Annotated in this window: 55 protein-coding genes (1 of these 55 running past the window's edge); 30 read left to right on the top strand and 25 right to left on the bottom strand. The window is 39.5% G+C overall.

Translation table 11 applies throughout. The annotated features are described in order from the left end of the window. The first annotated feature begins 264 nt into the window (after nucleotides 1-264). Complete coding sequence (locus V7K98_RS25735; RefSeq protein ID WP_335027090.1) at nucleotides 265-1,482, top strand: HhoA/HhoB/HtrA family serine endopeptidase; 1,218 nt, start codon at nucleotides 265-267, stop codon at nucleotides 1,480-1,482. A 144-nt stretch (nucleotides 1,483-1,626) separates the two neighbouring features. On the opposite strand, the gene V7K98_RS25740 is transcribed toward V7K98_RS25735, so the two are convergent. From V7K98_RS25740 to V7K98_RS25765, 6 genes are all read right to left on the bottom strand, one after another. After that, nucleotides 1,627-2,529, bottom strand: coding sequence for an MBL fold metallo-hydrolase (locus V7K98_RS25740; RefSeq protein WP_335027092.1), 903 nt, complete (start codon nucleotides 2,527-2,529; stop codon nucleotides 1,627-1,629). 11 nt (nucleotides 2,530-2,540) lie between these two features. After that, on the bottom strand, nucleotides 2,541-2,924 hold the full coding sequence (gene panD / locus V7K98_RS25745) for an aspartate 1-decarboxylase (RefSeq protein WP_335027094.1): 384 nt from the start codon (nucleotides 2,922-2,924) through the stop codon (nucleotides 2,541-2,543). 133 nt (nucleotides 2,925-3,057) lie between these two features. Continuing rightward, nucleotides 3,058-3,570, bottom strand: coding sequence for an inorganic diphosphatase (locus V7K98_RS25750; protein ID WP_335027096.1), 513 nt, complete (start codon nucleotides 3,568-3,570; stop codon nucleotides 3,058-3,060). A 495-nt stretch (nucleotides 3,571-4,065) separates the two neighbouring features. Further along, nucleotides 4,066-4,254, bottom strand: coding sequence for a hypothetical protein (locus tag V7K98_RS25755; RefSeq protein WP_335027098.1), 189 nt, complete (start codon nucleotides 4,252-4,254; stop codon nucleotides 4,066-4,068). 994 nt (nucleotides 4,255-5,248) lie between these two features. Continuing rightward, entirely contained in the window at nucleotides 5,249-6,220 is a 972-nt protein-coding gene (locus V7K98_RS25760; protein ID WP_335027100.1) for a DUF362 domain-containing protein, read from the bottom strand. Nucleotides 6,221-6,349: 129 nt separating this feature from the next. Continuing rightward, nucleotides 6,350-7,771 carry an aspartate ammonia-lyase gene (locus tag V7K98_RS25765; protein ID WP_335027102.1) on the bottom strand — a complete coding sequence of 474 codons (1,422 nt, stop codon included), beginning with the start codon at nucleotides 7,769-7,771 and terminating at the stop codon, nucleotides 6,350-6,352. 144 nt (nucleotides 7,772-7,915) lie between these two features. Here V7K98_RS25765 and pgsA point away from each other — a divergent pair, with 144 nt between their 5' ends. The 3 genes from pgsA (at nucleotide 7,916) to V7K98_RS25780 (ending at nucleotide 9,693) form a co-directional block, all read left to right on the top strand. Next, nucleotides 7,916-8,437, top strand: coding sequence for a CDP-diacylglycerol--glycerol-3-phosphate 3-phosphatidyltransferase (pgsA, locus tag V7K98_RS25770; RefSeq protein ID WP_335027104.1), 522 nt, complete (start codon nucleotides 7,916-7,918; stop codon nucleotides 8,435-8,437). Further along, nucleotides 8,434-8,670: a type II toxin-antitoxin system HicB family antitoxin gene (locus V7K98_RS25775; RefSeq protein WP_196525292.1), complete on the top strand. Its 237-nt coding sequence runs from the start codon at nucleotides 8,434-8,436 to the stop codon at nucleotides 8,668-8,670. The genes pgsA and V7K98_RS25775 overlap by 4 nt, the downstream gene beginning before the upstream one ends. A gap of 117 nt (nucleotides 8,671-8,787) precedes the next feature. Continuing rightward, a complete protein-coding gene (locus tag V7K98_RS25780) occupies nucleotides 8,788-9,693 on the top strand; it encodes a S66 peptidase family protein (RefSeq protein ID WP_335027108.1) in 906 nt (301 codons plus the stop codon). Between the two features lie 31 nt (nucleotides 9,694-9,724). Here the strand turns inward: V7K98_RS25780 and V7K98_RS25785 are convergent, their stop codons facing one another. After that, complete coding sequence (locus V7K98_RS25785; protein WP_335027110.1) at nucleotides 9,725-10,504, bottom strand: class I SAM-dependent methyltransferase; 780 nt, start codon at nucleotides 10,502-10,504, stop codon at nucleotides 9,725-9,727. Nucleotides 10,505-10,817: 313 nt separating this feature from the next. Here V7K98_RS25785 and V7K98_RS25790 point away from each other — a divergent pair, with 313 nt between their 5' ends. From V7K98_RS25790 to V7K98_RS25805, 4 genes are all read left to right on the top strand, one after another. Then, nucleotides 10,818-11,924: a methyltransferase domain-containing protein gene (locus tag V7K98_RS25790; RefSeq protein ID WP_335027112.1), complete on the top strand. Its 1,107-nt coding sequence runs from the start codon at nucleotides 10,818-10,820 to the stop codon at nucleotides 11,922-11,924. A gap of 32 nt (nucleotides 11,925-11,956) precedes the next feature. Further along, nucleotides 11,957-12,925 carry a glycosyltransferase gene (locus tag V7K98_RS25795; protein ID WP_335027114.1) on the top strand — a complete coding sequence of 323 codons (969 nt, stop codon included), beginning with the start codon at nucleotides 11,957-11,959 and terminating at the stop codon, nucleotides 12,923-12,925. A 67-nt stretch (nucleotides 12,926-12,992) separates the two neighbouring features. After that, a complete protein-coding gene (locus V7K98_RS25800) occupies nucleotides 12,993-13,646 on the top strand; it encodes a glycosyltransferase family 2 protein (RefSeq protein WP_335027116.1) in 654 nt (217 codons plus the stop codon). An 18-nt stretch (nucleotides 13,647-13,664) separates the two neighbouring features. After that, the gene (locus V7K98_RS25805; RefSeq protein ID WP_335027118.1) at nucleotides 13,665-14,978 is read left to right on the top strand and encodes an ABC transporter substrate-binding protein; all 1,314 of its coding nucleotides are present in this window, start codon (nucleotides 13,665-13,667) and stop codon (nucleotides 14,976-14,978) included. A 20-nt stretch (nucleotides 14,979-14,998) separates the two neighbouring features. Here the strand turns inward: V7K98_RS25805 and V7K98_RS25810 are convergent, their stop codons facing one another. After that, the gene (locus V7K98_RS25810; RefSeq protein ID WP_335027120.1) at nucleotides 14,999-15,403 is read right to left on the bottom strand and encodes a ribosomal maturation YjgA family protein; all 405 of its coding nucleotides are present in this window, start codon (nucleotides 15,401-15,403) and stop codon (nucleotides 14,999-15,001) included. A 14-nt stretch (nucleotides 15,404-15,417) separates the two neighbouring features. Next, entirely contained in the window at nucleotides 15,418-16,155 is a 738-nt protein-coding gene (locus tag V7K98_RS25815) for a hypothetical protein (protein WP_335027122.1), read from the bottom strand. A 221-nt stretch (nucleotides 16,156-16,376) separates the two neighbouring features. On the opposite strand from V7K98_RS25815, the gene hemE reads away from it, so the two are divergent. Continuing rightward, nucleotides 16,377-17,438 carry a uroporphyrinogen decarboxylase gene (gene hemE, locus V7K98_RS25820; RefSeq protein ID WP_335027124.1) on the top strand — a complete coding sequence of 354 codons (1,062 nt, stop codon included), beginning with the start codon at nucleotides 16,377-16,379 and terminating at the stop codon, nucleotides 17,436-17,438. Nucleotides 17,439-17,600: 162 nt separating this feature from the next. Then, a complete protein-coding gene (locus tag V7K98_RS25825; RefSeq protein ID WP_335027126.1) occupies nucleotides 17,601-18,569 on the top strand; it encodes an NAD-dependent epimerase/dehydratase family protein in 969 nt (322 codons plus the stop codon). Nucleotides 18,570-18,649: 80 nt separating this feature from the next. Here V7K98_RS25825 and V7K98_RS25830 read toward each other — a convergent pair whose 3' ends face one another. Further along, a complete protein-coding gene (locus V7K98_RS25830) occupies nucleotides 18,650-18,895 on the bottom strand; it encodes a helix-turn-helix transcriptional regulator (protein WP_335027128.1) in 246 nt (81 codons plus the stop codon). Nucleotides 18,896-18,975: 80 nt separating this feature from the next. Between V7K98_RS25830 and V7K98_RS25835 the strand changes: the two genes are divergently transcribed. Further along, a complete protein-coding gene (locus tag V7K98_RS25835; protein WP_335027130.1) occupies nucleotides 18,976-19,755 on the top strand; it encodes a DNA methyltransferase in 780 nt (259 codons plus the stop codon). Here V7K98_RS25835 and V7K98_RS25840 read toward each other — a convergent pair. Beyond that, entirely contained in the window at nucleotides 19,739-20,395 is a 657-nt protein-coding gene (locus tag V7K98_RS25840) for a hypothetical protein (RefSeq protein ID WP_335027132.1), read from the bottom strand. The genes V7K98_RS25835 and V7K98_RS25840 overlap by 17 nt on opposite strands. A 121-nt stretch (nucleotides 20,396-20,516) precedes the next feature. Between V7K98_RS25840 and V7K98_RS25845 the strand changes: the two genes are divergently transcribed. Next, nucleotides 20,517-22,115 (top strand): B12-binding domain-containing radical SAM protein, encoded by a 1,599-nt coding sequence (locus V7K98_RS25845; protein ID WP_335027134.1) that lies wholly within the window; start codon nucleotides 20,517-20,519, stop codon nucleotides 22,113-22,115. 156 nt (nucleotides 22,116-22,271) lie between these two features. On the opposite strand, the gene V7K98_RS25850 is transcribed toward V7K98_RS25845, so the two are convergent. Then, a complete protein-coding gene (locus V7K98_RS25850) occupies nucleotides 22,272-23,540 on the bottom strand; it encodes a tetratricopeptide repeat protein (RefSeq protein ID WP_335027136.1) in 1,269 nt (422 codons plus the stop codon). Nucleotides 23,541-23,940: 400 nt separating this feature from the next. Then, nucleotides 23,941-24,609, bottom strand: a complete 669-nt coding sequence (locus V7K98_RS25855) for a 2OG-Fe dioxygenase family protein (protein ID WP_335027138.1) — start codon at nucleotides 24,607-24,609, stop codon at nucleotides 23,941-23,943. Nucleotides 24,610-24,849: 240 nt separating this feature from the next. On the opposite strand from V7K98_RS25855, the gene sfsA reads away from it, so the two are divergent. After that, entirely contained in the window at nucleotides 24,850-25,575 is a 726-nt protein-coding gene (sfsA, locus tag V7K98_RS25860; RefSeq protein ID WP_335027140.1) for a DNA/RNA nuclease SfsA, read from the top strand. Nucleotides 25,576-25,725: 150 nt separating this feature from the next. Here sfsA and V7K98_RS25865 read toward each other — a convergent pair whose 3' ends face one another. Then, complete coding sequence (locus V7K98_RS25865) at nucleotides 25,726-26,127, bottom strand: fasciclin domain-containing protein (RefSeq protein WP_094341130.1); 402 nt, start codon at nucleotides 26,125-26,127, stop codon at nucleotides 25,726-25,728. A gap of 633 nt (nucleotides 26,128-26,760) precedes the next feature. Here V7K98_RS25865 and V7K98_RS25870 point away from each other — a divergent pair. The 3 genes from V7K98_RS25870 (at nucleotide 26,761) to V7K98_RS25880 (ending at nucleotide 28,555) form a co-directional block, all read left to right on the top strand. Then, nucleotides 26,761-27,171 carry a 2TM domain-containing protein gene (locus V7K98_RS25870; protein WP_335027142.1) on the top strand — a complete coding sequence of 137 codons (411 nt, stop codon included), beginning with the start codon at nucleotides 26,761-26,763 and terminating at the stop codon, nucleotides 27,169-27,171. A gap of 460 nt (nucleotides 27,172-27,631) precedes the next feature. Beyond that, the gene (locus V7K98_RS25875) at nucleotides 27,632-27,955 is read left to right on the top strand and encodes a phasin family protein (protein ID WP_334836460.1); all 324 of its coding nucleotides are present in this window, start codon (nucleotides 27,632-27,634) and stop codon (nucleotides 27,953-27,955) included. 78 nt (nucleotides 27,956-28,033) lie between these two features. After that, nucleotides 28,034-28,555, top strand: coding sequence for an FKBP-type peptidyl-prolyl cis-trans isomerase (locus tag V7K98_RS25880; protein WP_335027144.1), 522 nt, complete (start codon nucleotides 28,034-28,036; stop codon nucleotides 28,553-28,555). Nucleotides 28,556-28,661: 106 nt separating this feature from the next. Here the strand turns inward: V7K98_RS25880 and dnaB are convergent, their stop codons facing one another. The 3 genes from dnaB to gloB form a co-directional block, all read right to left on the bottom strand. Continuing rightward, nucleotides 28,662-30,005: a replicative DNA helicase gene (dnaB, locus tag V7K98_RS25885; RefSeq protein WP_335027146.1), complete on the bottom strand. Its 1,344-nt coding sequence runs from the start codon at nucleotides 30,003-30,005 to the stop codon at nucleotides 28,662-28,664. A gap of 159 nt (nucleotides 30,006-30,164) precedes the next feature. Further along, nucleotides 30,165-30,623, bottom strand: a complete 459-nt coding sequence (gene rplI, locus V7K98_RS25890; RefSeq protein WP_335027148.1) for a 50S ribosomal protein L9 — start codon at nucleotides 30,621-30,623, stop codon at nucleotides 30,165-30,167. A gap of 240 nt (nucleotides 30,624-30,863) precedes the next feature. After that, complete coding sequence (gloB, locus tag V7K98_RS25895) at nucleotides 30,864-31,637, bottom strand: hydroxyacylglutathione hydrolase (protein WP_335027150.1); 774 nt, start codon at nucleotides 31,635-31,637, stop codon at nucleotides 30,864-30,866. A gap of 492 nt (nucleotides 31,638-32,129) precedes the next feature. On the opposite strand from gloB, the gene V7K98_RS25900 reads away from it, so the two are divergent. From V7K98_RS25900 to V7K98_RS25940, 9 genes are all read left to right on the top strand, one after another. Next, entirely contained in the window at nucleotides 32,130-33,053 is a 924-nt protein-coding gene (locus V7K98_RS25900) for an alpha-1,2-fucosyltransferase (protein ID WP_335027152.1), read from the top strand. A gap of 53 nt (nucleotides 33,054-33,106) precedes the next feature. Continuing rightward, nucleotides 33,107-33,949, top strand: a complete 843-nt coding sequence (locus tag V7K98_RS25905) for a putative nucleotide-diphospho-sugar transferase (protein WP_335027154.1) — start codon at nucleotides 33,107-33,109, stop codon at nucleotides 33,947-33,949. A gap of 25 nt (nucleotides 33,950-33,974) precedes the next feature. After that, on the top strand, nucleotides 33,975-35,141 hold the full coding sequence (locus V7K98_RS25910) for a glycosyltransferase family 4 protein (protein WP_335027156.1): 1,167 nt from the start codon (nucleotides 33,975-33,977) through the stop codon (nucleotides 35,139-35,141). A 240-nt stretch (nucleotides 35,142-35,381) separates the two neighbouring features. Beyond that, nucleotides 35,382-37,703: an ABC transporter ATP-binding protein gene (locus tag V7K98_RS25915; protein WP_335027158.1), complete on the top strand. Its 2,322-nt coding sequence runs from the start codon at nucleotides 35,382-35,384 to the stop codon at nucleotides 37,701-37,703. A 5-nt stretch (nucleotides 37,704-37,708) separates the two neighbouring features. Continuing rightward, nucleotides 37,709-38,920 (top strand): glycosyltransferase family 4 protein, encoded by a 1,212-nt coding sequence (locus tag V7K98_RS25920; RefSeq protein ID WP_335027160.1) that lies wholly within the window; start codon nucleotides 37,709-37,711, stop codon nucleotides 38,918-38,920. Between the two features lie 39 nt (nucleotides 38,921-38,959). Further along, entirely contained in the window at nucleotides 38,960-39,922 is a 963-nt protein-coding gene (locus V7K98_RS25925; protein WP_335027162.1) for a glycosyltransferase family 10 domain-containing protein, read from the top strand. 3 nt (nucleotides 39,923-39,925) lie between these two features. After that, on the top strand, nucleotides 39,926-40,906 hold the full coding sequence (locus V7K98_RS25930; RefSeq protein WP_335027164.1) for an Npun_R2821/Npun_R2822 family protein: 981 nt from the start codon (nucleotides 39,926-39,928) through the stop codon (nucleotides 40,904-40,906). A 3-nt stretch (nucleotides 40,907-40,909) separates the two neighbouring features. Continuing rightward, entirely contained in the window at nucleotides 40,910-41,800 is an 891-nt protein-coding gene (locus V7K98_RS25935; protein WP_335027166.1) for an Npun_R2821/Npun_R2822 family protein, read from the top strand. Nucleotides 41,801-41,816: 16 nt separating this feature from the next. Next, on the top strand, nucleotides 41,817-42,851 hold the full coding sequence (locus V7K98_RS25940; protein ID WP_335027168.1) for an Npun_R2821/Npun_R2822 family protein: 1,035 nt from the start codon (nucleotides 41,817-41,819) through the stop codon (nucleotides 42,849-42,851). Between the two features lie 332 nt (nucleotides 42,852-43,183). Here the strand turns inward: V7K98_RS25940 and V7K98_RS25945 are convergent, their stop codons facing one another. The 4 genes from V7K98_RS25945 to V7K98_RS25960 form a co-directional block, all read right to left on the bottom strand. Beyond that, nucleotides 43,184-44,065 (bottom strand): hypothetical protein, encoded by an 882-nt coding sequence (locus tag V7K98_RS25945; protein ID WP_335027170.1) that lies wholly within the window; start codon nucleotides 44,063-44,065, stop codon nucleotides 43,184-43,186. Nucleotides 44,066-44,326: 261 nt separating this feature from the next. Next, nucleotides 44,327-44,695: a hypothetical protein gene (locus tag V7K98_RS25950; RefSeq protein WP_335027172.1), complete on the bottom strand. Its 369-nt coding sequence runs from the start codon at nucleotides 44,693-44,695 to the stop codon at nucleotides 44,327-44,329. Between the two features lie 28 nt (nucleotides 44,696-44,723). Beyond that, nucleotides 44,724-46,448: an ABC1 kinase family protein gene (locus V7K98_RS25955; protein ID WP_335027174.1), complete on the bottom strand. Its 1,725-nt coding sequence runs from the start codon at nucleotides 46,446-46,448 to the stop codon at nucleotides 44,724-44,726. Between the two features lie 636 nt (nucleotides 46,449-47,084). After that, a complete protein-coding gene (locus V7K98_RS25960) occupies nucleotides 47,085-49,676 on the bottom strand; it encodes a M1 family metallopeptidase (RefSeq protein ID WP_335027176.1) in 2,592 nt (863 codons plus the stop codon). A 552-nt stretch (nucleotides 49,677-50,228) separates the two neighbouring features. Here V7K98_RS25960 and V7K98_RS25965 point away from each other — a divergent pair. Beyond that, nucleotides 50,229-51,911, top strand: a complete 1,683-nt coding sequence (locus V7K98_RS25965) for a DUF3352 domain-containing protein (RefSeq protein WP_335027178.1) — start codon at nucleotides 50,229-50,231, stop codon at nucleotides 51,909-51,911. A 175-nt stretch (nucleotides 51,912-52,086) separates the two neighbouring features. Here V7K98_RS25965 and mscL read toward each other — a convergent pair whose 3' ends face one another. Beyond that, nucleotides 52,087-52,518, bottom strand: a complete 432-nt coding sequence (gene mscL / locus V7K98_RS25970; RefSeq protein WP_335027180.1) for a large conductance mechanosensitive channel protein MscL — start codon at nucleotides 52,516-52,518, stop codon at nucleotides 52,087-52,089. A gap of 325 nt (nucleotides 52,519-52,843) precedes the next feature. On the opposite strand from mscL, the gene V7K98_RS25975 reads away from it, so the two are divergent. From V7K98_RS25975 to V7K98_RS25985, 3 genes are read left to right on the top strand one after another with little or no spacing between them, the layout of a single operon-like run. Continuing rightward, complete coding sequence (locus tag V7K98_RS25975) at nucleotides 52,844-53,764, top strand: class I SAM-dependent methyltransferase (protein ID WP_335027182.1); 921 nt, start codon at nucleotides 52,844-52,846, stop codon at nucleotides 53,762-53,764. After that, a complete protein-coding gene (locus V7K98_RS25980; RefSeq protein ID WP_335027184.1) occupies nucleotides 53,757-54,725 on the top strand; it encodes a PrsW family intramembrane metalloprotease in 969 nt (322 codons plus the stop codon). The genes V7K98_RS25975 and V7K98_RS25980 overlap by 8 nt, the downstream gene beginning before the upstream one ends. Nucleotides 54,726-54,757: 32 nt before the next feature. After that, nucleotides 54,758-55,315, top strand: coding sequence for a Uma2 family endonuclease (locus tag V7K98_RS25985; protein ID WP_335027186.1), 558 nt, complete (start codon nucleotides 54,758-54,760; stop codon nucleotides 55,313-55,315). Between the two features lie 75 nt (nucleotides 55,316-55,390). On the opposite strand, the gene V7K98_RS25990 is transcribed toward V7K98_RS25985, so the two are convergent. Continuing rightward, a complete protein-coding gene (locus tag V7K98_RS25990) occupies nucleotides 55,391-56,263 on the bottom strand; it encodes a 6-carboxytetrahydropterin synthase (protein WP_335027188.1) in 873 nt (290 codons plus the stop codon). A gap of 66 nt (nucleotides 56,264-56,329) precedes the next feature. Between V7K98_RS25990 and V7K98_RS25995 the strand changes: the two genes are divergently transcribed. Further along, nucleotides 56,330-56,458, top strand: a complete 129-nt coding sequence (locus tag V7K98_RS25995; RefSeq protein WP_335027191.1) for a hypothetical protein — start codon at nucleotides 56,330-56,332, stop codon at nucleotides 56,456-56,458. Here the strand turns inward: V7K98_RS25995 and V7K98_RS26000 are convergent, their stop codons facing one another. Together V7K98_RS26000 and cysK are read right to left on the bottom strand one after the other, a co-directional pair. Next, entirely contained in the window at nucleotides 56,459-57,160 is a 702-nt protein-coding gene (locus V7K98_RS26000; protein ID WP_335027193.1) for a J domain-containing protein, read from the bottom strand. 15 nt (nucleotides 57,161-57,175) lie between these two features. Beyond that, nucleotides 57,176-57,671, bottom strand: partial view of a cysteine synthase A gene (cysK, locus tag V7K98_RS26005; RefSeq protein ID WP_335027195.1) — the 3' portion only. 467 nt of this gene lie beyond the right edge of the window; the window shows 496 of its 963 coding nt (coding positions 468-963); its start codon lies beyond the right edge, outside the window — the gene reads right to left on this strand; the stop codon is at nucleotides 57,176-57,178.

Raw genomic sequence — 57,671 nt, forward strand, 5'->3', positions numbered from 1 at the left:
CCCTAAGAATATCGGGAGCCGGATGCACCGAAAGGCGCACGTCCGGTTCTAACAGAGAGGCGCGGAGGATAATACCTCCCACCGACTCTAACAAATGTCCATAATAGCTTTTGGGTTAAATTTTCCATTAACTTGATTACAGGTAGCTCGTAAAATGCCCTAACCACAGTATTGGAAAGAGCAGGCGAAACCGAAAGTAAAAATAACTGTAAATAGATTTGTCACGACTAAGCAACAACTAGGCTGATATATTAGGTTGTGATTATGCGATTTCTCAAATTACCCAGGTCTTTACGTCAACTCAGTAGTTATGTTTTAGCGATCGCGCTAGGAGTTATTCTAACCGTTAGCACATTGCAGGTATTACCCTCCCAAGCGGAACCCGCACCCATCGTCATAGCTAAAGATACTTCACAAGTGGATGCCCAACGGCAATCACCAGTTACGGCTGCGATCGGTAGTACTAGTTTTGTCACAGCAGCAGTAAATCGTGTGGGTTCAGCAGTTGTTCGCATTGATACCGAGCGGACAATTACTCGTCGTGCCGATCAATTTATGGAAGACCCCGTTTTCCGTCGGTTTTTCGGTGACGGTTTCTCTCAACAGATGCCGTCTTCTGAGCAGTTACGGGGTTTAGGCTCAGGTTTCATTATTGACAAGAGTGGGTTAGTTCTGACTAATGCTCATGTGGTCGATAAGGCTGATAAGGTAACAGTTAGGCTCAAAGATGGTCGCACCTTTGAAGGGAAAGTTCAAGGTATTGATGAAGTCACAGATTTGGCAGTAGTCAAGATTAACGCTGGTAACGATTTACCAGTCGCGCCCTTGGGTTCTTCGACTAATGTCCAAGTAGGAGATTGGGCGATCGCAGTTGGTAATCCTTTAGGATTTGATAACACCGTTACCTTGGGGATTGTCAGTACACTCAAACGTTCCAGCGCCCAAGTTGGCATTAGTGATAAACGGTTGGATTTCATTCAAACCGATGCTGCCATTAACCCAGGTAACTCTGGCGGGCCACTATTAAATGGCCAAGGTGAAGTGATTGGCATTAACACAGCCATTCGTCCCGACGCGATGGGTATTGGGTTTGCCATTCCTATTGATAAAGCGAAAGCGATCGCAGCGCAACTGCAACGTGATGGTAAAGTTGCTCACCCTTATTTAGGCGTGCAAATGCTAACTTTAACACCCGATCTTGCCAAGCAAAATAACACCGATCCCAACTCTCCGATTCAAATACCAGAAATTAATGGTGTTTTTGTCATGCGAGTTGTCCCCAATTCTCCCGCCGCATCTGCCGGTATCCGGCGCGGGGATGTAATTCTGCAAGTTGATGGTAAAGCTATTAGCAGTGCTGAACAATTGCAGAACTTTGTAGAAGATAGTCGTCTTGGTCAAGTATTACAGGTGAAAGTGCAACGAGGTGAGCAGACACAGCAGCTTTCAATCCGCACAGCCGAGTTGCAAAATGCTTCGTAGGGGCAATATAGCCAGCCGATTTTAATTGTGTGGAATAGTAGGGGCACAGCAATGCTCATTGGTGTGCCCTTACACCAAGCGATATTATTTTGTACCGTATCTGAATGGGAACCGCTATACCGTAGATCGTACAATGACTCTAAATCACTTACCAACAGTTAATACTAGACCTTCATGGGCTAATACTGCTTGAGGAAAAGCAGATTTAACATCGACTTGAACCTGGTCAAGAAAATCATCATGGTCATCTGGGTGATGATGAGAAATGGCTAGACGTTGTACACCAGCATTTAAAGCTGCATTCACCGCAGCTTGCCAGAGTAAATCAGCAGAATCATGGTTGTGAGACGTAGGGGGAGTATAAGTGGCATTGGCAATCAGCAAATCAACGCCTTTAATAAACTCTAAAATCCGCTCTCGCTCCACTTGCTCGGCATTTTGGTGTAAATCCGTGACGTAGGCAACACTATAATCTTGCCAAGTAACTCGGTAGCCAACTGAGCGCTGAGTTTGATTGATTAATGCGATCGCAATAGTGACATCATCTAGTTTTACATCATTGTCTGGAGTCAGATTGTAAAACTGCAATTCCGACTGCATTACCTGTAAAGGGTAAGGAAAGTGGGGCTGGAGCATCTGATCGTACAAACATTGTTTGATTGAGGCTCCATTTGAGGCAGCTGTGCTGTAAATATGGAAGGAATTTTCTAGAATAAATGCAGGAGCAAAAAAGGGAAACCCTTGAATTCGGTTTGATTGGCAGTTGGTAAAAAATAAATGTGCTTGTATTGGCTGTTGTAGTTCTTGCCAAGTTTTACCCAGTATGCGTAAGCCGGTGCCGCCATCAAAAATCAAGCGTTTCCCACCTACAGACATTTCTACACAAGCTGTATTACCACCATAGCGGTGGGTGCTGGTGTCTGGGGTGGCAATTAAACCTCGTACACCCCAAAATTTAATCATAAATTCATCTGCTGGGCTACTTGGCAGGGTAGCAGACTTTTCAGGTACGTAGCTCTGGGAATCTGACAACTCAAAATTTGACATTTTCTTTGAAATTAGACCTTAACGAGCAGGTCATCGTAGCGTCGAACTTCCAACAGCCTGTTTTTTTCGTCCACAATGACTACCGTAGGAGAGTAATTTTTTAACTCTTCTGGAGTGAACTGCCCGTAAGTCATTATAATCAAGCGATCGCCAATAATGCCTAGACGTGCCGCACCCCCATTTAGCTCAATTACTCCTGAATGGGCTGGAGCCGGGATCGCATAAGTAATAAAGCGCTGACCGTTGGCACTATTAACTACTTGCACTTGCTCATAAGGTAAGATCCCAGCTTTTTCCAAAAGCATTTCATCGATGCTGATACTACCCACGTAGTTGATATTCGCCCCCGTGAGGGTGCAATTATGAATTTTTGCCAAAAGGATAGTACGCTGCATTCTGGTTTGGGATTGGTGGCAGTTTTTGCGATCCGTAACAACTAGAGACGCGATTAATCGCGTCTCTACAACAGGAGTGAGGAATAAAAATTAATAACTCTTAATTCTTAACTCTTAACTCCTAACTTTTCTATTATCCTCTATAAGCTTTAACGGATTTTTCAACTAAAGCTGCAACCTTGTCTACATCTTGCCAACCGAGAATTTCAGTCACCTTTTTTTCCAAATTTTTATAACTACGGAAAAACTCGGCAATTTCATCTAAGCGGTGTGGCGCTAAGTCGTTCAGGGATTTGACCTGAGTGTAGCGTGGATCTTTGTCAGGAACACAAAGGATTTTTTCGTCGCGATCGCCACCGTCAATCATCTCCAAGAAACCAATTGGTCGTGCAGCAATAACACAGCCTGGAAAGGTTGGCTCATCAATTATGACCATACCATCTAGTGGATCGCCATCTTCAGCTAAAGTATTAGGTACAAAGCCGTAGTCATAAGGGTATTGTACCGAGGAATAAAGTACTCGGTCTAGAGCAAAAGCTTCTAGTTCCTTGTCGTATTCGTATTTATTTTTACTTCCGCCAGTAATTTCAATCAGAACGTTGATTAGACCGGGTTTCGGTTGTGCAGGAATACGAGATAAATCCACAAAAAAGTCCTCTGATAACAGTGAATCATGGAAGCAGTAAGTCAGCTTCGCTCCCCGTGTAGAATTTTAGGACAATATGGATCTCTTCCCAAGGTATTCATCTCAAGGTATTCATTAGGTTTATTGCAAAAATATTTTTTGGTATTATAAGCTACTTACATGCTGCTTCAACTTCATGGACATATTGAGAACTAAAATAGCCCAGTAATGAATATGTGTCATGGTATCAACAAAGAAATTAACTGTTCCTGCTATGCAAAAAAAGAAAAAATTTTACCCACCTTGAAAGGGCTAGATATTTGAGAAACTGAAAACGATGCTCAGTAGGATGATGTACCTTATATTCACCTAAAACAAAGTCATCGCTGAGTTCTTGGGTATCAAGGCATTGGTTACTACAATAAATTTTCCGGCTCGTTTGGTTTTGATCGCGATCGCACCCGCAGAATGTGAACTGTAGCCCTTATGTTGGTAAAATACTACTGGTAAGCTTTGTCAGTCTTGACTTCCTTTGACGTTTTGGATCGCTGGTTGCTGGTTATTCTGAACATTAGTTGAAGAATAGTGGGCGATGACAAATACGGGTAGGATAAGAGTCAACAGAGCGATCGCAGTTCCCACAATGTCTGCCAAACGTTGGGAATATGTGTCGGTAGAATTGGCAGACTGGCTATTTGAATTCATACAAAATTGAAGTTCTTCGTAACACTGTATAGGTCTACTCTCTAATTGAGAGTATTAATGGTATTTTAGCTATGTTGAAAATGTAAAATGTGTAGCATTCTACAACTTACAACCAGTTAGACAACTGTCATATTAGCCTTTTTATACATGGACTTCTTAATACAAAGTTACAAGTAAACAAATCATGTTTTATTTTGTAATTAATATTTTTAGATGTTTCCCTGTATGGTGTAACGGTTCGCATACGCAAAGCCGACTTTGACAGCATCATAAATTACATTTTTTCGCTGCTTAAAGATTAATTAGCAAAACATATTTGTCTGATACTTCATGATTATAACATTCTAAAATACCTTTGATAAGGTCATTTTACTAGAATTGCTAATTTGTGATACAGGACACAAATTAGCAATTGTACTGAATATCTATCAGTGCTTTTGATTGTTATCCAGTAGTTATACAGACGAATATTTGACACCAGAGAAGAAATGGTAGGAATTATTTTTGTAACCAATGATCACTACCGAATAAATACAGATACGTGAACTGTATTGTTCAGCATTAATTCAGTGATACTACTAAATAAATATTTAAGAATTTTAATTTAACAAATATTTAATATCACAGCCTTTTTGTCAATCTATATATAGGTAGAGTAAAGAATATTTTAGAAGATGACGTAGAGGGTTATGAACAAAATACCCAATTCCAGTTTCCAGATGCTAAATCCATATAACTTTTGGAATACATCACAATCCCACACGAGAAATTTTATAACAAACTAATCCTTTAAAAAAACCGCCACTAAATATAATAGGGCGGTCTGGTTAAGCAATCGGAGGGTAATTACAGATTAATCTGCTAATAAATGAAATTGCTGTAACGAAGTTTGCACTAAGTTGCGGATTGGGGATTGAGAATTGGAAGATAGAAGGGAGAAACTTGTTAAATAATTCCCCATGATCTCCCTCATCGCCCTCATCTCCCCCCGTCTCTAATTCCTTCCGTAAACACTAATTGGTTCTTTAATAAATCGGGTGTAAAGATGCTTAAAGGTAGACTTAATTACGCGGGGCATACCAAAATCAATGGGCATCAACTTGTCTGGTAGCCGCCAATCTTCTATTTTTAATAAGTCGGGATTTAAATGTGGAAATTCGATAGCAGCAAGTTCTGGACAAACTCCTAGTCTTTGGGAAGCTGCAACTGTAGGTACTTGTTCAGGAGGAACATTGAGGATTTCTACCATTGCCCGATCTAAGGCAAATATATCTGATGCAGCTGCTAAAATTCCCAGTTGGCGAGGTTCACCATTACTCGGGCCATTTCCTTCATGACCGATAATGCCATCTAATATAGTTAAGTTAGGGTTAATAGCCCTGGCAGTTTCTACTAACATTTCACCAAATCTATTCGCATCTTTTCCGGCTTCCATGTGCCACCAAGCTTTCATTTTACCGGGGACGCAACCAAATAAGTTTTTTACGCCCAGTGTTAATGTCAACTGGGCATGTGATTTTACTTTAGGTAGGTTAATCACTACGTCTGCTTCCATTGCTTCTTTAGATAGTCGCAGATGATTAAAATTTTCACTGACGGTTTGGTAACGTTGACCTTGAAAATCGATGATGGGAAGATTGAGTTCTTCTAAAATAGGCAGATAGCCGTTTGCGATCGCTACGCCCTTGGCACTGCCAAAAGCAGGGCTATCACCCAAAAATGGCTTACCTCCAACTTCAATTACCATCTGGGCAACTTCGTAAACTAGTTCGGCACGGGTGATACACTCTTTACCAGGACGCGATCCTGTAAGTAGATTGGGTTTGAGTAAAACGCGATCGCCTTTTTTGACAAATGCTGCTATTCCTCCAAAAGGTTCGAGAAGAATAACTAAGGATTCTCGTAAAGCCTCTCGTTCGTAAGATGTAGCCCGAATGAGACTAACTGATGGGTTTTGAGTCTGCATAGATTTTTGGATTGGGAATTGGGGATGGGGGATGGGGCATGGGGAGAATGAGGGGAAAAAGGTACAAGGAGACAAAGAGAATAACTATGCCCAATGCCCAATGCCCAATGCCCAATTCCCCATAATCTATTATTCTGTTTTGAGCGGTAAGATACCACTCATTTGTTCTAGATTTAACACTGTAGCTAAGTCTGTTTCACTCATCAACCCGCGTTCTAGTACAATCTGGCGTAGAGATTTACCAGTTTCTAAAGATTCTTTGGCAATAGATGCGGCATTTAAATAACCGATGTGGGTATTTAGTGCGGTTACTAAAGCTAAACTACCTTCGGCATAAGCTAAACAACGTTCCTGGTTAGCTGTGATTCCCTTGATACAGCGTTCGGTGAGTGCGGCGATGGTATTACCCAGGATTTCGATACTGTGAATCAAGTTATAGGCAATTAGTGGCATCATCACATTTAATTCTAATTGTCCGGCTTGTGCGGCTAATGCGATCGCACTATCGTAACCCATCACTTGAAAACACACCATTGATGTCATCTCTGCCATGACTGGGTTATATTTCCCTGGCATAATCGAGGAACCGGGTTGCACTGGGGGAAGTTGTATTTCTTTCAAACCAGTTTTTGGCCCCGAATCCATCAGCCGCAAATCATGAGATATTTTGACTAAATCCTGCGCTAAGTTGCGTAAAGCACCGGAGACATTCACAAATGGGGCCATACTCTGCATAGCTGCCATCAGATGGGGCGCAGGTTCTAAAGGTGTATCAATCAATTCTGAGATAACTTCCACTACACGGGCGCGATAAAGAGGATGAGTATTTAATCCTGTTCCGGCTGCACTACCTCCCAAACCTAGCACCATTAAATCACCAGAGGCGGTGTAAATCCGGTTTTGATGTTCTGTAAGAATTTGCGCCCAAGCCCGAAAGTTTTCACCCAAACGCACTGGTACTGCATCTTGTAAGTGGGTTCTACCAGATTTGACGATATCTTGAAATTCTACAGCTTTGTTTTCTAAGGATGCGATCGCACTATCTATTGCTGGGTGTAATGTTTTGGATAATGCCAATAATCCACCAATCCGAATGGCGGTAGGAATCACATCATTGGTAGACTGCCCATAATTAACGTGATCGTTAGGACTAACACGTTTGTAATTACCCTTTTCTTCACCCAGAATTTCTAAGGCGCGATTTGTCAAAACTTCGTTGATATTCATGTGATGAGATGTTCCAGCACCCGCCTGATAAACATCGACGACAAACTGATCCCGCAACTTCCCAGCCAGAATTTCATCAGTTGCTTGGATAATCGCCTGACTAATATCTTGAGGAATGCAATTCAGTTCTCCATTCACAATTGCCGTAGCTTTTTTAATGATTAATCCAGCATCTACGTAAGTATGTAGAGGCTTAATGCCGCTAATAGGAAAGTTTTCGATTGCCCGCAGCGTTTGAATACCGTAATAAACGCTACTAGCAATTTGGCGATCGCCCATCGAATCGCATTCGATACGGAACTGGTTGTCTGTGTGTTCAGTCATAGTATTGTTTTAAGAGAGCTACAGAAAACAGATTTTCCCACGCAGCCACACTCAGATACACTAATCTGCATAGATTTTGCATATTTGCTTGGCTGCTTGTTGCTTTACGCTTGTTAATTTTGAAGTTTGATTTTTGAATTCCCTATGACTCTACCCAACTGGATTACCTTCTCTCGTCTATTGGGGATACCATTTCTGCTTTACGGTTTATATAATCCCACACCTCAAGCTCAGTGGATATGTTTGGCGATTTTTCTTGTTGCTGCATTGACTGATTGGTTAGACGGCTATTTGGCGCGGAAACTCAACCAAATTAGTGAATTGGGTAAGTTTCTCGATCCCTTGGTGGATAAACTTCTGGTACTTGCGCCGTTACTGGTTTTTATTCAACTAGGAAAAGTCCCAGCTTGGGGAGTGTTTTTGATTTTAGCGCGAGAATTAGCGATCGCTGGTTGGCGGGTGAATCAAACAACGATTACCGGGGCGAATATTTGGGGTAAACTCAAAACTGTTAGTCAAATAATCGCGATCGCACTTTTGATTGCGCCTTTGGGTGAAATGTGGCAAACTCCATCTCTGATTGCATTTTGGATTTCTGTCGCCTTAACTTTAATCTCTGGAGGTATTTATCTTTTGCCCCAAAAAGCTAGCACTGCTGAGGAATGAAACCACAATATAGTATTGTAATTCAGTGGTCGATGGAAGATAAAAAATACATTGTCAGCCTACCTGAGTTTGGCCCTTATGCACACACTCATGGAAATACCTACGCGGATGCTCTTAATAATGGTGAGGAAGTGCTGGAACTTTTGATTGAAGATTACCAAGCACAGGGAAAACCACTACCAGAGCCTTTGACTGCAAACGTTTCTTTTCAGTTTGTGCAATCCTCACCCTAATTATAGGAACACTCCGGTAATTTCAAAAATAATTCAATAAAATTTTATCGGAGTTCTGAGGTATAGTTCTTATTCTTAACTCCTAATTCCTGTACAGACTTAATCGCGTCTCTTTTCATGCCATCCAAAATCTTACCACCGCCCTTAAAACCTGGAGACTTAATACGAGTAATTGCCCCTAGTGGTGCTTTGCGAGAATTTGAGGTATTTGAACAGAGTCTAGAAATTTGGCGATCGCGCGGTTATAAATTAGAAATCAGTCCTCAGATAGATGACAAATGGGGTTATCTAGCAGGGACAGATGAAACCCGTCGTCACCAACTAGCAGCAGCATGGCAAGATCCTGATTGTCGTGGTATCCTTTGTGCCAGAGGCGGTTTTGGTAGCACCCGCATTTTAGAAGATTGGAATTGGCAACAAAACTCAGGGCTTCCCAAGTGGCTCATAGGCTTTTCTGATATCACCGCTTTATTATGGAGTCTTTATATAGCAGGAATTTCCGGCGTTCATGCTCCCGTCCTAGTGACTTTAGCAGATGAGCCAGATTGGTCAATTGAGCGATTATTCGATTCGGTAGAAGGTCGTCCTCTTGCGCCTCTCAAAGGTTGCGGGTGGGGTGGCGGCGTGATAACTGGTACTTTGTTACCAGGTAATCTCACGGTTGCAACTCACCTTTTAGGTACACCAATCCTGCCAAATCTCAATGGTGTAATTCTGGCGTTAGAAGATGTCACGGAAGCACCCTATCGTATCGACAGGATGCTGACACAGTGGCGTTTGAGCGGTGTTTTGTCTCAAGTCTGCGGTATTGCTTTAGGCGGTTTTACTCGCTGTGAAGCGCCGCCAACTGTGCCTAGTTTTAGTGTAGAAGAGGTATTGCGCGATCGCTTGGGTGATTTGGGTATTCCGATTGTTTCTGACTTACCTTTTGGCCATGATAGTCCAAATGCAGCCTTACCAGTGGGTCTAGAGGTAACTTTAGATGGAGATGCGGGAATATTAGCGATCGCGCATCCCCATTAAGTTAAAATTAGATGCGCTTTTGATTAAACACTCATAATCCACTCACAGAATAATGTTTTAAATGCTCTGGTAAATCCCAATTAATTTGGGGATCTGGCTGATGTTTTACTGGCTCAACATTCCCGCGCCAAGCAGCACCCATAATTTGCATAGTTTGGTAAACGATTGTATTCCAACCCTTTTGCTTTAAGTAATCTAAGCCTTGCGCTACATCAGGGGAAGTTAAATCATGAAACAAAATTAAAGCATCGTCCTCTGCCAACGGTTCACAAACAATCGTATCATTGAGTGGCGCTGATGATTCATGATCGCCATCAATGAAAATCAATGACCACTTATGTTGTAATTCTTTAGCTAACTCTTCTACCTTTTGTGGACTATAACCAGCTACTAAATTAACTGAGTCGAGAACATTAGCAAGTCGTAAAGAATGACTTATACTTTCATAAACATCTTCTCTGGCTAAAAAAGGATCAATTACATCTAATTCTACGCCACCTAATGCCAAATGGCAGGCAGACCAACCCCGCAAACAACCAATTTCTAAAGCTTTTTTCCCAGCAAATTTGAGTGCTGTATTATATAAAATATGTGCCTCATCTCGATTGAGGAACCCGATAAATGGTTCATCTCTATCCACATACCATTTATGAGGAATATCTCGACGTAAATAAGACCAATAACAGTTGTTAATATCTCCAATAATCATATTGGGGAAAGATGAATCAGGATAAACTATTTTAAATTCAGGTGAAATATAGTCCCAACTAGACAAAGAAATATTTGGAACAACTTCATTAGTTTTTGCCATTAGTTATTTTTCTCTAAAGATTATTAATTATGTACTATTTTTGTTATCTTTACCAATGAAATTACGTAATTTAGGATTAAGACTAACATATTACAGGACTACTATTTGATTTTTGAACAAAATTAGGTATTGTAGGGTGTGTTAGAACGAAGTTCGTAACGCACCATTGTCAAGGATTTGGCGCGTTACGCTGTCGCTAACACACCCTACGTATCTGTTCAAAAATCAAATATAATTCGTATATATAAAATCAAAAATAGCTTATAATACCCAAATCATCTTCTTTATTAAAAACTTTTGAGTGATTAATTATATGCCAAAACAATATGTACCTAACGCCTTTTTAAAAGTTGAAGATTCAAAGTTATATGCAATTTTTGCTTGGAGTCAACGAACAGCAGAAATTATTCCATCAAAATCATGGTTAACAATACTAGAAATATTTATTCACGAACATTCCTTAGAGACAGCTTACCAAATATTTAAAAAAGTTAAGTTAGAACCTATATCAGAGAAAGTAATTCAGGAGATAAAAAAATACGATCAGCTTCTTCAAAACGCCCTAGTTTTTTTAGCAGATGGCAGCCTCACAATTTTTGGTAAAGGCTTTCGGAGTTTTATCGAAAAGGAAATGCAATATGAACTCGGTTCATTAAGTAGAGAAACTTACCAAGTCTTGCCACAATTATTTTCCCAATATCAATTAGAAGATGACCTAGAATCTATTGAGAATATAGAAGACTTCCGTAAATTAGTAGGACATCTAGAAAATCTTGGTTTACTATCCCCTGCTACAGGTTCGATAGATTGGGGAGATTTGAAAAAACCAGTTCCCATTTGCCAAGCATTTGGATTGACAAGAGGTACACCCGTCGATAGATACTATCTCAGCAAGTTTCTGAAAGAAATTCAAACCCAAATCGGTGGCAACATCTTAGAAATAGGAGGGACACCAAAAGATAAAGATTTTTATCAAATTAATCCAGGCACATCATATCAGATTCTCAACTTAGAACCAGGCCCAGGAGTAGATATAGTTGGGGATGCTCATGATGTATCCGTTGTCAAGCCAGAATCTTTTGATTCAGTGATAATTTTTAACGTTTTAGAACATTGTTATGCCCCCTGGATAGTGGTAGAAAACATCTACACTTGGCTAAAACCTGGTGGAAAATGTTTTGCAATGGTACCAAGTGCTATTAGAATTCATGCGACTCCTGTTGATTATTGGCGGCCTTTACCTGATGCTTTTGCCTGGATGTATAAAAATTTCTCGCAACATAAGTTGTATGTCTATGGCAACCCTACCACTGTAATAGCTAGTTATCATGGAATAGCCGTAGAAGAACTGACATCTGAAGAACTAGACGCTTATCATCCAGATTATCCCGTCGCAACTTGTATTGTGGCTGAAAAGTAAATCTAATTGTGTGAGAAAAAATTAAATTATTTATGAAAATTGCTCTTGTTGCTTGGGGTTATATCCCTGAACCTCCATTATCACATTCTGTCTTAACTGTGATAAACGAGTACAAAAATTTTTTAGAGAAAATTGGGCATCAAGTCGATATCTTAAATGAGACAGATGTTAACGAAGTCATAGAAGATATTAATAATAATAATTATGATTTTGTGCATTTACACGCCTACAGTTTTGTGAGCGAATTTAATCGAAGGCTCAAACAGAAGTATTGTTTTACCTGCCATGATGGTTATCTGTTTAAAACAGATAAATGGAACGAAGAATTTAGAGAAGCATACCAACATTACTTTAATGCACCTGGGATAATTGCCCTGTCTCATTTAACCAAAGATTTTTTCTTGAAATCAGAATATTCTGGATATATATCAGTGCAAGTAAACGGTATTGATACTCAGAAAGTAAATTTTCAACCCCAAGGAAATAATAAAGCTATTTGTTTAGGTTGGATTCAACCAAGAAAACAGCAGAAACTACTGGCGAAAATATTAGATAGTAAAATTGCAATGGATTTTGTTGGGCCTATAGACGATCCTGATTTTATTGAAGGAACAACAACAAAACATTTAGGTGTATGGAGTTTAGAGCAAGTTTATTCTCGTCTCACGAATTATAGCTGTTTAGTCTTAATTAGTGAAGGAGAAGTTGCACCCCTTGTAGTATTAGAAGCAATGGCAGCAGGTTTATGTATCGTCGTTTCTGAATCTGCTAGTGCCAATTTACATCATAAAGAATTCATTAGAGTATTGCCAGATAATATTTTAAGTGACACCACACCAGAAGCTCAAAAAATTGTTACTGATACAATTAGCGAGATGATTGAAAAAAATCAATATTATCGCCAAAATATTCTAGAATACGTCCGAGAAAACTTTGATCTTAGTCTTCTAGTTCATAATTATAATGATATTATGCATGAATTTATAAACTTACAGAGTTAATAAGTAATTAACAATTTATCCTTGATTATTTGGATTTTTTTGCTAACAATACGATGATAATTTAATAATGGAAACTGTAGTTTTTGATTTCAATCATGAAGTGTCAATTATCCTCTGCACCTACAATCGAGCAAAATATCTAAACAATTGTATTGATAGTGTAATTGCTCAAAGTTTTAAAGATTGGGAACTAATTATAGTTGATGATGGCAGCCAAGATAATACTTTTGAACTTGTCAATCCTTATATTCAAGAATTCCAAAATATCCGGTATTTAAAACATCAAAATAGGAAGCTATGGTATGCAAAAAATGCTGGTATTCAGGCATCTTTTGGTAAATATATAACATTCTTGGATAGTGATGATGCTTACAAAGTAAATCATCTAGATGCGCGAGTTGAATATATGAAAGCCAATCCAGAAATTGATTTAATTGAAGGTGGATTTGCAACAGAAGAAGAGATTTTGGTTGCAGATTACTTTCAACCAGGTAAAACAATTAATCTCCGAGAATGTGTCTTAGGCCCAACTTTTTTTGGTAAAAGACAGGTATTTTTTGAGGTGAAAGGATTTAATAATATTGCTTATGGAGAGGATACAGATTTTTGGTATCGGGCAGCAAAAATTTTCAGAACTGAAAAAATAAGTGAACCTCAAACATATATTTATACAAGAGCAGAAACTAGTATTACCAAAAGTGTTTTAGAGAATATTTCTTAATTTAATTAACTACTTGGCATGAAGAATCTCCTTTTTCTATCCCAAATAAGCCATTATTATCGCCGGGTTATTGCTTCTGTTTCGCAGATGTTACTTCTAGGGATTGTCCTAAGTTTTTACCTAATATTTTTATTTGGTTGTCAGGGAATAACACAAAAGGACAACGGAGTAATTCATTTGACTCTATGGCAAGCAATCAATCCCCCTACTAATCGGGATGTGTTTGATAAACTGGTAGACAAATTTAATCAGACTCATCCCGATATCCAGGTAGAATCTGTCTTCTTGGCTCAACCCCAATTGCCAAAAATATTAACAGCAGTTGTGGGTAATGCGCCTCCAGATATCCTGGCATTCTATCCGCAAATTACAGGTCAGTTGGCAGATTTAAGAGCAATTATACCTTTAGAAGATTGGCTAGAAAAATTGCCATTAAAGTCAGAAATTAGACCTAACCTACTTGAAGAATTGCAATTAGATGGTCATCTTTGGTCAGCCCCATTCTATACAAGCAATATAGGCATTTTTTATAGACCTAAGCTTTTTGAAGCTGCGGGAATTACACAAATGCCTAAGACTTGGGAAGAATTGAGGCAAGTTGCCAAAAAATTAACCATAGACAGCAATGGCGACAAGCGACCAGAACAGTACGGAATTCTACTACCTTTGGGGAAGAGTGAATGGACAGTTTTTAGCTGGTTTCCTTTCTTATTGAGCGCTGGGGGAGAAGTGCTAACAAATAACCGACCAGATTTAACAAATGCTGGAGCGCTGAAAGCTTTACAATTTTGGCAAGACCTATTAAAAGATGGTTCAGCAATGCTTTCTTCTCCAGAACGGGGTTATGAAGAGGATGCTTTTATAGCGGGTCGTGTTGCTATGCAAATTACGGGGCCTTGGACTTATATCACTAAATCTAAGGTTGATTACGATGCATTTCCCATACCTGCAAATGTTGATAAAGCTACGGTGACAGGTGGTGGAAATCTCTATGTGATGAAGACAACGCCAGCTAGAGAAGAAGCTGCACTCAAGTTTTTAGAATATGTTTTGAGTGAAGAATTTCAAAAAGAATGGAGTATCGGAACTGGTTTTTTACCAATTAATCTTAGAGCTGCTGAGAGTGAAGCTTATCAGCAATTTATGAAGCAAAAACCTTGGTTAAAAGTGTTTATGGAACAAGTTCCCTTAGCTGGCGCTCGACCAATTATTGCTGGATATAGTCGTCTTTCTGACAGTCTTGGTCGTGCTATTGAGGCAACATTAATGGGTGAGTCTCCCGAAAAAGCTCTCAAGACAGCACAAGAGCGTTTAGAAACTATTTGGGAATAAAAAATCGTAATCAGACTAAATTATTTTAGCTTTCCTCCCCGAACTATCAGCCGCAACCACAGCCATCCTAATCCACTCCCAATAAAATAATAGGGGAAATCTGTCCAAGTGAAGACAGTACCAATTAACATTTTTCCCCACCAAAAGGAACGTACCCAATTTAGAAATGGTGGATGCCACAATTGCATAAACTCCAACAAGCAAGTAATTACCAATACCCATAAAGGGATTTGCCAAACTGCTCGGCGAGTGGTCATAAATAGAAAGGCAAACAAGCACCAAAATATTTCATAAAAAATCCCTCCTACCTCTTGGTTCAACCACCAAGTAGAATAGCGATAGTGGCTGTATAAAAGTCCAATAGGGAGAACAATAGCCAGTGAAAGAATGGAACGCCAGCGAATGTTTGTAAGTATTGGTAACATGACAAATTATTTGGTTATCCAGTAATTCCAGTTTTGCGATGTAAATTTCTTTTCAATGTACATAAACCGATTGCTGGTATAGCTCCCAGAATCACTGCTGTTAGCCCTTGTCCACTCCAATATAATATGGCAGTCCGGTAGGTTTCTGGAATCAAATTTTGCACAATAAAAAGTAACCAAACCAAAATAGTAATCAAGAAGAAAGAGATTGAGGGTAAGAAATTCCACCACCAAATATCTGCTGTATATCGCCTCAATACCAGCCACTGGCAAATACCTAGCCAAATACCAGAAATTATATATGCGATCGCAGATAAAAATTCCAAAATAAAAGTTTCTTCAGGCGATGATAAAGCAAGGGTTGAAATGTAGTTAATCCAGGCTGTAGAAACGCCGTTAGCAATCAGCCAACCAACACTAGTTGCAAATAGCCATTGCAAACCAGGTAAATATCGGTAAAGCACAAGGCTCTGGTCAGCAGCAAAAATCACAGCAAATATAACATTACTGAGACTTCTGACCAAAATGCTCAATGTTTGTGATTGGATAGCAACGCTAGATGAAAAACTTTGGAGAATAATTTTCTCTAAGGCGATACTGGCAACGCCACCCACAACCCATCCAATGAGGGTCATTAAGGTAAACTGAATAAAGAACATCTGTCGCTGCGATCGCGGAATCAAAAACTTTACTAGGTTAGGCTCGTTATTAACAGATGCAACACCATCGGGACTGTTAGAGTCAGTTTGCATAGGAAATTAAGGGAGTAGAGAGTGGAGACAACACAAAAGAGTGACGAAATTCTTTTATATTCCACTTTCTTTGTTAATTCTTGTTTTATCCCATTTCCGACCCGATTTCCCTTTGCTGTAAAGCGACTAGCGCTTTTGAGGTAAGCCTGCTGAAAAAGCGTAATCCCGGAATGATAAGCTAAACAGTGGCATAAAAATTGTGACTTAGGATGAAGTGATAAATGGGTGTTTCTTCAACAACTCCTCGTCTCTTACGGGCTGCTCGCGGTGAAGTAGTAGATCGTCCCCCTGTATGGATGATGCGACAAGCGGGACGATATATGAAAGCATATCGAGACTTAAGAGAAAAGTATCCTTCGTTTCGCGATCGCTCGGAAATTCCAGATGTAGCAATTGAAGTTTCCTTGCAACCGTGGAAAGCTTTCCAACCAGATGGAGTAATTTTATTTTCTGATATTGTCACCCCATTACCTGGTTTGGGTATTGACATGGATATCGCCGAAGGTAAAGGGCCAATCATTCACTCGCCCCTCCGCACTAAAGAACAAATCGATCGTCTGCATCCTTTAGAACCAGAAGCTGCTTTACCATTTATCAAGACAATTTTGCAGTCGTTGCGTTCTGAAGTAGGCGATAAATCTACGGTGTTAGGTTTTGTGGGTGCGCCGTGGACGTTAGCAGCTTATGCGGTGGAAGGAAAAGGTTCTAAAACCTATTCCATCATCAAAAACATGGCATTCTCAGACCCGACGATATTGCATCAACTGTTATCTAAATTAGCAGATGCGATCGCCATCTATGCCCGTTATCAAATTGACTCTGGCGCTCAAGTTGTGCAAATGTTCGATTCTTGGGCGGGTCAATTGAGTCCTCAAGATTATGACACCTTTGCTCTACCTTATCAAAAGCGAGTTTTCCAGCAAGTCAAGGAAACCCACCCCGATACACCTTTAATTTTGCTAGTTAGTGGTAGTGCGGGTGTGTTGGAAAGAATGGCACAATCTGGCGCTGATATAGTCAGTGTAGACTGGGCTGTGGATATGGCAGATGCACGAGCCAGATTAGGTAAACAAGTCAAAGTTCAAGGAAATCTTGACCCAGGCGTGTTATTCGGCTCTAAACAGTTTATCCGCGATCGCATTCTCGATACAGTTCGCAAAGCTGGTAATTGGGGTCACATTCTCAATCTCGGTCATGGTGTCCTACCAGAAACTCCCGAAGAAAATGTTGCTTTCTTCTTTGAAACTGCAAAGGAACTGAATCTTGCAGGAGTTAAGAATTAGGAGTCATACAATTTTAGATTTTAGATTTTAGATTTTAGATTTTTACTTAAATCCAAAATCCAAAATTCAAAATCTAAAATTTCCAGAGTAGCTCCTGATTCGGAACTTTTAACTTTATTCTTAATTCTTTAGTTTTAACTCCTAACGTTTTATAAATTCTCTATGAGCCAGAAACGGATTTTAGTGACTGGTGCAAGTGGTTGTGTAGGTCATTATTTAACAGAAGCCTTAATTAAGGAAACAGATCACGAACTGTATCTATTAGTTAGGAACCCAAGCAAATTGCAAGTTGATATCAAAGCCCGTTCAGGTATTAACGTTTTGCAAGGCGATATGCAAAATATTCGCCAGTTTGCCGATTTGCTATCCACAATTGATACGGCGGTACTCACAGCCACAGCTTGGGGTGGTGATAATACATTTGATATTAACGTCGTCAAGACTATAGAGTTGCTGGAACTGCTAGATCCAGAACGTTGCCAGCAGGTGATTTATTTTTCGACAGCTAGCGTTTTGGATCGCGACAATCAACCATTAAAAGAAGCTGGGGAAATTGGGACAGATTACATCCGTTCTAAATATGAGTGCTTACATAAAAAAGAACAATTAGCGATCGCACCCAAAATTACCACAGTTTTTCCCACTGTAGTATTGGGCGGTGATGCCAATAAACCTTATTCTGCTGTCACATCTGGTATTACAGAAGTGACAAAATATATTAATATAATTCGCTTTTTAGAAGCAGATGGCAGTTTTCACTTTATCCACGCACGAGATATTGCCACTGTAGTGCAATATTTAATCCATCGTCCTCCCGAAAAGGATCAACCACGTCGGCTGGTTTTAGGTCAAGCACCATTAACTGCTAATCAAGCAGTGAAACAAGTTTGTGCTTATCTGGGCAAAAAGATTTACTTTCGCATTCCTATATCCATACCATTGGCTAATTTGATTATTGTTCTGTTCCGCATTCAGATGGCGGCTTGGGATAGGTTTTGCATGAACTATCGGCATTTCACTTATGAAAAATTCATTAATCCCGATAGTTTCGGCTTGCCAAATTATTGTGCAACTATGAGTGATGTTTTAAAAATTAGTGGGGTTGAGGCTAGCTCTGACAAATTGCAATAATTATCGTAGCCTTTTCGAGTATAACTTTAAAAAGTTCTTCTAGATACTTAATAATTACCTGGGAGTATTGAATCTACAGCTTAGTTCTCTTTTGCTTCAATTTGAATAATGTCTTCTAAGCTTGCAGGATAACCATGAGAATGAAGGCTGCTAAGAATTTTTTCTAATACCTCCAAGCTTGGGCGACGTGTACCATTTGCTATGGCGTAAACCGTTTGGGGGCTTACTCCATTAACCCACTTGCCCAAGACGTAAGAAGTAATTCCAACAGAATCCAAATATTGTTTTAACGTAATCGTAATTTTTATAGTTTTTTTTTCCTGCACTGCTGGATACCTTGACTTTATACTCTACCTGAAGTAGAGTATTGAATATAAATAAACTAAGTGTTTTAAAGAAATCCCTAATGGAGCAGTTACCATTATCAAAACAAAAACCTTGCCGTGTCCAGGGTGGTGAGGCAACGACAGATGTCATTGTATCCTCTTACATTACTGGGAATGCGGAAGTTTTTGCAAACATAATGAAATTACATGTTCCGAAAAATTCTATTGTTGCTGATGTTACTTATGGCAAAGGTGTTTTTTGGCAACAGGTTCCAGTAAATCAGTATCGGATACTTTTTTCAGATATTGATGCGAAAGTACAGATTGACCCCATTCATGAAGTTCAAGTTAAGACACAAATAGACAGTAGAATGCTTCCATTTCAAGATAATTCTCTTGATTGTATGGTATTTGATCCACCTTATATGGAAGGTCTATTTCGCTCCTCAGTTAGACAATTAGCAGGGTCAGGAACACACTCAGCTTTTAGAGATCATTACTCTAATGGTAAAGCCATAGAAAATGCAGATGACCAACCAAAGTGGCATGATGCTGTTGTAGATTTGTACCTTAAAACTGGTCTAGAAGCATATAGAGTAATGAAACCTAAAGGTATTTTTATAGTTAAGTGCCAGGACGAAGTAAGTGCTAACAAACAGCGATTAACCCATGTAGAGATTATTACAGCCTATGAATCTTTAGGCTTTTACACAAAAGATTTGTTTGTAGTAATGCGAGCCAACCAACCTGGTGTTAGCAGACTAAAAACTCAAGTACATGCAAGGAAAAATCATTCTTACTTCTTAGTCTTTCAGAAAATGAAAACTCGTATTTCTAATGTAGTTACTCTTCGGCAATAAAAGGTAACTTACCTTGTTCTTCAACAATAACAACTTCTTTAGGCTCATTGCTTTGCTCTTCTATTATTTTGTCTAAAAGACTAAATATGTTATCTGTAAATATACCTTTAGGAGGCCATGTAACTTTAACTGTTGTTGCTAACAAATATTGCCGTTGTGCTTCTGTGTATTTTCTCCAGTTAGTTCGAGGTAAGTCTTTGTTTTTAGCGAAAACAAAATGCCACTTATCCTCGAATGTAAAACAATTTACTGCTAATATATCAAACTCGCCTACAACAAGATTAGTTGTCTCAAGCTTTGATCCATCTGGCAATGTTACTGTTCTGCGATCGCTAGCATCAACTTGTGATACTCCTTCAAAAGTTCCATCATTTAAAACTTTATTACGAGCAGTTTGAAGAGATTTAGCTTCAATTTTAAACTCATGACTTTTATATGTGATGCGGAGGTCGCCCTTTTTCTTTCGGTCATGATCATCGTCTTTAACCAAGCTTGCTATAGTCCCAGCACTTTTAAGGATATTACGCAGCTTAATTTCAGCTACATAGCCAAATACCATTCCGCGTAAGCTACCATTTTCAAGAATTGCTTGACTAAGCTCGTCAACCGTAATACTCCAACGTTCTAAAATATTATACATACATATAGCTTTTCAAAAATTTAAACTTATGTGTATTAAAATAACCTTTTTAATAAAAAGTCAATAGCTCTTTATTTTCGTTAGAGTGGGATAACAATCAAAGTGTGAGGATTGATACTACATGCGAATCCTGTTAGTGTATCCAATATTTCCCAAAACCTTTTGGTCTTATGAAAAAATCTTAGAATTAGTCGATCGCAAAGTTTTATTACCACCTCTGGGTTTAGTAACAGTGGCGGCGATTCTGCCTCAAGAATGGGAATTCAAGCTGGTCGATCGCAACATTCGTGCAGCAACAGAGGAAGAGTGGGCATGGGCAGATGTAGTAATCCTCTCCGCGATGATTGTTCAGAAGCAAGATTTACTTGACCAAATCCAGGAAGCAAAAAAACGTGGCAAGTTAGTCGCAGTTGGCGGCCCCTACCCAACCTCTGTACCTCATGAAGTTGAAAATGTTGGCGCAGATTTTCTGATTCTGGATGAAGGGGAAATCACTCTGCCCATGTTTATTGAGGCAATTCAACGGGGAGATACATCTGGAACCTTCCGCGCCACCGAAAAACCGGATGTCACAGGCACACCAATACCCCGCTTTGATTTACTAGAATTGGATGCTTATGACATGATGTCGGTGCAGTTTTCGCGTGGGTGTCCCTTCCAGTGCGAATTTTGCGACATTATTGTTCTCTACGGGCGCAAACCACGCACCAAAGCCCCAGCACAACTGTTAGCAGAGTTAGATTGCCTCTATGAGTTGGGTTGGCGGCGGGGTGTGTTCATGGTGGATGATAACTTTATTGGCAACAAGCGAAATGTGAAATTGTTGCTGAAAGAATTAAAAGTCTGGATGGCAGAACACAAGTATCCCTTCCGGTTTGACACTGAAGCTTCCATTGACTTAGCCCAAGACGCAGAAATGTTGGAGTTGATGGTTGAGTCTGGTTTCTCGGCGGTGTTTTTGGGAATCGAAACGCCGGATGAAGATAGTTTGCAAATGACCAAGAAGTTTCAAAATACTCGCAGTTCCCTAACTGAGGCAGTAGAAACCATCACCAAAGCCGGATTGCGCCCAATGGCTGGTTTTATTATCGGCTTTGATGGCGAAAAAACTGGTGCAGGCGATCGCATTGTCCGCTTTGCAGAACAAGCAGCTATTCCTTCAACTACCTTTGCCATGTTGCAAGCGTTACCTAACACTGCACTTTGGCATCGCCTGAAAAAGGAAGGACGACTACGGGAAAATCAAGATGGCAACATCAACCAGACAACATTGATGAACTTCCTTCCCACTCGTCCCCTAGAAGAACTTGCTAGAGAATATGTTGAAGCGTTTTGTACTTTATACGACCCAGTAAATTACTTGGATCGTACCTATCGCTGTTTCTTGATGATGGGTTTGCCAAGTTGGAAAGCACCAGCAAAAATGCCAGAGTGGATTGTTGTAAAAGCACTACTAATTGTGATTTGGCGACAAGGAATTAAACGGGAAACCCGTTGGAAGTTCTGGCATCATTTGTTTAGCATTCTCAAGCATAATCCTGGAGTTATTGAACATTACATCTCTGCTTGTGCCCACAACGAGCATTTTCTAGAATATCGCCAAATTGTGCGCGATCAAATTGAAAGTCAGGTAGCGGAATATTTAGCACAAGGGGCAGAACAGCCTTATGTGCTAGTCAAGGCAAAAGTAGAAGAAAAAGCTGAAGCGGTAGTTAGTTAAGTGTTTTGACGATAGAAATCGACAAGCGATCGCTCGCATCTTCACCCGTATAAACAAGTATACGGGTGAATTTACATATATGCTTAGTGGCATTTATGAATAAAAGCAGTTCTTGGAGAGGCAAATTTTCCCCTGCCCCCTGCCTCTTCATCTATTCTATCTCCCGCGATCGCGTTCTAAATCATCAATCACTTTTTGCAAATACCACTCGTCTGACATTCCAGGATGATAATCCTGTTTCTGCTGAATCAATCTTTCGGCAATTTCCCAATATCCCCCAACCATTCCTAAAAGTCGTTGATGTAGCTGGTTATATTTTTGCTTTTTGGATTGGGGACTAAATTTTTGGATTTTTTCTAAACTACTTAAGACTTGTTGATAATTTACCCAGTCTTCTTGTTCACAAAAAATACTCGCCGCCCGTTGATAATCTTCCACGGCGTTTTGAATTTCTTCTAAACAAGTATGGGCAATGCCGCGATTGTAGTAAGCTTGAGCATCATTAGGGTTTATTTGCAGTGCTTGGGTGTAATCTTGAATTGCACCGAGATAGTTGCCCGTTGTCCGATAGGCATTACCTCTGGCAATATAGACTAGGGGATCTTGTGGTTGCATCTGGAGTGCTTGGTTAAGATCCGCGATCGCACCTTGATGATCTCCCAATATAGAACGGGCTTTACCTCGGTTGCGGTAGACAATGGCATCTTGAAAATTTAGTCGCAATGCTTGATTAAAATCTGCGATCGCTTCTCGATAATTTCCCATCTTACAACGCACAACCCCACGACAGCAGTAAGCTTGGGCATCTTGCGAATCGGCTTTCAATACCCAGTTTAAATCTGCTAGTGCCTCTTGGGTATCTCCCTTTTCAGCTTTTTCTAATAATTGCGTGAAATAATCATTTGTGGATAAAATTGGCACATTGGTAGAACGCGATTGCTGCACAACAGGTAATTCTTGGGGTTGTAGCTGTTTAATTAGTTCCAGACACAGACGACAGTTTTCTTTATCCTGTTGTCCTAGATATAATTGTGCAGCCTTTTTAAAATTAGCGATCGCATCTTGAATATAACCCTGTTTGCGCCGCACCATCCCTCGTAGATTATAAGCCGCAGCGTAATTCAGATTGAAACGAATAGCGCGTTCAACATCCTCCAGCGCCCCTGGTAAATTTTTCAACGCCACCCTAGCCAATCCACGACAATAATACGCCTCTACACTTTCAGGATTAAGTTTCAGAGCTTCGGTATAATCTGAAACAGCCTTGAGGATTGCTCCTGAGTCATAATATGCCAAACCCCTTTGCAAGTAAGCTTCGGTAAAGTAAGGTGTCAGTTGTAAAGCATGGTTAAACTCCTCAATTGCTCCGGCGTAGTCTTTTCGCCTAGCCTTTTCCAATCCTCTATTGTAGAATTCGTCATTCATAGCATTTCAGTTAGTTGAATTCCAGCAAGCTTGCTTCGTAGCCCAACCTATCCACTCACTCTTAATATTTTAATTATTCAGCATGGCTTTGCTTGATTTCGGATTTGCAATGAATTAAAACGAACACATCCCGGAAATTTTATCAGAGGGATTTACCCAATTGAAGATTTTACACCTCCAGATTGCAGATTTATTCACTGATATGGCAACTTTAGATAAACCACTATCAGCCCAGTTATTTCCAATTCCAAATAAAAAAGCTAGGGAAATGACTAAATTCAATTCCCCATATATTGTAGATTGTAAAATATTTACAGTTAACTATAGCAATTCTAAATCATTCGTGAAAAGATAGATCCCCGACTTCTTTGAGAAGTCGGGGATCTTCGATACCACAGAATTATTCTGAAAGTAAGCTAGGAGAAGTTAGTACAAAAATATCCCAACTTCCTTGAGCATCCGTTTCTGGTTTTATGGGATTAGCAAAGTGGAAAAACTCATGATCGTTAACTAATAAAAGTTCCCCCGGATTTAGAACTTTGCTAAACACAGGTTTTTCTTTTTTAGCAGTATAGAGATGTGTTTCTCCACCTTTAATATTATCTCTATCTACAGAAAATATACCAATAAAATCAGTACCATCTTGATGGATGCCTTCAGGCGCTGGATTACTAAAATTATCTGGCGAACAACTAATTCTAATTTGATGAACTCCGATTTCCGCTTCAGGATGAAGTTTACAGGAATCACTAAATGCTAAGACAATATTTCTAAAAATATCAAGTTCTATGAGTGCATCATCTAATTCTGCAAACTCTCTTTTTATGTCACCAACTAATGGATTATACTCTTTACTTTGAAAGAAGTAGCCATGAGGTAATTTGATTAACTGATTTTCAGAAACTGTGAACCGAGATAATCTTCTGGAACGATAATTGCCTTTGATATAAGGGTCAATAGGCATATTACTAAAAAATGGCTTGAAACCTTCTAGATTGATTGAATTTACTTTTCTTAGAGTAAAGAGAAAAGCATATTCTAATTCTGTTGCTGTCCACACTTTTTGCATAGGATTTACCTCCTTGCACGTTTAAATTCTCCCGTATTTTTCATGGGAGGCTTATGAGACTCAGTATATGATACCTTTTATTACTATGTTGTCAATTTGACTACAAAAATTGACAATCTATGATATGTAAAGTTGCTTGATTTCTGTCACACGGTGGAGTATTTGCTGAAGAGATTTGCTGTTGAGAGTTAGGTGAGTAAGGAATCGACGTATATTTACTAGCAGCAACAAGGTTTTATAATGACAGATTGGCTTTACCGTTACCCACCTTTGTATCCGGGCATTTTACTCAAGCGTTACAAGCGGTTTTTTGCTGACGTTCAACTTACTTCTGGCGAAATAGTGACAGCACATTGTCCCAACACAGGGCCAATGACTGGAGTATCAACTCTCCAAAGTGCTGTACAGCTTTCTAAAAGTGATAATCTTAACCGCAAATTGGCTTACACTTTAGAACTAATTCAGGTACACGACAATGAGCCAACTTGGGTAGGTATAAATACTTTTTTGCCCAATCGGGTGGTAAAGCTAGCTTTGGCAAAATATCTTTTCCCAGAATTGGGCGAGTATAGCCAAATCAAGGGTGAGGTGGTTTATGGGCTAGATAAAAAAAGTCGAGTGGATTTTTTCTTGACGGGGAGTGATGAGGAACGCCCGATTTATTTAGAAGTGAAAAATACAACTTTGTCTGAGGGAAGATTAGCTTTATTTCCCGACACGGAAACTACAAGAGGACAAAAGCATCTGCGAGAACTAATGGCGTTGCTACCTCTAACTCGTGCGGTGATGCTTTACTTTATCAATCGCGGTGATTGTATTGAGTTCTCACCTGGCGATCGCACAGATCCTGTATATGGTAAATTATTGCGGGATGCGATCGCTCTCGGTTTAGAAGTCTTACCTTGCCGTTTTGACATTTCCCCTGAAGGTATCCGTTATTTAGGTTTGGCAAAACTAAAAATTTGATTACACCTCATTAAACAATAAATCCATCTAGACAATATCTAGATGGATTTGTTGTTAGTTGGTGTTTACTAAAAAACATTCAACCAGATTTTAATAACGACTATGGGTAGTCACCGCCCCAGAAATAGCATCCGCTATTCTGAAGTTTGATTATGCAGGAATCAAAACTGTGTCAATTACGTGGATGACACCGTTATCAGCAGCAACATCTGCTGTTGCAACTTTTGCGTCATTGATTTTTACGCCATTAGAAGCGTCAATTTTTACATCTGAACCTTCAACTGTTTTAGCTGTCTTCAGTTTAGCTACATCAGCAGCCAGTACTTTACCTGAGACAACATGATAGGTCAAGATTTTCTTCAGCTTGGGGATATCTTTCAGTAATGCATCTACTGTACCTGCTGGAAGCTTGTTAAATGCTTCATCAGTGGGTGCAAACACGGTGAATGGTCCATTGCCATTCAGTGTACCTTCCAGACCAGCTGCTTGGATTGCTGCAACTAGTGTCTTGAAAGAACCATTATTGGTAGCAGTGTCAATTATGTTAGCCATGTGCTTTACCTAGTTCTGTGTAACTTGTTACAAATCTAAACTATTTTTCCATAAAAGCTATCTATCGTTAGACGTATGTCAAATCATTTTCTTTATTGATATCATGAAAGTTTATATGTATTTTTATACCAACAGAGAATTACTTTATGAGCAAGGTTTATCGCTTGGTGTATTTTCAAGCATCATCGCTTTAGCATTTTCATCGCTCAATAAAGTCTCTAAGGAATAAGAATTAAATAACATACAGGTTTATGTCCCTCGCTTACCTCACCCTTCGGGAATTAAAAATTAAAAATGTAAAATTAAAAACTGGAAATTAATTTTTAATTTTTAATTATCAATTTTTAATTGAAGCGAAGCGACGGTGGTGGGTCTGAATCCCCCACTGATTTATTCTGACTACTGAATTCTTCTTCAATTAATCCACGTTCCTAACGTTATAAATAAAAGCAATATAGAGTATTGACAAATACAGTAGCTATAAATCAGTTATGAGAAAATAATCAGGTTGTGAATGTCACTAAGTATTGGGTGCAAAATGTGGAGACGTTTGCTAACTGAATTGAACGAAGCCTATAGAAAACTTCGTCAAATCAAAAGCGCATTTACACACAAACTTATAAGGTAATTAAAATGACTTACGATTCAGAAGATGTACAAAAAATCCTTGAAATAGCGCTCACTCGTAAACAAAAAGGAGAATTTTCACGAGAACAGCTTTTAGAAATGGCATCTGAGTTAGGCATTTCTTCTGATATTTTAGAAAAAACTGAAAAAAAGTGGTTATTTCAACAAGAAGAAGAACGATTGCGACACACATTTAATACTTTCCGACGCAGAGCTTTTTGGGGACATTTTGTTTCCTTCCTAGCAGTGAATTTATTCCTCATTCTCTTGAATTTAATCACTAGTCCTAGTTATTTTTGGGCTATTTTCCCAGCATTAGGATGGGGGTTAGGACTATTTTTTCATTGGTGGAGTGTTTATCAGAGTAAATCAGAGGATTACGAGATAGCATTTCAGAAATGGAGATCACAAATTTAACTAAAAGTCAAGTGAGATTGCGATAATTTGTTGTTGCGATCGCTTCACTACTCACTGTGACGGAATTTTGCCTACCTTTAATAAGGGGCAAAATCCCCTTGTTTTAGCTAATTGAGACTGATCTGCATAACTTACAGCGTATTGCAGGTAAATGAAGTACACGGGTAGGGGCACAACATGTTGTGCCCCTACGATGATCTTGTGTACCTCACCAAGAAGCCCAGTATATTCAGCCAGCCCTGTTGTCCAAACTTGCGCGTCCTTCCTTCTGGATAAAATTTTCCGTTAAATTCGGGGCATCCTGAAACTTGAGTAGTTCTATAATCACAGGCTGTAATCTCCGTGTTTACTAATTTGCCAAAATAGAGATGTAGGCTAGAAGAACTAGGCTTTTAACATAGCTTGATTGCCTACACTCAGGAGCAAAAGTCGGCTGGTTTGAAATAACGAAGAGGAATATATGGACAACAGCAACTGGTTGCAACAGCTAATGGTGGTTGGTCTTGGCACAACGTCTTTAGTAGCGGATAAACTGCGTCAAGTCAGTGATGACTTAGTTAAAGACGGTAAGCTCAATCCTGAGCAAGCCAAGGCAGTTATAGACGATCTTGCCCAGCAGTTAAAGTCGGAGCAGGGAAACTTCGATGTCCAAATGCAAAGACAAATGCGAAATATGATGCAAGATTTGGGGGTAGCCCGACAATCGGAAGTGGATGAACTGCGGGGTAGAATTGACCGTTTAGAGCGTCAATTGCGCGATTTAGAAAATAAGCTTTGGCGTTAAGATGTCCTTTGTGATTTAAACTAATTGTGTCCTATTGGTAATGTTTTTGCCAGGATACTTAAGTAAGGAGAACTGATTTTGAAACCAATTTTCCTCAGCGTGGCGTTCATGCTGGTGTGTGTTGTGCTTTTGGTTGTGGGGCAAGTAGGCGGTAAACAGAATACTGCCATTGCTGCCCAGTTAACCCAAACGCCGCCAGAGGCCACGGCTGTAACTGAAAACAATATCTTAATTGCGGGTAATACTATGTCTGATGCTAATGCCGTAACCACTCCCTCTGGATTAAAGTATGTTGAGTTAAAAGAGGGAACTGGGGCGACTCCTAAACCAGGACAAACGGTTGAAGTTCACTATGTCGGAACTTTAGAAGATCGTACTAAGTTTGATAGTTCACGCGATCGCGGCCAACCCTTCAGCTTTAAAATAGGCGTAGGACAGGTAATCAAAGGTTGGGACGAAGGAGTTAGCACCATGAAAGTAGGCGGTCTTCGTAAGTTAATCATCCCATCTGAGTTAGGCTATGGCGCTCGTGGTGCTGGTGGCGTTATTCCACCTAATGCAACTCTAATTTTTGAAGTGGAATTGTTGGGAGTTAAGTAGAAAATAGGGCATGGGGCATGGGGCATGGGGAATAAGTAAATAATCTAACTTTTAATTTTCTGCTCCCCAGTCCCCAATATCCAGTCCCCAATCCCCAATTTAATAGCTAAATTTTTAAATTTTGAAACTTTGTAAATTGTGGATTAAATAAAAGTTTCGCAGTCCCTGTAGGCCCGTTGCGGTGTTTAGCTATAATTACTTCTGCAATGCCGCGATCGGGAGTATCGGGAGAGTAATATTCGTCGCGGTACAACATTATTACTAAATCCGCGTCCTGTTCAATCGAACCTGATTCTCTCAAATCAGATAACATTGGACGCTTATTAGTGCGTGCTTCCACCCCTCGACTCAACTGAGATAAGGCAATAACTGGTACAGATAATTCCCGCGCTAAACCTTTGAGTTGACGGGTAATTTTTGATAATTCTTGTACGCGATTATCACCTGCTCCTTCCATCAATTGCAAGTAATCTATTACAATTAATCCTAATTCAGTTCCAATTTCAGCTTGCAGCCTTCTTGACTGACTACGCATTTGTGTAACTGTAATATTCGGCGTGTCGTCAATATAAATCGGCATCTCGGAAAGGATACCAATAGCACGGCTTAAAGGTTCCCACTGTGTTTGACTGAGGCGACCAGTTCGCAGATAACTACTTTCAATTTGCGCTTCACTAGCTAATAGTCTTTGCGTCAGTTGCTCTTTTGACATTTCCAAGCTAAAGAAAGCAACTGGTAATTTGTAAGAAGCGGCGATGTTATGGGCAAGGTTTAAGCAAAATGCTGTTTTTCCCATTGATGGCCGACCAGCGACAATAATCAAATCAGAGCGCTGAAAGCCACTGGTCATGGCATCTAAATCGTAAAATCCGCAGGGAATACCAGGTAAGGCTATGCCTTGATTTCGATCCTCAATATCCTGGAAATTATTAATTAGAGTATCAGAAATATGAACTAAACCCGATTGGGGACGTTCTTGAGTTACACCAAATACTTTCTGTTCTGCTTGGTCTAAAACCTGTGGTAACTCGGTTTCTGTCTCATAACCAAGATGGACAATTTCATTGCCAGCTTTAATTAACTGCCGCCGCAGGTATTTTTCTGTCACTAACGCTGCTAAACCGTCGATGTTCACAGCTGACACTGTGCGGTCTACCAGAGTTGCTAGCTTATTTCTGCCACCAATACGCGCCAGTAAATCGTGGTCGGTCAGCCAACTTGTAACTGAGAGCAAATCTGTGGGTTTACCTTGGGCGTGGAGCCTCACAGCCGCTTGATAAATCTCTTTGTGAGCGCTAATGTAAAAAGCTTCGGGAAGGAGGCGATCGCTAACTCGACTAATCGCTTCTGGATCTAGCAAAATACCCCCCAAAATCGCTTCTTCTGCCTCGATATTTTGTGGGGGGAGGCGATCGCTACCATCGCCTTTAAAATTCAATTCTTCAGCCATAAACGATTTTAGTTTTGACGATTTTGCTAGAGACGCGATGAATCGTATAGGAGAGACGCGATGAATCGCGTCTGTACAGGAGTTAGGAATTTATTTAGTATTATTCACCTTTACTTCTCTTGCTCCCTCATCCCCCTCATCTTTGCGCCCCCTTCTGAGTTAACTAGCGACGACTTGAATATCGACTTGTGCCGCTACATCAGAATGCAGCTTAATTTCGGCTTGATAAGTACCAAGGTGGTTAATATCGGGAATGGTAATTCCACGCCGATCCACTTCTTGACCGGTGGCTGCCTTAATTGCATCTACAACATCTTGGGTAGTGATAGTACCAAAAATTGCTTCGTTTTCACCAACTGGCTTGGCAATTGTCAAGCTACCAACTTTTTCAAGAGATTCTTTTTGCTCAAGAGCTTGTTGTTTGAGTTCTAATTGCCGTAGACGCTCTTGCTCACGACGGCGTTCTACCTGCTTGAGAATACCAGGAGTGGCATTAGTTGCCAATTTCTGGGGAATCAGATAATTACGAGCGTAGCCAGGAGCTACTTCTACTAAGTCGCCAGATTTTCCCAGCTTGCTGATATCTTGATTTAAAACTAACTGTACGCGTTTGGCCATCGTTTTTCCTGTAAAATCTGATTAATTTGGGTAAGGCTTGATAGCTCACAATGTCACTGCTGTATTCCAAGCTTCTTTGCCTACACCCTAAAGCTTACAGATCGTAGCGAAAGGAAGGGTGCGATCGCAACTATTCCCACTAAAAAGTTGAGAATGGGGAATGGGGAATGGGGAATGGGGAATGGGGGGACAAGGAGAATAGCTAGCTATACTCAATTTCCAATTTCCAATTCCCAATTCCTAAAAGTTATTTTTCATTTCCCGTATTCGCGCAAAGGTTTGCACCCCATCGCTACTCTTAACAGTTAATTGTAATGATGGTTGATCCCAACGCAAAAAGGGATTGGTGTGCTTCTCTACTCCCAGAAGCGAGGGGATGGTAGCTTCTCCTCGACTACGGTAAGCCTTTACTTCATCGAAGCGCCTTTGTAAGTCGGCATTGTCGCTATCCACAGTTAGGGCAAATTGTAGATTGTTCAAGGTGTATTCGTGGGCACACCAGATGCGTGTATTATCAGGTAGAGAGCGGAGTTTGCTTAAAGAGTCTACCATTTGAGTCGGTGTTCCTTCAAATAAGCGACCGCAACCGCCAGAAAATAGGGTATCGCCACAAAATAAATCACCTGTCTCACCAGCTTTTTCAGGGGGAAAGTAGTAAGCGATGTGAGCGCGGGTATGTCCAGGAACGAAGATGACTTCAGCTATGCAGTCTGCAAACTGGACGCGATCGCCTTGTTGCAAAAATACCTGCTGTCCAGGAATTCTACCCCGATCCTCCGCTCCTCCATAAACTATCAATTGCGGGAATTTTTCAATTAATTGCTTGTTACCACCCACATGATCGTGATGGTGGTGCGTGTTGAAAATTGCTACCAACTCAGCTTTTAATTCTGCCAGTTTCTTTAATACTGGTTGAGACTCGGCTGGATCAACAACAGCCGCGATATTTTGTTTCTCGTCATGTAATAAGAATATATAGTTGTCTGAGAGTGCTTCCAGACGGATTACCTGCATTACCTCTGCCTCTCTTATAAGTACAACGACTGGGAAAAACCAAACTATCTTAACAAAATTAAATTAGACTAAAACCATCTTTCCTCGTGCCTTCTGCCTAATACTGATGATAAATATTCACGCCAACCTACTTAAAATAGATGTTTGGTATTCAGTAACAAGGCTACTTGCAGAAACTACATCCAGTATTTATACTTTATTCAGTTTAACTGTAATTTACGATCAATTATAATATACATAACTAGATTATTCTAGTAAATACACTTAAAATAAACAAAATAAATTGCAATTTATCAGTGAATTTTCTCTGGTAATAACCGCATATACGAAGTTATATTCATTTTGGAATTTACTGTAATAAGCATGTAAATAAATCTATTCATTTATTAGATATATTTACTTTAATTTATTAGGCTTAATTATATGTAAATAATTTTGTATTTTGAAATCTTTACCCAATATCATTAACTTTAAGTTTTCTAGGTTTTATGTATGTTAGTTATTTCTGCAAAATCTGGACAATTAGGGAACAGATTATTCTTATTTGCTAATTTTATAGCATTTGCAATTGAAAATAATTTCACAGTTGCAAATCCAGCTTTTGAAGAGTATGCTGATTTTTTTGTATCAACATCTAAAGACTTTTTGTCTTGCTATCCTCCTCCATTATTTTCAATTCCAGGAAACAAATTACTACGCAAATATTACTATAATCTAAATCATTTTTTAGCTGAAAGTGGCCGCTTTAACACAATTAATATTAAGCGTAATCAACCCTTTAACTGGAGTAACTCAATTATTACAAAAGAATTGAAATCAGGCTCTATCAACTTTTTTCAAGGATGGATGTTTCGTGATGGATGGTTTGTAGACGATCTCTCAAATCTCCAAAAACATGGAGAAAAAATTCGTGCTTACTTTCAACCTTTAAAAAAGTATCAGCTTAATGTCACAAATCTCATATCCCAGATACGTAGCCAGACTGATGTGATCGTTGGAGTCCATATCCGTCATGGGGATTACCAAGAACATCAAAACGGCAAATATTTTTATTTATTTGAAGATTATTTAAAGGTTATGGAATCAGCTAAAGCACTATTTCCTAACAAAAAAGTGACATTTTTAATTTGCTCAAATCAGAAGCAAAAGGAAGATAATTTACAACATTTATCTTATGTTTATGGCAATAATCATATAATTGAAGATATGTATTCTTTAGCGGAATGTGATTATATTATTGGCCCACCTAGTAGTTATAATATGTGGGCATCATTTTATGGCAAGCGACCTCTCTATATGATTAGAGATGTAAATAAAACCTTAAAAATCGAAGATTTTGTTCACTTTTACCAATGGCAAGGAGTTTTTTATTCTAACGATGACTGGAGTAAAAATTTTTGGGAATGGACACATTAAATTAACTGAACATACTAGGATTAAAATTAATAATTATTTAACTTATTTTATTTATGAAGACAGAAAGCAGAGGTTTTATTACAATCTTAACCGGACTTTACTCTTTTCAAGATTGTATTCATTTTTTAGCGGCAGTTAGAAAGTTTCATCAAGAACCGATTGTTATTTTAATTGACCAGGTTCCGGTATTTCTCTATCCATTATTAAAGGCTTTTAAAAATGTAATTTTAAAGCCAGCACCTGCGAATGAAAATACTGTCTTAGCATCAAGGGAAGCAAAGCTGGCTCTATATGCAGCCTCTGAGTTTGATAAAACAATTTATCTAGATTCAGATATTTGTTTACTTACAGATATCAATGATGTATTTGAATATTTAGATGAATATGACTTTTTGTTAACTGAAGATGTCCAACCTTCTATACTAAAAGCCACAAACTTATTACGTGGTAAACAAGAAGACCTTTTACCTAATGTTTTGCCAATTCTGCAATCGGTAGGTTTACCATTACAAGCCGATAGTGTGCAATACAATGGCGGTTTTATGGCTTTTCGGAAAACAGAAGTAACCAAGGTATTTTTTGAGGAATTTAAACGTTATTTTGAAATTGTTAAAAACAATCAAGATAAATTACTCCTAAAAGATCAAGGTGCTTTTGCTTCTGCGATCGCCTCTGTAAATCCTCATAAGAAAATACTGCCACCCACCTATAATTATCTCAGCAAGTGGCAAGATGATTATAATATTCAGGATGAAATTAAAGTTCTTCACTGTACCTATCCTTCTCGACCTCAATATGCTAAAAATATTACTCGTTCTTTATATACAAGGGTTTTTGACAGATGCGCTAAAGTATTTTTGCCGAATCAAGTTACAAATCCTTGGCGGACTAAATGATTTATAAATAGGGAAATAGGTGATAATGAAAGAAAAATTAAAGATATCTCTGCTGGTCTGGAATTTATCAACTAATGATGGCTTTATCCGCGCATATTTATTAAAAAAAGCCCTCTTAAAGTTAGACTATGAAGTGCAAATAATCGGATTTTTATTTGGTAAAGAATTATATAAAGCGATTTCTGTTGAAGATCGAGTATATTCTGTGACTGGATCAACTTATCCAGAATTTTTTAAATCTATTAGTAAAATTCTCAAAATTATTGATGGAGATATTATTTATGCAATAAAGCCTCAGCCAGCAAGTTTTGGAGTTGCACTTTTAAAAAAGCTCTATAGTAAAACACCAGTTATTTTAGATATAGATGACTGGGAACTTAGCTGGTATGGTGGCGACAAATGGCATTATCATCCTACACTCAAACAGCTAGCTAGAGATTTACTTAAAAAAGATGGAGTTTTGAGATCCCCTAATCATCCTTTGTATTTGAAATGGATGGAAGGTTTGGTGAGTCAAGCTAATGCAGTAACAGTACATACTAGCTTTTTGCAGGAGCGTTTTGGCGGTGAATTTGTTCCTAACGGCAAGGATACCACCTTATTTGATCCTGCTCGATACGATTCTGAAGAAAGCAGAAGTCGTTATGGTTTATCTGAATATCGTATTTTAATGTTTCCTGGTGCGCCAAGACCTTATAAAGGTTTAGAAGATGTTCTCATAGCGCTCGATAAAATTAATCAGCCAGACTTAAAACTAGTAATTGTAGGTGGCAGTCCTTATGATGATTACGATCGGCAACTTCAAGAACAGTGGGGACACTGGATTATCAAATTACCAAATTATCCAGCTGATATTATGCCTGATTTGGTAGCAGCCGCTCACATTGTAGTTGTTCCCCAACGAGATACCCCAGAAACTCGCGCCCAATTCCCCCTGAAGTTGACAGATGGTATGGCAATGGCTAAACCTGTATTATCAACCCGCGTTGGAGATATTCCCAAAATTTTAGGTGAGACTGGTTATCTAGTTGAGCCTGGTTGTCCTGAACAGATTGCTGAACAAATTCAACTGATTTTTCAGAATTTAGAGTCAGCAAACCAGCAAGGTGTCAAAGCAAGAGAAAGATGTGTGGAAAACTATAGCATAGAAGCTATGGCTTCTGTACTCAAGTCGGTAATTGCTCGGTTGTGAATATTAATAGCAGATGGTGCATTTTAAAAGAGAGATTCATTCCCTATTTGTGCAAAATCATCTATAGTATTCTATTTGGAAAAGTCTCTATAAGCTGATGTTTTAGGTCTAGGTGTAGCTGTGTTGTAACGGAGTAGAGATATGAAGTTTATTTAGTTTGATTTGTTTGATTGTTAGCTATTTTAGCAATTAGTTTGTGAATAATATTAATAATAAGTGAAAGTGGCATAAAAATACAAGATGTCTACCAGAAAACTACTAGTTAGATTCGCTAAACCCTATCCAGGTTTGATTTCACTGACAATATTGTTAGGATTTTCTGGAGCTTTATTTAATGGGATTAGCACAGCTTTAATTGTGCCAGTGATTTTAAAAATTGTGGGGCAAGAAGTAGATTTAAGTACTGCACCTCCCATCCTGAAAACGATGATCTCTCCCTTTGATAATACTCCAGAAGCCTACCGTATAGGAGTAATGGCCGGGGCGATTATATTAACAATTTTTTTGAAGAATGTAGCGACTTATGCTAGTTCCTTAGCATCGAGTTCTTTAACCCGAAAGCTGACATCAGATATGCGCGAAACTGGGTTAAACCTTTTACTACAAATTGATATAGATTATTATGCAAAGACAAAGGTTGGTGATTTAATCAACCTTCTTGGCGGAGAAATTGGCCGGGCTGCAAGTGCTATAGGTAGTACGGTTAAAATAGTTATTTTAGGAATCACAATTTTAGTTTTTGTCGGTTTATTGCTGTCAATATCTTGGCAGTTAACAATTGCTGCTACACTTTTGCTGTCGTTGGTGACGTTGATAAATCAGTATGCCATTTCCCGGTCTAGAAATTTTGGGAAGCAGCTGAGTGAGATGTCTAGAGCATATTCAATCTCTGTGCTGGAGACTTTGAATGGAATCAGACTGGTAAAGGCGACGGGAAATGAAGAAAAAGAATATCAACGGATTAAAAAATTAATTCGCGATCGTGAATTAGCAGATTTCCAATCTCAGGTTAATTCAGAAGCAATCGCACCTCTAAGTGAGGTGATGGGTATTACAGCTTTATTGCTGATTGTACTTTTGAGCAAAACCTTCTTTTCTCAACAAATTTCTTCTCTTTCGACTGTACTTCTGACATATTTATTAGTGCTGCTGCGAGTGCTGCCATTAATTTCTCAGTTAAATACTATTCGCAGCACCTTTGCTAGTACCGCCGCCAGTGTGGATATGACGAATGAGTTCTTAAGCCTGCATGATAAGCCGTTCATGCCCAAGGGTAAGCTTCCTTATACAAAATTAAAAGAGGGAGTATCTTTTAATTCTCTTTGCTTTGCCTACCCTGGACATGAAAAGTTAGTACTCAAAGATGTGAATTTATATTTACCGCGTGGTACAACCTTAGCGTTGGTAGGTGGTTCTGGTGCTGGTAAATCTACTTTAGCAGACCTCTTACCCCGATTTTACGACCCGATCGCTGGCAGTATTAGCATTGACGGTACTGATTTGCGAGAGTTCGATCTTGTATCCCTACGGAAGCGAATGGGGATTGTCAGTCAAGATACCTTTCTTTTTAATGACTCGGTGCAGAATAACATCGCTTATGGGCGAGCAGAGGCTACTGACGATGAAATTATTACAGCGGCCAAGCGGGCAAATGCTTATGAGTTTATTAGCAAATTGCCTCAAGGATTTGATACCTTAATTGGCGATCGCGGCGTAATGTTATCTGGTGGACAAAGGCAAAGATTAGCGATCGCCCGCGCCCTGCTGCAAAATCCCGAAATTCTGATTTTAGATGAAGCCACCAGCGCTTTAGATACCGTTTCTGAAAGGTTAGTACAAAATGCACTCGACGATCTGAGTCGCGATCGCACCACCCTCGTAATTGCTCACCGCCTTTCTACAGTCCAAAAAGCCAATCAAATAGCCGTGTTAGAGCAAGGACAGGTGGTAGAAGTAGGAACTCATGAAGAACTTTTGCAAAAAGGTGCTTACTACTCACGCTTGTACTCAATGCAATTTAGCGATCGCCCTAATAAAAACTTAATTCAGACAAAAATTATTAAGGCAATGCGCTTAAACTCAAAGAAATTTGTTGAACGTCCTGAAGCTGCTCCTAAACACAATCAAAGCTTGCTCCGTATCTCTCACGAAATTCGGACACAGTTGAACTCAATGATTGGGTTACTGCGCTTATTACTTGATGATCTCGTAGACGATTCTCAAGAACAGCACAAATTAATTGAAGACTCTTACAAATCAGCCTGGAGAATTCTCAACACCATTGATATTTTTGAGGATGTGATTAACTTACAAATAAAGGGGCAAATTCTCTCCATCTCTGACCAAAATCAAAATATAATCAGCAACTATTATCAAAGCTTTAATCATCTTTCTGTTGAGTTTAGAAATTCTCTTAATCTCATCCTTAGCTCTCTCCGCTCTCTATCAGATAATTTGGTAGATACTCCCCTAGAACCAAATAAATTAATTAGTGAAACTTATGAAGATGCTATATGTCTTATGGATTATTTAGAAAAATTTGAAAATAGTATTAATGTCTAACAATTATGAAAAATCATACTTTAAAAAAGCACTACATTTTTTTTATTAATGAAGAATTACCCCAGCCAGAAGCTCACCTAGTGCAGTCTACAAATGCAGCAAACGCCGCCGCTAACTTGGGATATTCAACAGTTTTGATATACCCTGAAAAAGGAGCAAAAGCTAGCAATCTAGTTAATTTAGTGCGTCCTTTTAAACCGATAAAAACACCAACAGAACTTATTAAGTATTACAACCTCCATGACAAATTAAAAGTTGCTCCATTACCTATGCCTTGGCCGATTGACCATTTTCCGAGCAAATTTACTGACTCTAACACTATTGCGAGCAAGTATTATTTACCATTTCATATACTTCCAACGACTAAACTTGTTCACAGTCGCAACTGGAATTTTATCAAAGCTGCCATAAAAAATGGCATTCCAGCAATTTATGAACACCACCATCATGAAGACAAGCCATTTGAGTCAGAAATTGTCACAAATCCGCTTTTCCAAATTGCTGTCACAGTTGTAGATCCCATCCGCGAAAGCATGATTGAAAATGGGATGCCACCAGAAAAAGTAATTAAGCTACACAATGGTTTTAATAGCTTATTTATGCAAAGACAACCAGAAAAAGCAGCAGAATGGCGTAAAAAACTATTGCAATGTGAAAGCCAACATTTGGTGGTTTATGCAGGAGCTTTACAGCAATTTAAAGGCATTGATGTACTAATTGATGTAGCTAAGGAAATGCCTAATGTACAATTTGCCTGTGCAGGTGGTAAGCCAGCAGAAATCGAATATTATCAGCAATTAGTAACAGAAAACCAGGTTCATAATATTAAATTTTTGGGCTATGTCTTGCATAATGAGTTAGCATCTTTGCTACAAGCAGCTGATGTTTTAGCTCACCCTCATTGTTCGGGAAAAGCGGCAACTTTCACATCTCCCTTAAAGCTATTTGACTACTTTGCCTCTGGGACTCCCATTGTCTCAACGGAAATTCCTTCATTAGTTGAGTTTCAAGATACAAAAGCGATCGCTGCTTGGTGTGAGCCAGATAACCCAAGCAAATTTGCCGAAAGTCTGAAGCGGGTTTTAGAAACTCATCCTAGAAAAATAGAAGGTTATCCAGATAGTATCGAATTTGTCAAGCAGTTTTCCTGGGAAAAGAGAGCCGCAAAAATCCTTAGTTATGTTGATGAATCTCTGCTTCCTCAACTTATTGTCTAAGGAAAAATTGGTGAGACTAAGTAAAATAACAAATGACAAATGACAAATAAAAAAACTGTAGGAATGATTAGCAGCTATCGAGGTTTAGAAACCAGAGCCGATTGGCTTTGGCAGCAAACCCCGCATCAATTTGGAAGTTGGGGCAATATACAAATGCAGGCATTAGCAGCAAAACCAGATTTTCTGTTAATGTATCAATTTGATTTTCCTAAAGCAGCACCGCAACAATCTTGGTTAGATAGTTTTCGTAAAGGGCAGAAAAAGCCAGTAGTAAATATTGATTCTTTACTGCGTGGTGTCAAAAAAGAACGAATTATTTATTTATTAAGAGAACCGCCTTTAGATGAAATTGTAGAAATAAATAATCATAATTATCAACAAGCTCAAAAGTATTGTGGCTACATTTCTGGTCCTGATGATTTTGCTCCCACTCCCGACTATATGCCTGCTATTTGGTATCATTCCAATTCATTTCAAGATTTAAATGAATTGCCACCGCCCCAAAAGGTTGCCCCATGTAGTTGGATTACTTCAGGAATTAACCGCACAGTCAACCATCGGCAGCGTTTAGATTTTTTACAGTCACTACAATCTAGTGATATTAAGTTTGATTTATATGGCAGAAATTTACCAGAATCGGCCAAAAAGTCGGGAGAATTGAGTAACAAGTGGTATGGTATGGCACCATACTATTACAATTTGGCAATTGAAAATTATGCTGATAATAATTGGTATGTGAGTGAGAAACTTTGGGATAGTTTACTTGCCTGGTGTTTACCAATTTACTATGGTGGCCCTGCTGCCGATAAATTATTACCACCGGGTAGTTTTTTGCGCTTGCCTAGTTTGGATGAAAAAGGTATTGCTTACATCCGAGAGGTTACAGCTACCCCTGATGCTTGGTATGCTGCCAAAGATGCGATCGCAGAAGCACGTCAAATCATCTTACATAAATTAAACTTGCTTAACTGGTTATCAAACTTTGTTGCTGAATACTCATAAATTATGAATGGTATTTGTACCCTTGGCAATGACTATGTTTTCGATCAGCTAATTGCTTTACTAAACAGTATTGATGTAATGTTGGGTAAAGAAATTCCGGTTTGTATCTATCCTTTTGATGATCAGACACAACGAATTGCTGATGAAATCGTTAAACGCCCGAATGTATTTCTTTACGATAATCAAGAATCAATCAATCGCTGGGATAAATTCATGCTAGAGGCTAGCCCCGCTAGTATGAACAAAAATAAATACAGAATTTATGGAGGTCATCGAAGATTTTGTGCGTTTGATGGCCCATTTGATCGGTTTGTTTATTTGGATGCCGATACTCTAGTGATGAATTCATTAGATTTGGTTTTTCAAACATTAGATGAATATAACTGTGTAGTCTATGATTTTCAGTTTAAACATCCAGATAAAGTTTATAACACTAATTCAGTTAAATTACTACAAGTTTTTGATGAAAGTCACATCAAAAAAGAAATATTTTGTTCAGGATTTTATGCTTCTAAAAAAGGTCTATTTGAACAAGATAAATTAGAAACCTTATTATCTTATTTGAGAGCAGGTGAGAAGGAAATCCTTTATCCAACAGGAGATCAACCAGTTATAAATTATATGTTTATGAGGTCTGGTATTCCAGTTTATAACTTTGCACATAACTTACCAAATCATCAAATTACAGGCAATGCTGTTATTTCTGAGCATTTTGAAGAAAAAGATAAAATTCTTTATGACAAAGGCAATCGACTGACTTATCTCCATTACATTGGCATTCCTCCTAATATCAATCAAGCAGTCTGCGCTGGAGAAAATATTGAATTTCCATATCGAGATTTATTTCTCCACTATCGTTACTTACACGAACCAGATAAGCGTCCAGTATTTCAAAACCCTCCTAAAAATTATAATGATGCTGCCGTCGTACCAAATTTACTTACCAGAGCTTTGCGAAAATTGAAGTTAATTAACCAAGGATAATTTATGAGCAGGGGAATTTATATTGTTGCTAATGACCGCGTTATCGATAATGCGATCGCTTTACTCAATAGCATTCGTTACTACGATCCAGAAGTAAGCATTTATCTCATACCATTTAATGAAAATTATCACAAGGTAGCAGAGCAACTTGCTACCTTACACAATGTACAAATTTTTCCAGATTTGGAACTTATTGATAAATTTACCAAACGCATCGGAGAAATTTTTGATAGGGATTTTCTCGCCTTACCCAATAAAATGCGTAAACTGGTGGCGTGGTTTGGGCCTTTAGATGAGTTTATTTATATTGATACAGATATTGTCGTTTTTGAAAAAATCGCTGACAATTTAGATAAACTTTCAGAAGTCGATTTCTTCTGTTGTGATTACCATCATGCCAATGACAAGCTAAGAAATATCTTTTCCCCATTTGTGAAAGAACAGCAAATTTTTTCAGATGCCCAACTTCAAGACGTTTTTAATAGCGGTTTTTGGGCTTCGAGAAAAGGAGTTATTACTGAACAACAAATGGATGAAGCTTTGCAAGAGTGTGCAGCACATCGAGAATATTTCGATTTTTCTGAAGGAGTTACAGATCAACCAATTTTAAATTATCTTGTTCTTAAACTGATTGCCAAACGTGGAAATCTCGTTAAAATTCCTGGGGGAGGGCCTGGTAGTTGGGCGGGTTCGCAAAATTTCCAACAGCAAGAATACGCCCTATATGACCGAGGACAACGACTAAAATATCTCCACTGGGCTGGTACACGGATGAAAACTGGTAGTCCCTATTGGCAATTGTGGGAACACTATCGCTATCTCCATGAGGGCAAATTTGCCTTTATCTCTAAACTAACTCGCCGTTTATTTCCCTTTGTTGTTGCCCGCACTTAATATTAGGAGTATCCCAATGATTGATGGTATTTACATCCTAGCCAATGATGTTGTTTATGACCAACTAATTGCGTTGCTCAACAGTATAGAAGCTAATGCTGGTAGGAAAATTCCTATTTGTATACTTCCATATAATCAGCGATTAGACAAAGTAAAAGCAGAGATTGCATCTAGAGATAATATCACTTTATTTGAAGACTCTGATTCCATAGCTTACTGGGATAACTTTGCTACTCAGATATGGAAAAATTATCCTAGAGCGCAAAAAACTTGGCGAGAATGGGGCTTTCCAGAACTCTATGAGTTACCAATGCACCGGAAATTTTGTGCTGTAGATGGCCCTTTTGATAGATTTATTTATTTTGATGCAGATACCTTGTTAATGGGGCCATTAGATTATGTATATGAAAAATTAGCTACATCTGATTGGGTAGTTAATGATTTTCAATATAAGTCTGACTTAAAATTTATTTTTGATAGCTCACCAGAGCAAATACAGCGAGTTTTCAACTCAGAAAACTTGCGAGATAAAGTATTTTGTGCTGGTTGGTTTGCTACTAAGAAAAATATTTTTTCTCCAGCGATAAGAGCCGACTTAATCGACAAATTAATATCAGGTGAAGCTGATATTATGGCTTTTTTAGCACCTGACCAATCTTTATTTAACTACATGGTATTGAGAAGTGGTATTTCATATTATAATTTCGCTTTTCATGACTGCGAACAAGGAACTGGTAATCACTGGAGTTCTCCATTTGATGTGGTAGATAATATCCTCTACGACCAAGGACGGAGGTTAACATATCTACACTATATGAGTATAAGTTCATCAAATTTTACTCAACTTTGCGCTGGTGAAGATGTTAATATTCCATATCGAGATGTGTTTTTGCATTATAGATATTTAAAGTCACCAGAACAAAGACCCAAAAACTTTAAGCGTCAGAGTCCGCTAACACGTCTACAAAAGACTACTACAAGTTTTTTGAATCAAAAAGTCAGTAATATTAAGCTTAACTATCGTAATTTTAAGGATAGAATTACTAAATAATTAAGCAAAATTGGGCTTAAACTTTTTTGCATTTCTAGTAGTCTGTCAAACCCATTTTGACGGTTGGAGAGACGCGATAAATCGCCGTCTCTACAGAAGATTTATTTGTCAATTATTTCTTGATAGACTACTAGTTGCTCTATAGGAATCCGGTTTGATTTCTGAAAATATCCGTAGGATGTGTTAGCGATAGCGTAACGCATCAAACCCTTGAGAATAGTTCGTTACGAACTCCGTTCTAACACAAAACGGAGGGAACCTCCGCAGCGCACTGGCTCCTCTACAATACCTAATTTCGTTCAGAAATCAAATAGTAATCCTATATTGCCTAATTATCGGTAATAAAAGTTAAAGTCTTTCAAAGTTATAATTCTTAAACGCACTAAATTATATAAATACTTAATAATTTTATTGCTTTTAAGTATAATTCTCTCTCTAAGGAAGTGTTCGGGGTATTCTAGCTTTGCTTGTTGTTCAAAATATATTGCCATGTCCTCCATTTTTGACTCTCCCTTTTTGATTCTGACGAATTCAACTTTATTCTTGAAGAAAGATATACCCTCCATTGCACTCCATCTAACAGGTAAACCAGCTTTAGCGGCGGCTAAACCTATTGCATTCCCTTCAGAATCATAGAGTCCATTCAACTCACAATAAGAGGCGATAATTTCCCACTGTTTAAGAAATTCTATTTCCTTCCCAGAGTCTTTTGTCACTGCAAATAAATATTCGTACACAAAGTTAATATCTTCATTTTCTAGTTCTAGATTTAACTTGGAAGCAGCCTTTTTAGCCACATTAAATTCTTTTAAAATTTTGGCATTAGAATTACCTGCTAGAACCTTGGCATACTTTTTAGGCATATTTTCACATCCCCTTGCAGTGATTCCTGGTTTTGAAATCCATTGCGGATATTCTGGAACTGGTGCCAATATTCGCATATCTGCATCAATAAATATGCATGAATTAAATAGAGATAAACCCTTAGCTATTGCAAATCTTTTGTCATGGTAAAACTTAACACTTTGCTGTTTATGTTTAAATGCTAAAACGTTAGACTGTTGGCTAAAGTCGTTAGGACAGTCAGTTAGAACGATAAAAGTAGTATTAGGTGAATATTTTTTGATGTCTTTTGCTAATAACAATGCAAGATCGCGATAGTTCTTACCACATGCTAAAGTACAAAAACAAAATTTTTTTTTGTCTTGATTCATAGCTTTTTACGCTCCTTATAATCTGCAAATTCATAGTTTCTACCCCTTTGGGTAGATATACTATATAATGAATTTTTCAGTATTTGTACGTAGTTTTAACGCAATTAACCCTTAGATTTATGAAATATCAGTAAAAATAAGTTTTACCACTTAGTTAACAATGAGATCCCCGACTTCTCTAAGAAGTCGGGGATCTAAGACTGATCAGAATTTAGGATAATTTCTATGTTGGTGAAGCGTTCTACTATCTAAGAAAAGAATCTAAACATCTAAATCTAAAGATTGCATACCTTCGCGTTCTATAAAGGTCATCATACTTCCCAGTTGCAACCAAACTAGCAAACAAGTAAACAAGCTAATTGGTAGACCAACTCCCAAAGCCAAGGTGGAGGGAAAGCCAAATATTTCTAAGCCTGAAGACAGAAATAGGCAAGTACCGCCAGTTATGCCGATAAATGGCACAATTAATTGTTTTAGTGAAGAACGTGGTTTAGTATTTTCTGCTCGTTCGCTTGGCCAACTCTGCACAATTACTTTCAAAGTGCCAGATAATGCCAAACCAGATGTTAATGCTGTCAAAAAGCCAACAAGTAACAGAAAATAAGGCGGTTGCAGAGGGTAATAATACATTAAAACTCCTGATTTATATTAAATATATTTAGTTGTTAATTGCTGAATGGTTTCCAGTAAAAGGCACTAGGAATGTAGCTTTTGGGAGAATAGCCGCCGCACTTTCTCTAGATAACTCTGTTAAAATGCCGATCGCTACATTTAATAAACGATCCGGTTTTAAGTCATCTTTAATCAGGTTCCACAAGCGTTGGACATCTTCGGTGTGGAGGCGGTCATCTTCGGTGAGAGCCAGCACTAGCTGTCGCCGCAGAAATTTGCCTTCTTCGGACATTAAAAACTGGAAACCCATTTGGGCTGTGGGTAATACATCAAAGTTGTTATCACTCCGAGCGATCGTAATTAAATTCTCTAAACGCTGCCACTGAAATTTACCATCTTTAAATAACACATTCAATAATCGTCGCCGTAATTCGGGCGATTCCCCTGTCAGTAACCGCCGTGCTATATAGGGATAACCCACTTCCACAATTTTGAAATCTGGGTTGAGGCTGAGGGCAATACCTTCTTGTGTCACCAAGGAACGAATAATTAAAGCAAACTTCGCCGGAACTCGGAAAGGATATTCGTACATCAGTTCCGAAAATTCATCGGTAATCGTTTTGAAGTTAAAATCCTTGACATTTTTGCCAATGGCGTTTCCTAGTACCGCTTCTAATGCTGGCACTATCGGGCAAATATTCGTGTCTGGAGTCAAAAATCCTAATTTTACAAAGTCTTCGGCTAAGTCGGTATAGTCTTTATTCACCAAATGCACTAGCGCATCCACCAGTGCTTCTTTGGTGTTTTCCTCCAACTGATCCATCATGCCGAAGTCAATATAAGCCATCCGACCATCGGGTACGGCAAATAAATTGCCGGGATGGGGGTCAGCATGAAAGAAGCCGTGTTCTAGTAGCTGTTGCAATCCTGAAGTAACGCCAATTTGGATAATCGCTTCTGGATCTAAACCTGCTTCGCGGATGCTTTGAGTATCTGTTAGCTTGAAGCCGTTAATCCATTCCAGGGTTAAAACGTGGGTATTGGTATAACGCCAGTAAATTCCTGGAACTTTAACTTGGGGGTCGTTGCGGAAGTTGCTAGCAAAGTGTTCGGCGTTGCGGCCTTCATTTATATAGTCAATTTCTTCAAATAGTTTTGTGCCAAACTCGTCCACGATTAAAGTTAGGTCGTGACCGAGATTGAGGGGCAACCAAGGAGCTACCCAACTCGCTCCCCAGCGCAATAAGTAGAGGTCGCGGGTAAGAGTTGGGCGTAAGTTGGGGCGTTGTACCTTCACTGCAACTTCTTCGCCAGTGAGCAGACGACCACGGTATACTTGACCCAAGCTAGCAGCAGCTACTGGATTAGGCGAGAGTTCGCTAAAACTTTCGTGAATTGGACGGTCTAGCTCGGTTTCGATAATTTTGTAAGCGATCGCATTATCGAAAGGAGGTAACTGATCTTGTAACTTGATCAGTTCTTCTAGAAAATCCTTACGGATTAAGTCAGGTCTGGTGGAGAGGGCTTGACCAACTTTAATAAAAGTCGGGCCGAGGCGGGTGAGCAGTTCTCGCAACTGGATAGCTCGTTTACCTTTGTTCTGCTCAACTTTGTCTAGCCATTCGTCCCACTTGAGACTAAATATAAATCCTGCGAAAGAGGAGATAATTCTCAGCAGTCGCCCCCAGGCTAGCCAAGGACGATAACTATAATAGCGAGCGATCGCGTCTGGATTATAGAGTTTTAGTTGAGCAGGTTGATACTGACCCACGCCTTTTTTTACCTCTTCAACTTAAAAATTTACAATGATTGTTTGTCTCCTCAACCCACAAGTTAGTTGTAGGTAAAAGATAGCGGTAGTTTTTTATCTAAAAGAACTCAAACTCTGCCTTTTCGGGATACTGTTCGAGGTAGTTTTAGCCTATATTACTGCCGAGATTTGTTTATCTTTTTCTTAATTATACTTTATAAAACTACAACTACTTCTCCATCTTTTCGGTGATTTTATCTTTTCTTAACCTTGTTTTATATAAATATAAATATTTACGTGTATATGCAAATTTGAGTAGATGTGACAACTCAGTAACTATGCTTGATATCAGCTACATATACCAGTAGTAAGTAGGGCAATCTAAATTAAACAGAAAACTCTCAGGGTAAAGGTTTACGAATTTTTTGAGAAGTCGGGGATCTTGATATTATGTTTATTTATACCAACTTAATTACGTAATAGTTAGAAAGTTTTATGTGTAAAAAATAACTATTAAAGAAAAATTAACTTTTGTCGGAGAGTGTATATTTAGAAGCTTTTTGAATAATAAAAATTACAGCATTAACTACAATCTTTGGTAATTGGTAGTGGTTTTACCACAATTACCAATTACCAACTTTTAATTATCATTTGCTGTTATTTAGATTTGGCCTCCAAGTTTTCTAAACGGCTTCTCAATTCCTGGTTTTGTTGTTTGAGTTGGTCGAAATCTTCACGCAATTGACGCAGGGTTTTTTCTGAACCGATGTTCTTTTGCACCTTGGAAATTTCTTCTTCAGCAGAACGACGGACACGCCCATCGGCTGATTGTTCAGCTAGCGATCGCAAAATCCCCACTGCTTTGGGTGTTTCCATTTGCCCTAATGCTGATGCTACCGCCACTTGCGTTAAAAAGAAGGTTTCTTTGGCTAGTTCTGTTAATTTTTCTAAAATCCGTTCCAAATTAACCGGACTTTGACCTCCAGAAATCTTTCCTAAAGCGCGAATTGTGGCTAAACGTAAGGGTTGTGGTACACCGAGTTTGGTGTATTCGATTAGCAGATTTAAAGCTGCTTCCGAGGTTTTGAATTCAGCTAAACCTGCGATCGCACCACTCCGCACTACTTCATTCCAACCCGCCTTTTCTTCTAAAATGCCTTTGAGTTGCTTTAATACCTTGTCTTCCTTGGGTTTTTCTTCCAAGTTTGCCGAGGCGATCGCGCCAATCACACGAGAGGCTGTTGCCTCCACGTAGTAGCTAGGATCGCCCTTTTGCAACAACCCTTTCACAACTTTATAGCTTTCAGCAGTTTTAATTTGACCAAGTGCTTCCACTACAGATCGTCGCACGTAAGCATTTTTATCTTTTAATCCCAGAACTAAGCCATCAAAGGCTTGGTCTAAATTAATTTTGGCTAGTTGTTTCGCTGCTTCCACCCGCACACCCCACAACGGGTCATTTTTGAGGGACGCAGATAGTGCTTTTGTCGCTTCTAACCCGCCTTTTTTCGACAAAGCTTCTGCTGCATAGATGCGCGAAATCGGGTTGGGGTCAGATTCTAACTGTGCTTTTAACTCTGCGATTGGATACTCTAAAGCTACTGTTTTCAGGTAATTATTATCAACATCAAAGCTGATAAATTGGGGCTTATTTTCTAGGGGAAAATAGAAACTTTGTTCTCGTTCATTTACTCTTACTGTGAAAGTTTTCAGTTTCCGAGATTCTTCTTCTTGGGTATAGCCAAAACCAATGGGTATTTTTAAATCAAACAAATCCTTACTGCCATTTTGACCTTCAGCAGCTTGGGTTTGAGTTACCGTAATTTTTGCCAAATTAGCATCCCCATCCCAAGAGTAAGCTACTTTAAAATCGGGATGACCACCACGATAAACGTATTGGTCAAAGAGGAACAAAAGATTATGTCCGGTAGCCTTTTCAATCGCCCTGAGTAAATCTATTGTTTCTACAGTTTTGTGGGCATTATCTTGGACAAATGTTTGAATTGCCTGCCAAAATAACTCATCTCCCAATTGGGCGCGAATCATGTGATAAACACAAGACCCTTTTTCGTAGATATGGCGATCGTACAGTTCAATAGCTTCGCGGTAAACATGTGTTACCATCGGGCGGCGATAGCGGCTACTATCTTCGCTAATGTAACGACGAGCTTCCAATAAACGATAGTAAGCTGCTTCCTCTAGACTATATTCCTGTTCTGTCCACATCACCTCAGAATAGGAAGCCATTCCTTCCTTAATCCAAGCATGAGACCAATGCTTAATCACCACCAAATCACCAAACCACTGGTGCGCGAGTTCGTGGACGACTAAACTTTCGGTGTTGCGGTTATCTAAAGCGGCGCGTTCATCCAGCAAACACCTATCTGTTAACAAGGTTGTGGAGGTGTTTTCCATCCCGCCAAAGATGAAGTCATCGACACAAACCTGGGCATATTTCGGGAAAGGATATGGATAACCATACTTTTGGCTCAAAAATTCGATCATCCGGGGAGTTTTGCCCATACTCCGTTTAGCATCTTCCTCCCGTCCCTTTTCTACGTAGTAGGTAACTGGTTTACCGTTCCACTCATCCCGAATTTCGGCAAAGTCGCCTACTGCTAAAGTCATCAAATAGGTAGGATGAATTTGTTGCTGTGACCAATGATAGATTTTGTCATCACCATCTTCTGTGGTGTCAATCAGTTCGCCGTTAGAAATCGCCACGAGAGGGTTGGGAACACGAACGCGAATTTCTGAAGTAGATAATTGTCCTGGATAGTCAAAGCAAGGGAACCAAAAGCGAGAGTCTTCGTCCTCTCCCTGAGTCCAAACTTGAGTTGGTTTGTTTGGATAGTGCTTGTCTGGTTGGATAAAATAAATACCGCGTTGTGGTTTTGACACCGAGTAGGCGATCGCAATCAGCAAGCGTTTACCAATCTGAGTCACCTCAGAAAGTTGGATAGAAAGCTGTTCCCCGTCGTAGTCAAAAGTTTGTGGCACATCGTCCACCTGTACAGACTCGATATTCAGGTTGACAGCATCCAAAGTCAAACGGTCAATGCCATTACGGATTGGCAAGAGGCGAATGCTACAACTGCCCTGATAGCTTTGCTTAGGAATATCTAAGCTAAGATCGAGAAAAATATGCTCCACTTGTCCGGGGCGATCGGGGTTGTAGTGTGGTCTTGCTCCCGGTAACTCAAAAGGTTTGTGTCCGTTATTATCTGTATCAAAATAAGACTTCGACATTGATCCTTACTGACCTTGTAATCCTGAAAAGTCTGGCTTGGCTGGATGTAATTAAGCAAAATAGCGGTGTCTGTATTTCCCAAATCAATCGGGCAGTATGAGGGTTAAAATTCCCCTTGGGGACTGGGGGATTGAAATTAATCTCACCCAAATTTCCGAAGGTCGATAGCCGATCCTTGGACTTTTTTCCATATCCCTCCCGCATTTACCTTTCCTGATGTTTTGCACTTTTTTGTCATCGAGTCAAGTGTCTCTTGCACCTCGGTAGATTAATATTAAGTACAAATACTCCTAATTATTCTTATAACTTAGGATAGCTTGCTGCTGTTGAGCAGGCTATTTTCTTTGAGATGAACAGCATATCATTTGCCGATTCGCTCCTCATTCCCTTAAAGTCTTTTTAGGGTAATTATTTGAGACTGTTAGCTTATAGGACTACTAATTTTATCAGTAAATACCGATCGATGAGCGGAAAATATTAATAAATCCGAAAACTCTACAATGACACTTGTATAAATCTCGGTGACAATCTGAGCAAATGAGGATAACAAAATGCCCGAAAGTAAATCAAAGTTTTTGATTCCTGTTGTTGGTGCTGCTGTAGTTGTAGTAGGAAGTATAGCGGCTTATATGTATTTGAAAGGCCCATCAGGAGGTAGTTCAGACGCTCTCGGCAGTGCTAAATTAGTCCCTTCAACAGCATTGATGGCAACTTATATTACTACTGACTCTCAAGCTTGGGCAAAGTTACAGCAATTTGGTACTCCAGAAGCACAAAAGTTAGTGGCAAAAAGTCTGGAAGATTTGAATAAGCAAATGTTTAGTGATGGTAACGTTTCTTATGAAAAAGACATAAAGCCTTGGGTTGGTGGTGTCATGATTGCTGTACTACCACCGAATTCTGTGAAACCGGCACAATTCAATGTGCCTTCTGGGACACCTAATGCACCAACAAATTTACAGCAGGAATCAAATATCCTGATAGTGGTGGGAATCAAGGATAAACTCAGTGCTTTGAATTTTGCTAATAAATTGAAGTCACAAAAAGGGGCGAAATTCCAGGAATCTGACTACCAAGGTCAAAAAATTATCGAAACTACAGAAAATGGCAAGCCTACTACATATAGCGTAGTTTTAAATAATAGTCACTTGGTATTAGCCCCCGAAAAGCAAGCTGTAGAAAAAGCAATTGATACCTTTAAAGGACAATCTTCTTTTGCGAGTAAAGAAGGTGCAAGCAGCATTCTCAGCAAAGGAGTGGATGTTAAAAACAGCCTCGCCCAAATTTATGTACCAGACTATGCAGGTATGGTACAGCAATTAACTGCCGGAAATCCCCAGGCAAAGCAGTTACCACCACAAGCGCTGGCGCAACTGAAACTGATAAAATCTTTGGTGGCGGGTGTTGGTGTTGATGATGCGGGAGTGCGGGTAAAAGCGATCGCTAATTTAGATCCGCAGCTAAATAAATTCCAGTATCAATCAAGTCCGGGAAATATAGTCGGGCAATTTCCTGCTGATACCTTTGCTCTGATTAGCGGAAATGGCATCAGCCGTGGCTGGGAAACCTTAGTAGAACAGTCAAAAGATTATCCAGAGATGAAGCAAGCCTTGGAACAAGCACGTGGACAACTTAAATTTGTCAATATTGACCTGGATAAGGATATTTTTGGCTGGATGAATGGAGAATTTGCCTTTGGTGCGATTCCATCAAATCAAGGAGTGTTAGCCAGTGTTGGTTTTGGAGGTGCTTTAGTATTTGACACTAGCGATCGCAAAACAGCCGAAGCCACCTTAACAAAATTGGATACCCTTGCCAAAGCACAACAAATTAGCGTCGCCAATAGAATGATCGGTGGTAAAGACGTAACTGAATGGCAAATTCCCAAACAGGGAGCTTTATTGGCGCATGGTTGGCTAGATCAAGACACTGTATTTGTGGCTCTTGGTGGCCCAGTTGCAGATGCAATTAGCGATCGCAAGAATTCATCTCTTGATAATAGCGAAGCTTTCAAAGCCGTTACTAGTTCATTGCAAAAGCCCAACGGCGGCTATTTCTACCTAGATATCGATAAAACTAAAACTGTACCCCTGGTCAATAGTTTAATTTCATCCGATCCCAATACCATCACCATCCTCAATTCCATTCGTGGTCTTGGTTTTACCGCTAATAGCCCCGATAAATCCACCAGTGAATTAGAAATGTTGTTAGCTCTCAAGCCTTCTGTAAAATAGGGCATGGGGCATGGGGCATGGGGCATGGGGCAATTCAATTTTAAATTTTGGATTGACGATAGGGTAGCGTCTTGTATAGATCATCTTTTGGATTAAATTTTAATCTAAAATCTAAAATCTGAAATTCTTACTCCCCTATTTTTCTGCTCCTTCATCCTCCCACTCCCACCCCTACTCACAAAACTTGATTATTGCGAGATTCCAAGGTTTGGTTCAGCCGATCTAAAGCGCCAGTCAATCTTTCGTGAGCTACAAGGTTAGGGTCTGCTAGGGGGTCATCGGCGACTTCTTCTTGTCTCTTGAATTTTTGTAAGGCTCGAATTGCCACAAACAAAACTAAGGCAACCACTACAAAGTCAACTATTGCGCCAAGAAAGTGACCAATCTTGATTCCCGGCCCGATGGCGATTGTTCTCCAGTCTTTGCCAGCAAAACTAATCAAGGGATTAATCAATGGCATGATTACATCTTCAACAAAGGAAGTGACAATCTTGCCAAAAGCACCACCAATGATGACGGCGATCGCCAGGTCAACTATATTGCCTTTAAGGGCAAATTCTTGAAAATCTTTTAAAAAGCCACTTGCTCTTCTTCTTGATCTCGCCATATTTGACTCCAATAAGCTTAACTTACTGTAATTTTCCTTATAAATGGCACTCAGCTTTGTGCCATCCCTGTTAAGACAAATGTTGCTAAGTATCAGAATTTTACCAGTATTGAATAAAATTCTCTGATAAATATAAAATGCAAACCAGCATAATTCACATCTTCTCAGAACTTTGCTGCTCTCCAAATGTCAACCTTCTATAATATTTTTTGTTGCTTAGAGTAAACGACAGGAGGCAAACTGCCGTTATAAAATTCAATTCATTTCTAGACTCCCGTCCAGCAAGTGTGTCATAAGTAAAAAAGCTGTGAACGCAAATTAATTTATGACTGCTGCTGTAAAAACGACTCCTGGCTTCGCTTCCCGCTTGGTAAATGGCGTACTGGCAATCAAGCCTTTAGCCAACCTAGCCAAACATCAAGCCCGCCAAATGATGATTAAACGTGCCGAGAGGATTGGCGTACCTTGGACGCAAGAAGTCGAGACACTACAGGCGCGTGACTGGAAAGACGATCTAGCTCAGGTACAAAATCCTGACCTTTCCTACCCAGAATACTATTTGCGGCCATTCCATGCCTACGAAGGTGGAGACCTCAGTTGGAAAGCCGCTTGGGAGCTAGAAGTTGCTGCTCGTACTGTCCACGCCGGAATTTGGCAGGATGCTGGAACACAAGGAGATGCTAGACTGCGCCAAAGTTACCACGATATCCTTAAAGCACAAATTCGCAATCAACCCCAAGACATTTTAGACTTGGCATGTGCTGTAGGTTTAAGTACCTTTTCCCTGCAAGAAATTTATCCCCATGCCCAAATCACAGGCTTGGACTTATCTCCCTACTTCTTAGCCGTTGCCAATTACCGCGCCCAACAACGTCAAGCTAAAATTAACTGGCTTCATGCCCAAGCTGAATCTACTGGGCTACCAGATGCCTCATTTGATTTAGTCTCAATTTTCTTGATGTGTCACGAATTACCCCAGTCAGCAACCCAACAGATTTTTGCTGAAATGCGGCGTGTGCTACGTCCGGGTGGCTACTTGGCAATCATGGACATGAATCCTAACTCTGAAGTCTACCAGAAAATGCCAGCTTACATTTTGACGTTGCTCAAAAGTACAGAACCGTATTTAGATGAATATTTTGCTTTGGATATTCAGCAAGCTATTGTTGAGGCAGGTTTCCAAACTCCCACTATTACCAACAATACCCACCGTCACCGCACAGTAATTGCTCAGGTGAGTGGTTGATTTTTCTTTACTGTTGTGGGCAGTAATACCACCCTTGCTGCTGCTAGGCTACTACTACTACCGAGTCCCATTTGCCCCACCTTTGTTAAGGTTACTGATGTTCTTTAGCATTGGGGCAATATCTGGTCTTTTAGCCCTTAGACTTGAATCGAATTTTGAAACTGTAGCTAATTTGGTTATAGATTGGGAACGGATCAAGCGATCGCTTCCTGGTGCAGTCTTGCGGCAGCTTGTGGAAGTAGGTTTAATTGAAGAAGGCTGCAAATTAGCAGGGGTTATTGTGCCAACCTACTATTTGCAACGCACGTATCGATTACTTCCTTCAACTGTTTTCCTCTTCACCATAGCCATTGCCCTTGGATTCACTGCTGAAGAGAACTGGATTTACCTTTTTAACGATACAGCATCAATTCCTGGCCGTACTATCAGCACGCCAGTCCATGCGATGTTCTCTGCACCTTGGGGATATGCCTTGGGAATGTATCTTTCGTCTAAAAATCGGTTAAATCAAGACAGGAACTTGATTTTTAGGGCTTGGCTGAATTCTGTAATCTGTCATGCCCTAGTTAATATTCTATCTATTGCTTGCGGTTACTCACTAGCGCTATGTTTCCTTATTTATGGTTTATTTCCGTTTCTATTGTGGATGTTTTGGCGACTAGAACAATTACTGCGAAAAGTGCAAGGTAAACCTGTAATTACCCTAATTTCAGAACGATTGCCCCAGCGCCGTTACTGGCAAAGAAGCTTAGTGCTTTTTGCCCTCGTGCTGGGTGGAAATGCTATTTTTGGGCTGTTTCTCTTAGCCAACAAAATTAGTCCTTTGAGTCCGTCAAAGCTTTTTGACAGTTATATTTTGTGGTTTATACTTAGTCGCTTTTTGCTAAATCTCTTTTTTGGAGTTTTCGCTTGGGGCATTTATCGCTATTTGCGACATTCCGCCCGTCGCCGCTATTTTTAAAATATGATTTAAGAAAATGCTAGGGGGTTTCTATGCAAACAACTCCAGTGCGTTGGACGACAGATGACCTAGATTTCTTCTCTAGCGATCGCAAAAATCGTTATGAGATTATTGATGGAGAACTATTTGTGACTAAAGCACCTCACTGGGATCATCAAACAAGCTGTCTCAATATTGGTACAGTTCTCAAGATTTGGTCAAATGAAACTGGTTTAGGTAAAGCTGCGATCGCACCTGGAATTATTTTCTCAGATTCTGACAATGTGATCCCTGATGTGGTATGGGCAAGTCATGAACGTTTAAAAAACTTACTAGATGAAGCTGGACACCTCACCGGCGCACCAGAGTTAGTAGTAGAAGTTCTCTCACCCGGCGAAAAAAACGAGAAACGCGACAGAGAAACAAAGCTAAAGCTGTACTCAGTACAAGGGGTTCAGGAATATTGGATTTGCGATTCTATACAGAAAAAAGTTGAAGTTTATCGTCGTGAACAGGCTGCATTAAAATTAGCAGTTACTTTATTTAGTGAAGATGAGTTGACAAGTCCTTTGCTACCTGGTTTCACCTGCTTAGTGAGTAAACTTTTTTAAGCTGGGAATTGGGAATTGGGAATTGGGAATTGGCTATCTCGTCCCTCATCCCCCTCATCTCCCCAGTCCCTACAGCTAAACCCGCGCTAATACTGGCTGATTCACGGATGCACTGACTGAATCTGATTCTGACTCCGTGCAGTAAATTTCGCAGGAGTTATTGGGACTTTCAATCAATTTCACCTTGTAAAGTTTAGCTCCCAATTCCTGAATTGGCGATCGCAGTAAATTACTAATGTAAAGTGCGATATTCTCAGCAGTGGGAACAATTTCGGCAAAATAAGGAATGTCTTTATTTAAAAAAGTGTGATCGAATGGTTCCACTACATAATCTTCTATCACTTGATTCAAACCGCCTAAATCAACAATCATGCCAGTGCGTGGGTCAATTTCCCCTTTGACGGTGACTTCTAGATGATAGTTGTGTCCGTGACCGTGGGGACGAGCGCACTTACCATAAATCTCAACATTTTCTTCGTTACTGAGACTAGGATGAGCTAGCCGATGGGCGGCGCTAAAGTGAGTACTGATAGTGAGGTATGCTTCCATTGCGTTTCCTATATAATCTGCCCAAAGTTCAGGATGTTCAAATAACTGCACACGGACTAAAGGCAAGTGTGGTGCTAGTCGTTGCCAGATAATCCGTGCAATATTCTCAGTGGTGGGCAGAGTTTCTTGAAATTCTGTCCACGCATCGTTGATATAAGAGAAATCCAATTGACTGGTAACTTCCTGTTTGATTACGTGTTTCACATCAGACAAGTTCAGCACCATGCCATATTCATCCAATTCCCCAGCAAGAGAGATAAATAAGACATAGTTATGCCCGTGTCCCGGAAATCTAGAGCAAGCACCAAATTTTTCAATATTCTCGGCTTCACTCAGTTCTGGCAACCAATAGCGATGACTTGCCGAAAACTGGGCGCGGCGATTAACAATACATTGCATGAGTACACTATGAGCAGAATTTAAAATTTCTTAATCTTTTACTGTTTCCAGCATAAACTAATTCCTTTGTCATTAGTCACTTGTTATTTGACCATGCCCAATTCCCAATTCCCAATTCCCAATTCCCAATTCCCAATTCCCAATTCCCAATTCCCAATTCCCAATTCCCAATTCCCAATTCCCAATTCCCAATAACTACATAACAGACGCTTGCGCTTCACAGTGTAATCTTGTAGCTATGCGGAATAATTCTTGACCTGTGTGTAAATAACGCTCATCGTAGCTCAAAGGAAAATAAGCAAACTCATCAAGTCCATCCGATACTTGATTGAGGCTGTAATAGAGGTTAGCCGCAATTCCTGCCAAACTAGAGGGATTCGGCAGAGATCGAAAAGTAATTTGTGCCTGCTTGAGATCATCTCGACAAGTTTGTAAGTATTCCTGAAATTCATCCAACAACTCATCATCAAAAGGATCGGCAGCTAATTGCTCTATTTGCTCCTCTAGAGAATAGAGAATGCCACAAAGCAGATGATTGACTGGTTGATAAACTCGGCGCAGCCATTCTTCAACTTGCTCATCAGCTTCTCGTCCTGTTTTTCGTTTTGTCTGGTAATGCTTTTGCGCTGATGCTGTACGCTGTTGGCGATCGCTATTTAATTTTTGAGAGTCATTTTGCAGTTGTTGGTCATAATTGCGGCGATTATGATTATCGCGTAAGACCTCATAAGCTGCATTGATGCGAATAATCTGATCGCGATCGGCTGTATCCTGATTAGTGTCAGGATGAAATAACTTAACCAAGCGGCGATAAGCTTGCTTAATCTCTGCAAGGCTTGCACTTGGACTAACTTTGAGAGTTTCGTAATGGTTAGAAACGTGCTTAGAATTGACCATTAATTCAATTTATCATTAGCTGATAGTAGCGGCTAAACTTGCCTCCAGGTCTTGGAACAACGGTGTACTCAAATACCTCTCACCAAAACTAGGCTGAATCATCACAATTAAACGCCCTTTGTTTTCTTGACGTTGAGCAACGCGAATTGCTGCACATAAAGCCGCTCCACTAGAAATACCAGATAGTAGGCCTTCTTCCTTTGCCAAACGCCGACTGTAAGCGATCGCTTCATCATCGGTGATGGTAATCACTTCATCAATCAATTTTAGCTTGAGAACTTGGGGAATAAACCCAGCGCCAATTCCTTGGATTTTGTGTGGCCCTGGCTGTCCCCCAGATAAAACTGGGCTATTTGCTGGTTCAACAGCGATCGCTTTAGAACTAGGTTTACGTGCTTTAATTACTTCTGCTACACCAGCGATCGTACCACCAGTGCCCACCCCAGCTACGATTATATCTACTTGTCCATCAGTATCTTCCCAGATTTCTAGGGCTGTAGTTTCCCGATGC

The organism is Nostoc sp. (genome assembly GCF_036917435.1).
In the GTDB taxonomy this organism is placed as follows: domain Bacteria; phylum Cyanobacteriota; class Cyanobacteriia; order Cyanobacteriales; family Nostocaceae; genus Nostoc.

Bases quoted from the DNA above. Each gene is read 5' to 3' on its own strand.
- V7K98_RS25735 (WP_335027090.1), top strand. From the start codon at position 265: ATGCGATTTCTCAAATTACCCAGGTCTTTACGTCAACTCAGTAGTTAT.
- V7K98_RS25740 (WP_335027092.1), bottom strand. From the start codon at position 2,529: ATGTCAAATTTTGAGTTGTCAGATTCCCAGAGCTACGTACCTGAAAAG.
- panD (WP_335027094.1), bottom strand. From the start codon at position 2,924: ATGCAGCGTACTATCCTTTTGGCAAAAATTCATAATTGCACCCTCACG.
- V7K98_RS25755 (WP_335027098.1), bottom strand. From the start codon at position 4,254: ATGAATTCAAATAGCCAGTCTGCCAATTCTACCGACACATATTCCCAA.
- V7K98_RS25760 (WP_335027100.1), bottom strand. From the start codon at position 6,220: ATGCAGACTCAAAACCCATCAGTTAGTCTCATTCGGGCTACATCTTAC.
- V7K98_RS25765 (WP_335027102.1), bottom strand. From the start codon at position 7,771: ATGACTGAACACACAGACAACCAGTTCCGTATCGAATGCGATTCGATG.
- pgsA (WP_335027104.1), top strand. From the start codon at position 7,916: ATGACTCTACCCAACTGGATTACCTTCTCTCGTCTATTGGGGATACCA.
- V7K98_RS25775 (WP_196525292.1), top strand. From the start codon at position 8,434: ATGAAACCACAATATAGTATTGTAATTCAGTGGTCGATGGAAGATAAA.
- V7K98_RS25780 (WP_335027108.1), top strand. From the start codon at position 8,788: ATGCCATCCAAAATCTTACCACCGCCCTTAAAACCTGGAGACTTAATA.
- V7K98_RS25785 (WP_335027110.1), bottom strand. From the start codon at position 10,504: ATGGCAAAAACTAATGAAGTTGTTCCAAATATTTCTTTGTCTAGTTGG.
- V7K98_RS25790 (WP_335027112.1), top strand. From the start codon at position 10,818: ATGCCAAAACAATATGTACCTAACGCCTTTTTAAAAGTTGAAGATTCA.
- V7K98_RS25795 (WP_335027114.1), top strand. From the start codon at position 11,957: ATGAAAATTGCTCTTGTTGCTTGGGGTTATATCCCTGAACCTCCATTA.
- V7K98_RS25800 (WP_335027116.1), top strand. From the start codon at position 12,993: ATGGAAACTGTAGTTTTTGATTTCAATCATGAAGTGTCAATTATCCTC.
- V7K98_RS25805 (WP_335027118.1), top strand. From the start codon at position 13,665: ATGAAGAATCTCCTTTTTCTATCCCAAATAAGCCATTATTATCGCCGG.
- V7K98_RS25810 (WP_335027120.1), bottom strand. From the start codon at position 15,403: ATGTTACCAATACTTACAAACATTCGCTGGCGTTCCATTCTTTCACTG.
- V7K98_RS25815 (WP_335027122.1), bottom strand. From the start codon at position 16,155: ATGCAAACTGACTCTAACAGTCCCGATGGTGTTGCATCTGTTAATAAC.
- hemE (WP_335027124.1), top strand. From the start codon at position 16,377: ATGGGTGTTTCTTCAACAACTCCTCGTCTCTTACGGGCTGCTCGCGGT.
- V7K98_RS25825 (WP_335027126.1), top strand. From the start codon at position 17,601: ATGAGCCAGAAACGGATTTTAGTGACTGGTGCAAGTGGTTGTGTAGGT.
- V7K98_RS25835 (WP_335027130.1), top strand. From the start codon at position 18,976: ATGGAGCAGTTACCATTATCAAAACAAAAACCTTGCCGTGTCCAGGGT.
- V7K98_RS25840 (WP_335027132.1), bottom strand. From the start codon at position 20,395: ATGTATAATATTTTAGAACGTTGGAGTATTACGGTTGACGAGCTTAGT.
- V7K98_RS25845 (WP_335027134.1), top strand. From the start codon at position 20,517: ATGCGAATCCTGTTAGTGTATCCAATATTTCCCAAAACCTTTTGGTCT.
- V7K98_RS25850 (WP_335027136.1), bottom strand. From the start codon at position 23,540: ATGAATGACGAATTCTACAATAGAGGATTGGAAAAGGCTAGGCGAAAA.
- V7K98_RS25855 (WP_335027138.1), bottom strand. From the start codon at position 24,609: ATGCAAAAAGTGTGGACAGCAACAGAATTAGAATATGCTTTTCTCTTT.
- sfsA (WP_335027140.1), top strand. From the start codon at position 24,850: ATGACAGATTGGCTTTACCGTTACCCACCTTTGTATCCGGGCATTTTA.
- V7K98_RS25865 (WP_094341130.1), bottom strand. From the start codon at position 26,127: ATGGCTAACATAATTGACACTGCTACCAATAATGGTTCTTTCAAGACA.
- V7K98_RS25870 (WP_335027142.1), top strand. From the start codon at position 26,761: ATGACTTACGATTCAGAAGATGTACAAAAAATCCTTGAAATAGCGCTC.
- V7K98_RS25875 (WP_334836460.1), top strand. From the start codon at position 27,632: ATGGACAACAGCAACTGGTTGCAACAGCTAATGGTGGTTGGTCTTGGC.
- dnaB (WP_335027146.1), bottom strand. From the start codon at position 30,005: ATGGCTGAAGAATTGAATTTTAAAGGCGATGGTAGCGATCGCCTCCCC.
- rplI (WP_335027148.1), bottom strand. From the start codon at position 30,623: ATGGCCAAACGCGTACAGTTAGTTTTAAATCAAGATATCAGCAAGCTG.
- gloB (WP_335027150.1), bottom strand. From the start codon at position 31,637: ATGCAGGTAATCCGTCTGGAAGCACTCTCAGACAACTATATATTCTTA.
- V7K98_RS25900 (WP_335027152.1), top strand. From the start codon at position 32,130: ATGTTAGTTATTTCTGCAAAATCTGGACAATTAGGGAACAGATTATTC.
- V7K98_RS25905 (WP_335027154.1), top strand. From the start codon at position 33,107: ATGAAGACAGAAAGCAGAGGTTTTATTACAATCTTAACCGGACTTTAC.
- V7K98_RS25910 (WP_335027156.1), top strand. From the start codon at position 33,975: ATGAAAGAAAAATTAAAGATATCTCTGCTGGTCTGGAATTTATCAACT.
- V7K98_RS25915 (WP_335027158.1), top strand. From the start codon at position 35,382: ATGTCTACCAGAAAACTACTAGTTAGATTCGCTAAACCCTATCCAGGT.
- V7K98_RS25920 (WP_335027160.1), top strand. From the start codon at position 37,709: ATGAAAAATCATACTTTAAAAAAGCACTACATTTTTTTTATTAATGAA.
- V7K98_RS25925 (WP_335027162.1), top strand. From the start codon at position 38,960: ATGACAAATAAAAAAACTGTAGGAATGATTAGCAGCTATCGAGGTTTA.
- V7K98_RS25930 (WP_335027164.1), top strand. From the start codon at position 39,926: ATGAATGGTATTTGTACCCTTGGCAATGACTATGTTTTCGATCAGCTA.
- V7K98_RS25935 (WP_335027166.1), top strand. From the start codon at position 40,910: ATGAGCAGGGGAATTTATATTGTTGCTAATGACCGCGTTATCGATAAT.
- V7K98_RS25940 (WP_335027168.1), top strand. From the start codon at position 41,817: ATGATTGATGGTATTTACATCCTAGCCAATGATGTTGTTTATGACCAA.
- V7K98_RS25945 (WP_335027170.1), bottom strand. From the start codon at position 44,065: ATGAATCAAGACAAAAAAAAATTTTGTTTTTGTACTTTAGCATGTGGT.
- V7K98_RS25950 (WP_335027172.1), bottom strand. From the start codon at position 44,695: ATGTATTATTACCCTCTGCAACCGCCTTATTTTCTGTTACTTGTTGGC.
- V7K98_RS25960 (WP_335027176.1), bottom strand. From the start codon at position 49,676: ATGTCGAAGTCTTATTTTGATACAGATAATAACGGACACAAACCTTTT.
- V7K98_RS25965 (WP_335027178.1), top strand. From the start codon at position 50,229: ATGCCCGAAAGTAAATCAAAGTTTTTGATTCCTGTTGTTGGTGCTGCT.
- mscL (WP_335027180.1), bottom strand. From the start codon at position 52,518: ATGGCGAGATCAAGAAGAAGAGCAAGTGGCTTTTTAAAAGATTTTCAA.
- V7K98_RS25975 (WP_335027182.1), top strand. From the start codon at position 52,844: ATGACTGCTGCTGTAAAAACGACTCCTGGCTTCGCTTCCCGCTTGGTA.
- V7K98_RS25985 (WP_335027186.1), top strand. From the start codon at position 54,758: ATGCAAACAACTCCAGTGCGTTGGACGACAGATGACCTAGATTTCTTC.
- V7K98_RS25990 (WP_335027188.1), bottom strand. From the start codon at position 56,263: ATGCAATGTATTGTTAATCGCCGCGCCCAGTTTTCGGCAAGTCATCGC.
- V7K98_RS26000 (WP_335027193.1), bottom strand. From the start codon at position 57,160: ATGGTCAATTCTAAGCACGTTTCTAACCATTACGAAACTCTCAAAGTT.